The following is a 57671-nucleotide window of genomic DNA, read 5'->3' as shown; positions in this document are numbered from 1 at the left end:
ATCGAGAGGCGTCTGAAACACAACCTTTTCGGCTACGAAGCCGTGCCGGACGGTTTGGTCCCGGCTTTGATCAGCTGGACGGAGCGTCGCCACAAATGGAAAATCGAGCCACAGCACATCCTGCGTGCTCCCAATGTGCTCAACACACTCGCCATGGCGGTCAATTGCTTCACCGCGCCGGGTGACGGAATCATTATACAGCCGCCGGTATTTTTTGATTTTGCAGACATCATCGCCGAAAATGAACGCATGGTGGCAGAGAACGCCCTAGTGTTCGAGGAGGGCCGATACAGCATGGATTTCGCTGGGCTGGAGCATCTCGCCTCGCAACCCGATATTCGAATGCTGTTCTTGTGTAATCCACACAACCCGGTGGGGCGGGTCTGGACCAGAGAGGAACTTCGACAGGTTGACGACATCTGCTCTAGACATGATGTGTTCGTCGTGTCCGACGAAATTCACTGCGACATCACCTTTCCGGGCCACGAGTACACGCCATTTGCCAGCATCTCGCAAAAGGCAGGTGCCAACTCCGTCACTAGTCTGTCGCCAGCCAAGAGTTTCAATATCGCATCTTGCTGTTCTTCCTTTTCAGTGGTGCCGGATGACGGTCGTCGCAGCGCACTGCAAGCGCACAATAGCCGACTAACAGTCAACAAGAACAATGCCTTCGCATCCGTGGCGATGGAGGCCGCCTATACCTCTGGTGAACCATGGCTGGAGCCGATGCTGGATTATCTGTGGGCCAACATAGATCTCACCCGAAAATGTCTGAAAGACATACCAGGTGTCGACCTGATCGAACCGGATGGGACATTCCTTTTGTGGCTCGACTTCGACGGCCTGGGGCTTGCCCCGGAAGAACTTGACACATTCCTGAGAAACCAAGCCGGCTGGGCGATCACACGAGGGGTGTCTTTCGGCCACCTAAGTTCGCGTTTCGGCAGGTTGAATATTGCGTGTCCAAGATCAAGGCTAAAAACTGCGCTGGCTCAACTCAAATGCGCTGTAGCAGCTGGTTAGTTCTTCCAGAAAAGCTTCTGCGGTTTAGGTAGTGAAGGTCGGGTTTATCCGCTTGTCGGCCATCCGACACTGGATTTGGAACATCCGGAATGCGCGGGTTCCCGGCATTCGGTATCTGCACTCCAAATATGGCAGTGGAGGTCCGGCAATTCCAACAATTAGAAAGGGCCGCTTTGCGAGGCGCAACCAGCGCAGTGGCCTAAACAGTGTGATCAAGTAAGTTAGTTAGGCCGCACCGCAACGAGAACGACGTCAAGTTTATCCTCCAAGGCCTGCAGTTTCTCGAGCTGGTCTTTTGGCAGCGTCACAGTATCAGCTTCAACAGCGGTAAGAGCCACAACCGGGCTTCCAATTTCTTTTTCAAGTTCCCGAACCGCATTGAGTTTATCGGCTTCAAGTTCCGCGATTGGGTATAGCATGGCAATCTCCTGTCTTCTGATAATGGAAAGCATAGCCTATTTTCGCGATGTTTGGGCATACTAAGGTAGATCAGCTCTGTTGCGCCCACCCGGCTTTCGTTGAACTCCGCTGAATGTCCCTTTAGTGCCGCATTCAGATGAATGCATGCGCAATACTCAATTCATCCGGGAACGGCCGGTAAGGGCTCATCCTGCCTGCCTATGCTTGCCGCAGAAAACGACCGTTTTGAGCCCATTTTGCCCGATGCTGTGCTTTGCACATTTTGAAGCGATGTGCCGAAAGCCGTCTTTGCTTCACATCTGGATAGAAACCTTGGAATGATAGCCCCGTGAATACCGCATGTTTCGGGTCGAAGTGCCAATTCAGTGTGGGTAGTTTCACACTGAACAATCACAGGATTTCCCGATGCACGGACGCGACGCACTCTTCCCGGATTTTGATCAGTTAACGGATGCGGAAAACGCGTTGACTGAACGTTTGAGCCAGGCACGCCGCAACTATGCCAGCCGCAAGGCCACCTCGGCTGAGTTGACGCCTGACTGGTTGGAAGAGCTGCAGTCCAAACGGTTTGACCAAGCAGAAGACCTTGAACCGCTGATGGACTGGGTGATTGATGCGCTCGACACTGGCAGCGTGCAGATGACGCATCCGGGGTATCTCGGCCTGTTCAATCCGGCACCTACGTTTGCCGCAGAATGTGCGGATCGGATTGTATCAGCCTTCAATCCGCAAATCTGTGTGTATTCTCATGCGCCTGCTGCTGTCGAAATCGAACAACATGTCATCAATGAACTGGCCCGGCGCGCCGGGCTTCCCAAGGGGGCCGGGGGGCATTTCACCAGTGGTGGGGCAGAGGCCAATTCGACGGCTGTTTTATGTGCCTTGCAGGCCAAATGCCCGGAGTACAGCGACAAGGGCATCTATGCGTTCGGTGGTCAGCCGACGATTTACGTCTCGAAGGAAAGCCACCTTGCATGGTTGAAGATGGCGCATTCAGCGGGCATTGGACGCAACGCCGTTCGATTGATCGCGACCGACGGTCAAGGGCAGATGGACGCGGGTTGTCTGGCGGCCGCCATTGATGAGGATCTGAAAAGCGGATGCGTCCCGGTCCTGATCGTGGCCACGGCTGGCACTACGAATGCCGGGATGATCGACCCACTCAAGGATTGCAGCACTCTGGCGCAAGAGCATGACATGTGGTTTCACGTCGATGCGGCCTGGGGTGGCGCGATGATTGCCAGCACGGCAGGACGGTCAGTGTTGAATGGCATTGAACAGGCGGATTCAATCACGATTGACGCCCATAAATGGTTCGCCACCACGATGGGGGCTGGCATGTTCCTGACCTCACGCCCCGACATACCGGCCCAAGTTTTCCGGATTTCGGCCAGCTACATGCCGGAAAGCGAGGCGGCCAAGGATTTCTATGTGAATTCCAACCAGTGGTCGCGCCGCTTCGTGGGGTTGCGCCTGTTCCTCGCCCTTGGTGCTGCCGGATGGGACGGCTACGGAGACCATGTTGAACGCTCAATTCGCCTGACCAACCGGTTCACGGAAAACCTTAGAAAGGCAGGTTGGACGGAGGCAAACCGGTCTCTCATGGGGGTGAGTTGCATGGTTCCGCCGGAAGGGAACGACGCTGTACAACGTTATGTCGATGCAGTTCATGAAGATGGCCGGTTCTGGATTTCCAAGGCGGTGTTCGAGGGAAAACCGGTTTTGCGAGCCTGCGTTACCAATGGACGCACGGATGAAGCGACCATTGATCAGTTGACGGCTTTCCTGACGACACTTTGAGGCAAGGAAATGCGCGCCCGCCGCAAGTACCGCGGGCGCCTATCCAATTGGTCAACCGGCGCGCAGATGCGTAGTTGTCATGTCGATCAACAGCCGCCCCGTGTCGCCGCGAACATCGGTGCGAATGACAATGAGTTTGCCGCCGCGTTTGACCGTTGTGGAGGTTGCAATCAGATCGCCCGCCTTTTCGTTACCCGACAAGACCGTATGAAGATCAACGGCGAGCGGGAAACCCGACCCGTCTTCACCAATGCTGTCCAGGTCGCCGATGGCACACAAGGTTGCTGCGATATCGGCAAACCAGATCAGGGCGCCAGCGTGCATCGTCCCAAACGGATTCTTTGCGGCTTCGGTTACCGGCATTCTGGCAACCACGCGTTCCGGCTCGCGGCTTTCGATGGTAAAGCCGATTTCGCCCTTCCACTTGTTCTCAGCCAGTTTTTGTCTGATGTTCGTTTCCATACTCTCAACTTTCAGTGGCTAGAGCATGCTCGCATCTGAAAAACCTGAATTCGACCCAGAACTTGCGCATTTGGCCTTACCGGGGCGTGGTGATGAAAAGCGCTGCAACCGGACATTCGAGCCACTGCCGTGAAGGTCCGGAAGGTCCCGCTCACCAGCCATCAGATACTTGATTTTGAACGTCCGCTTTCGCGCGTTTGCGATCCGCTGCATGTGCGATAGACCGAAGCGTGATCAAAGGCGGCTTTGGGCTCTCACCTCCCATCAATGCTCACTACAGCGAATGACTATTCCGACTCCTCTCCTCACGCAGCATCTTGCAAGTGATAAGTGTCCGGCTTCGTCCACCGCGCAGCTTCGCCAGGCCGAACACCTCAAGTATCACACACATGGCTTGCCGCAATCCCGCCCGCCATCCAACAGCAAGCCCAACCGATGTGCAGCGACAGGACGCGCGACTGGAAAGGTGTTTGAGACGTGTAGTTGGTGGAGGCGGCTTGCATCATACAGCGTGGATAGATCGACTATATGCATAAAACCGCTGTTATTTCTTGAAAATTTTGTGAAGCTCGGCGAACATCGCTAGCAGGAATGATTGCGTGAGAAGCTATTACTTTCTGGGCGCGATCTCTGCCTAAGTGGATTATTGGTCACAGCAATTTGAGAATTTGCGGAGATAGGAATTGGCAAAACCATTAACAAGAACGCAGCTCATAGCTGCATTAGCAGAGGAAATGAATACCGACAAAAAGTCGGCAAGCAATGCGCTCGATGCAATCGTTGAAATTATCACAAAGGAAGTTTCCAGTGGCGGTGCAGTTACACTTCCCGGCGTAGGAAAAATCTATGCCCGTGAGCGACCTGAAAGAATGGTGCGCAACCCTGCAACGGGCGAAGCCTTCAGAAAAGAAGCTGACAAAGTCGTCAAAATGACGATCTCGAAAGCACTCAAAGACAAAGTTGCATCTGCAGACGACGGGTGGGGCGGACCGCGCGGTCCGAGAAAGCGGTGAATTGATGGACCCAGCAGAAAGACGTAAAAACCAAAGAGAAAACCAGAACTTTTTCTCTTTGAAGATCAGCGAGCTATCTAGGTACATAGGATTTGCGCTCGCTGCCCTTGGCATAGCACTTGTTTCAGACCAAGCCGAATTGTTTTCGCGCCTCGACCCAAAGTGGCAGAACGCAACCCTCCTGGCGACGTTGCTAGGATGCGTGGTGGTTATGCTGGACTATGTGCAGTATGCGTTTGGATGGTTTGCTGCGTCCAACGCGGCAAACAATGTAGCTGGAGGATATCAGCATAGCAAAAGGGGAAAGGTATTCAGGTTTTTGCAGTCCTCTGCCTTTTATTTGAAACAGATCGGCGCACTCATTGGATCTCTATTGGTAACAATAAGCATCGGAACTTTGCTTGTCTAATTGAACAAGTCGTTTTGAGGAATTTGCATACCAAAGTTAGCCACTGTTGTTCGCAGGGCGCCTTATTCGTGCGCATCTCTCAGCGTCACGTCTACCATGCGCTGGGACCCTCGCCCTAGCGGTAGGTATGTCGGAGCCTAGAGCGCAAATACCTGCGCCGGCAAGTTCTCCACCGTCGCCAACTCGTGGAGCTTGGCGACCAGCTTGTTGTGATCCTTGGAACGGCCCCGGACAAGCGCTCCTGAACCTCGGCTTGGCGCTGCTTACCGCACAGCAGACATTGAGTTTATGTTCGTTTCGTCCGCCCACCTGCCAACCGGCATCGGACTGTCGACGTCCGCTTCCGTGCGTTTGTGGTTCTCTGCGTGTGCGAAAGGTAGAAATGGGATCAACGGCAGCTTGGGGCTCAAATGGCTTGTTCAAGCTCACTGCAGAAACAGGCGGCAAAGAGCCTGTAGTGCAGAGACCGCGGCTTGGATAAATGCCTGCTTTTGCCCCAAGCGCAGCAGTCACAGATTGACCACATTCGATCGGTAACCACCAATTGTATGAGGAAAATTATCTTACTATTTATTATTGCCTTAGCCGCATTTGCGGCGTGGCAGTTCAAACTGATGAGAAATGCAAACCAACAGCTTATTGTAGCCGAGCAGCGGGTTGAAGATGCAATTTCTGCCGGAACCAATAACCTAAATTTCAGCGACCTTGTCGATCTTCGGAAGCTGCCAGCCAACATCGGTAATGTTCCAAACTTAAAGTACCTGAACGCACGGGGAACCAGCTTAAGCGATCTGACCGGGCTGGAAGGTAATGCGACTCTCGAACATCTTGACTTGAACATGACACGAGTTTCCGATCTCAAACCGCTTCAGGGCTTGCCGAACCTGAAGTTGGTTTATCTTCATGACACCTGGGTGTCCGATGTGTCGCCCGTCGCAGCAATACCGTCACTTGAGCGTCTTGACATTGGCACGACACAAATTGACACGCTGCGGCCTGTTACACAGATCAAAAGTTTGGTCTGGTTGAATCTTCACAACAGCCACGCGCTTGATGGGTCTCGTGAGCACTTTGTGATCCTGGAGGAACGTCCATTTCTTGAGTTGTCAGGTGGGAGCGCCTACCGCCAAGACTATCGACCGGGTTGGCAGTACAACGCAATGCAGCGCCTGTCGCGCCTGAGAGAAGAACTCGGACTCTGATGACTGTCCGTTCATGGGCAGCGCAATCCTCTCGAAAAACAGAAAGCGGTCCATTACATGCCTGCAGACAGTCCGCTCTGTCCCGTTCATGACTTGGCGCTCGTTAATGCAATCGCCTTTTCTCGGAGTGGTCTCACTTCGTCATTCGCAGCAACCTTTGCAAATGCGCGCTTTCAGCACAGTCCGAGTCTGTCTGCAATGCAGCCCAAAGCTGTTTGTTAAGGTGTATTTGGTTTCTCGGCTCAGTTTTTATGGGTTGAAGTGCGCTAGCGACCTCGAGAACCTTGCACGAAATTGCAATTCAAAATTCCATTTCCTCGAAATCCACTCTTCCGGGCCTTCATCAAGTCCAGGCTTGGCGAGTATTCACATATGGGCCACTAAATCGTGCCCATCTCCTTGCAGGTCCTAAGAAAAAACTCGTGAAATTGATCTGCTTCGCTGAAATGTCCTCGATTTGAGGTGGCACAGCAGCCAACCGGACGCAAGATTTAGCGGGCGCTCGTGCTCGCTTACTCGGCCGCCATATCTTGTTTTGGGCTGTCCAGTTCCCAAGCTTGCGCTGCAATCTTTGGGTCGGCGCTATTGGCCAAAAGCCACCCTTGTATCTGGGCGGGGCTGAGTCGTTGATCTCCTAACCGCTGTTCGAATGCCTCGGCCAAGTCGCGCTCACCGGGGAAAAAGCGCTCAAACAGTCGGCGGGCTGTTGCTGCACCCACCAATCCAAGCTCGGTGTGCACATCAGCGCGGCCCGGACGGATCAAGGCCGGGTCCAACCTTTCTTTGTGGTTTGTGGTCATGACCAGAGCACGACCCTCCTGAGCCGCGACGCCATCGATGGCATTGAGCAAGCCCGAGAAGCTGACGCCCGAGCGTTTCTCGCCACCTTCGCGCTGCGTAAACACGGCGTCCACATCCTCGATTGCGATCAGGGACCCCTTGGGGGCACACATCATCGCTTCACGCAGATCATCATCCGTCAGCGTGACGCGCCCGATATCCAGCGACGCGATATCCAATGACAGGTCTGATGCCAGCGCGCGAATGAGGCTCGATTTGCCCGTGCCCGGAGGGCCGTAAAACAGATACCCCCGCCGCCAGGGAACACCACGTTCCGCGTACCAGTCGCTGGCTCCATAGAACCAACGCATGTCGTCCAACACTTTCCCGATACGATCGTCATCCACCAGTATCGTATTGACGGAACGGCGCGGGACATCCCCGACATGATCCCACCAATCCCCTTTCAGAATATGGAGGCCAGGGCCGATGCGATCCCTGGTTTGGGAAAGTGCACGTCCCTCAGCGATCCAGCCCAATATCGTTTCGACCTTTCCGAACAGGACGGTGACATTCAATACTTCCATCGGGCGCTGGTTGTGCGATGCACCCACTTTTGACTTTTCATTGATGTCGCGTTCTAGGCTGCAGAGCTTTCCCCGCCAGAAAAACCAGTGCCGCCCGGGAGCCGGTGCATAGCCCTTTGTTCCCCGAGCCCATTTGCCATCCGTCAAGCGCACATGGCGCGAATGAGACAGAACACTGTTCTGCTCCATCCAGATACAGAAATGACGATAGGCCGCGCTTCGGTTATCGAGTGTCAGGCTCACCCAAACGCGCCGAACAATCACACGGTACATGGCCATGAACACAATGCGCAGAAAGGCCGCCGCGACCCCAAATGCCCCGAGCGCCAAGCCGCCCGCGAAAAAATCGCTGGTCAGGGCGCTGGTCAGGAATTGATCGAATGCTTCCATCTTAACCCCCTTTCACTTCGCGAAAATCGCGACCCTTGAAGCACCGCGCCGGATTGCCGCGTTCGAGCGCGTAGTGCAGCTCGTTGCAGCCCGCCTTTTGTGCGGCTTCATCCGCTGCGGCTTGCGCGGCGATCAGATGCTGCAGGCGTTCCAATGCCAGTGATTTGTTGCGATGCTGCGAACGCTCTTCACGCGCCACCGCCGAAAGCCCCGTTGGCTTGTGCGTCGCCCGCACTGCGCTATCGGTCGTGTTCTGGTGCTGCCCGCCAGGTCCGCCAGCGCGGAAGGTTTCGAACGCAACATCACGCGCATGAATGCGGTCAGGTGTTTGCACCGGTGCAGGCAGGTCGAACACCCCAATGAACCAATTGGCCCGTTTATGCGTCGGACGCAGATTGCTTTGCGCCCGCCACTGGATCGTACCGCGCCAATTCATGGCGAAGGCCTCCGCGTCGGCACCGCTTACCAGAACCACTACGGACTTATAGCCGTGTTTTGTACGCACCCCATTGGTGTCGAAGTCCACGGCGATGAGCTCGGCCTCGATGCGCATTGCCTCGAGCACGCCTGCAACGGCTTGCTGGCATTCTGCCGGCCCGCTGCCACTGGTGACCAAGAGTGAAATATGTCGGGATGTAATCATGACGGCCTCCCGTCACGCGTTTTCTTGAAGGTCAGAAGCGGATGGAACTCACCCACAGAATACGCAGCACCTGTTCGCTCCAGGTCTCCGGCGACGGACTTGGCCGATTTGTAGGCCAAAGGCGCTTCTTCAATCAGAAGGTCGCGATCCTCGCACAGAATACGCCCGCCAAAGGATGTGCGCTGCATGGTCTCAATGTCGGATTTCTTGGCCCGTACTCGACCATGCATCGAGGATCGGTCGTAGCGTCGCCCGGCACCATGAGCGAGGCTGCTTAGTGAGTCGTCATGACCGTTCGGAGCCATCAGATAGCTTTCACTGGCCCGCGATCCGGCAAGCGGAACAAATCCCTGCTCGGCGACTGCCGCGCCCTTGCGGTGCAGCCAGCCCTCGCCATGCCGCGCAAGTAGGTTATGCGGGGCATCGACAATCAATGTCAGGTCTGCCCGCAGCGCCTCGGATGCGCGTTCTGCAACGGCCTGACGATTGAGGCTGGCCCAACGAACCGCTTTGTCATGATCTCTCAGATAGGACTGAGCCGCGTCGCAATCCTCGTGCAGTCCGGCATAGGCTCCCTGAGGTACAGCCTCAAGAACGGCATTTCCAAAACCTCGCGATCCGGAATGCACCAGCAGATACAGACGCGATGCATCGAGGCGGATGCCGTCACCCGCCTCGGCCAAAGTTTGCACTTCGCAGAAATGATTGCCGCCACCAACCGTACCGAGCGATGTGGCAAACAGATCGGTTGGCAGGCCAGCATCTTCCAGTCGCCAGCGCTGATCTTCAGATACAGGTTCTCCAAGAACACGCATCCGGCGCAGCGCTTTCTCCAGCTTCAGCTTTCGCATAGGCAGATCAAGCTGGAACAGAGACATGCCACAACCGATATCGTTACCGATCAGTTGCGGAAAAATACGGCCCGCCAGAACGGCACATCCAACCGGCCCGTATTTGCCCGGGTGTAAATCGGGAAAGGCCGCGATTTTTTGCACTCCGGTCCAGCCGGCGATTTCTTCGAGTTGCGCTTCGGCCCGTCCTTCGATCCAGGCCGCAGTTGTATAGAATTTCGTGATGACGCCGTCGCCGGACACAGCTGACGCGCGACCATCCAAGACAGAATTGCCCATAAGATAGTACCCAATAAACGTATATAGATGCGCCAGCCACGAGCCGGCGAGCTGGATCAAACCTGATCTGATTTCAGCTTAGGTGTTGATCGGCCCCGGAAGGGCGAAATGACGAATTAGCATGTATGTCCCTTTCCTTGCTTGGGGTTACGATTTGGGTCCAATGGACCAGTTGGAGACTGTCACCTAATCGGGGTCGATGATTCAAGCAAAGGTTTTGACCACGCTCTCGGCATCTGGTGACCAAATTGCAACATAACTGTGTCCGATTGGTCGCAAACGCTGCCTTACCCAAGATGTCCAATAGAAGGTACTCCTATCGAATCTGATGCTCCGCCCATGGTGCAAGAATTTTGTTGTTCCTGTATGCTCGTAGAGCAGCAATGTTGGCTTTCGAGATGTCGTCAGACCAAGCTAAGACCAACGTAAATGTCTGCTGAAGGCCTAGGTTGCCGCCTGCGCAGGCGTCCGAGTTCACGCTCCCGCGCACCTCCTCCTGCCTGTGTTTGTAAGTAGGAAATTCTGTGCCACGTCTCGCGGTCTCAGAAAACCATGCAGCACGGAAGTCCTTCCCAATCAATGCCGACATTCACGCTGTCCCGATAAGATGACCGCCATAAGGAATTTGACGGGCTCACAGAAACGTTCGTTTCACTCGCGGAGTTAATGGCAGAATTAAACATTAACTTTGTGATGGTGAGTGGTTATAAGTGATTGATTAATAATGTAAAATAATTACTCGGCTGAATCATTTTGGACCTATTCTGGCAGTGGGTAATCTCTTAGAATCCAGGGTGATAGAAGGTTCGACCCGACATCATCGGAAACGTTAGTTCCTGCCAAAAGGCCACGAAACATGGATGCCAACAACATGCGCCAGCAGATTGTGAAACTGCATCTCGGGATGGCTCAGACCACAATCACCGAGCTGGCCGAGAGCATCGGGTATAGTCGTTCGGCGGTGTCGAACGTACTTGCCGGGCGTAGGCGGTCGGCGGAGATCGAAACAGGGATCGCTGAGCGTACAGGTTTTCGCGTCGAAGACCTTTGGCCGGTGGCCGACTCTGGAAAGAAGAGGGATATGAAACGATGATCTAGAAAATAGAAAAGCCCCGAGAGCGGACTCTCAAGGGCCTTTGCGTCGATTGGTACCCGACACTCAGAAGGTCTCTCGAATCCCCTCAAAAGTCAAGTCTGGCGGCCGGGTCTTTTGACCCGAACGGTCGTGTTCGGCCGCCTTCCACCATTCGACAAGAGGAATGTGTGCGGTTCACCCTGATCATATTGCTCAGGGAATGATCCCGTACACCATCAAAAAACATGGAAAAAGAAATCTTCAAAGCCCCGCTGGACAGCCGTTCAACGTGTAATCTGTCTGAGCGCTCGCGAGGGCGTACTTTCGTCGAGACAGGCGCATTTCGACCCCACGGGGGCGAAAGTCAGAAAGTCGTCTTCGACAGCCTTGGTGAGTTTGATGCCTTCACCACGACATCAGCGCTGTATCCTGTGGCTGACATGGTCGAGCAGCCGCCTGCCATTGAATACATCGATGCCGATGGCCGTAAGCGTAGTAAAAGAGTGGATCAACTTTATACCTTCGCTGATGGGAGCAAGTATGCTGCCGAGATCAAACCGGCAGAACGCGCCAGAGCGCAGAACCTTGAGGTGCAGCTGGGTTATGTCGCGGCAGCGATGCCCGATGACTTCGCGGATAATCTTGTGCTGATCACTGAGGAAAACTACGACCAGTGGGAGGCGCTGAATGCACGGCGCCTGTTTGCCTACCGGCGTGAGGATGACCCGGAGGCGGCCGCGATAATCGCAGAGCTTGCGGCTGAGATCGATCTGCCGGTCACGATCCGCGAGTTGGTTGCGAGAGCCGCTATTGGCGGCAGGGCTTGGCCGGAAATATTCAAAGCGATCTATGCCGGTATTCTGCGCCCGATCCAGGACGGGGTTATTGATCTCGACATGCTGGTCGAGGGAGGCTTGCAATGACTGATATCATTCGTCTCGAGCCCTATTCGCAGATTCAGCAAGGTGACGTCCCTGGTCTTCTCGTGGAACAAGGGCCGCTAGGTGTCATCATCAGTCGCTGGAGTGAAGGAGAAATTGTCTTTGACGAGCTCACCTATGATGAGATCAACGAAGGTCTGAAGACCGGTCACATCACCATTCGTGATGGCTATCACAGTGAAGAGGCCGTCCGACAGCGCGTGCAGTTTGCCGATCAGATTGTCACCCATCTGCCTGCAAAACAGCGCTCAACGGTCTTCTTCCGTCAGGCCTGGTGCGATCTCTTTCTGGATGCTGAAGCACGCGGAGAGATTGGCCGCTACTGGAAAGATGTGGAGATCTGGATCCGGAGTGTGGCGCAGGAAATCACCGTGCAGATTCCGCAGCCTGATAAGGATACCGGGAAGCGCAAATATGGAGGAAAGAAGCGGTCAAGCAACGAGATTGACCCGCCAGGCTCTTCGGCCTTGCTGCGTTGGGTCCGCGCTTATGAGGCTAGTGGTCGGTGCGTTCTAGCGCTCATAGACAAACGCTATCTTGCGGGACGGACGAAGGTAAAATTTGGTCCCGAGAGCGCCGCCCTGCTTCGCAAGTGCGCGGATCGGTATGCGAGCTTCAAGCGCCCGTCGAAGAAGAGCGTTATTCGCCAGACAAAACGGGCTTTCCGGCTGGCGAATGCGTATCGGATCGATCGCGGCTTGCCGCCATTGGCCGTTCCCGCAGAAAGCACAATCTACAGAGAGATATGTCGTCTTGAGCCTTACCATGTGATGTGCCAGCGCCAGGGCCTCGAAGCGGCCAACCGGCATTTTGCAATCATCGGCGAAGGACTGAATGTCCTGCGGCCAGGGGAGCGTTTGGAAATCGATGAATGGAAGGTCGACCTGATTACCTTCTTTGCGGAGGCCGGTGTCTTCGGTCATCTGACAGAGGAGCAGATCAAAGCACTGCCGAAAGGGCGACGCTGGATCTATGTCGTGATCGATGTGCGAACGCGACTGATCCTCTCGGTGAAGGTTTGCGCAACCCCGAACACCGAAGATGCGATCGCGGCGCTGGACCTGGCAACCCGGGATAAAGCGGACCTTGCCCGCCTTTTTGGCTGCACGCTTCCAGACTGGCCGGGCACTGGTTTTGAAACTGTTGCCTCGGATCAGGGGGCGGCCTTTGCGAACTTTGATTTCCGGGGCGCTGTGACGGATCTTCGCGGAACGGTCATGTTCCCGCCTGCGGGTGTGCCCAAGCTTCGCGGACATATTGAGCGCTGCTTCAGGACCTTCGGGGTGGAGCTGATGGAGCGTCTGAGTGCGCGCACCTATTCGAACATCGTAGAAAAAGGTGACTTCATACCTGAAGACTATGCTGCACTTGCTGATGACGAGTTGACCCGGATCCTGGTTCGCTTTGTTGTGGATGTATATAACAACAAGCCCCATGGGGGCATCGGTGGACAGACCCCGCTGAACTGCTGGCGGGAATTGTGCTCGACCGTTGGCAAGCCGCGCCCTCCCAGCCGAATTGAGCGCCTCGGGGCCTTCGGTCGGAAATACACCCGGAGTATTTCCGGACGCGGGGTTCGGTTTGCGGGCATCTTCTACACCTGTGAGATGGTTCGGCACCATTTCCTGGCCAATCCCGATCTCGAGGTTGAGATCCGGGTGGATCATCAGGACCTTGGTATGATTGAGGTCAATCTCAATGGTGTCTGGGTTGTTGCCCGCCCCCTGGCAAAAGGGTTTGATGGTCTGTCGCTGGATCTGTGGACCGAGGCCTGCAGCAATCTGCGCCGCCGTTTTGAGGCGGAGGCAGAACTGACGCAGGATATCATTGATCAGGCATTCGCAGACTTCTCAGAGGAGGATCGCGCTGCCTCTCAACGGCTTGGGCTCTCAGCGCTTGCCCCGACCAAGGCAGATGTTGAGCGCAATCGGGAGCATCTCTGGCTTGGACTGGATGTCGTGGCGGGCATCACCCCCACGGTTTCCAGGAAAAAAAGAGGTCTCCTTGATGGTGTGATCGCCAGAGCAGAGGTGGCGCCACCACAGCTCCCGGAGATCACTCCTAAGGAGGATGACGCAGAGAAGACCATGTCGATCTCACGCCCGCGCTGGCGTATGGAGGACGGACAATGACACATATGTCCCGTGAGGAGGTCAGCCACATCGTGGCTGACCTTGAACACCGCTTTATCGCCCATGACACTTATCTGGAACTCCGGGATTAGGTTGATGATATTCTCTACCGACGCAAAGCGCATACAGCTGCTGGCAGGGTGACTGCGCAGCGCGGCATTGTTGTCATTGGCAATGCAGGGGCCGGTAAGAGTTTTGGCATCGAACACCTTCTGCTGAAACACCCTCATCTGGCTTATGGGAAACCATCTAATCAGGCATTGACAGTTCGCTTGGCGTCAGAAGCCACGATCAAAGGTGTCGGTCGCGATACCATCGAGGCATATGGATATGAGAGCAAGGGATCGCGGACAGGCCATTCGATCTGGCGGCAGGTGATGCGTTATGCGCGCTCCCATAAGACGCTTTTTCTGCATTTTGACGAAGCGCAGCATATCCTGAGGACCAAGTCGAAATCTGAGTTTGATCAGGTGATGCTGGTCTGGAAGTCCTGTCTGGAGTACGCGGAATGGCCGGTCAGCCTGATCCTCAGTGGCACCTGTGAACTCCTGGATCTGATTAACCGGGATGAACAGCTCAGCCGACGGTTTGAGCCCGTGCATTTTGCGCCCATGAGCTATGCCGCCCATGGGCATGAGATAATGGGCGTGCTGGGTGCCTATCTTGATGCGGCAAAACTGTCGCGCGGCAAAACGCTTGAGACATCGGCATTCGCGCGACGACTGCTGCATGCGGCCCGCTACGAGTTCGGGTCGAAAATCGGGCTGATCATATCGGCTATCAAATTGGCATTGCGCAATGGAAACCAAACCCTTGAACAAAGTCACTTCGCGGGGGCCTATCGGAAACAGAAGCGCTGTGTTGATGCATTGAACCCATTCATTGCTGAGAATTTCCGCTCAATTAAGACAGGTCAACTTCTCAGCGGTGCAGAGCTGGAGATAGCGCCAGCAATCAAGAGGGGGGCTGCATAATGCCGTTGTTGCCGATCCTTGTTCCTTTGATGCCGGGGGAAACCCCGGCATCATTCGCGTCCCGGCTTGCCTGGGCGAATGGTCTTTCCTTTGCCTCGGAGTTTTGCACCGATCAGGGCTTTACGCTTCAGGCCATCGCTGACGGCGACGAACGGGCCCTTTCGATCCTCGCCCGGGTCGGCGGAGTGGAACTTGCTCAACTGATGTGTGGTGTTGTTTGCAAAGTATCCACTGGGCAGTACCGGCTGGTCGGGCAGCTAGTTGAGAAACGCTGGATCACGCGCAGGCGTCTGCGGTTCTGTCCGGAATGTGTTGCGGATGATGTTACTACAGACACCGCCGGTGGTGCGGCGCAAAGATGTGCCTGGCATGTGCCTTCGATCCGGACGTGCCAACACCACCAAGTCAGACTGTATGACGACAACAGCTATTCGCACAGTCGTGGTCCCCATGATTTTGCCGGGCGTATCCGAGATCTCAATCTGGGGGCGGATCAGGTGAGAGAGCTGGGTGCATGGCAGGTCCCAACAGGTCTGGAAGACTATCTCACCCGCCGGTTAGCGGGTGAAAAACAGGGCACATGGCTCGACAATATCGGGTTCGGTGCGGTTGCGCTTGGCGCCGAGATCTTCGGAGTTGTCGATCTGTTTGGTGTCGATGCAAAGCTGAAGCACTTATCCGATAATGAGAAGCGTCGTGCAGGTGCGTGGGGTTTTGAACTCCTGTCCGAAGGCGAGGAAGGGCTGTTTCGCCTGCTGAGGCGACTGCATCGTGAGGCCGGTTCCCCCATATCACTTTCGCGCAGAAACTACGGCTGCCTGTTCAACTGATTGGAGCAATCCCATGCGGAGCAATACGAGCCCTTGCGGGATATGGTCAGGAAATTCTTCACCGAGACCTATCCCATCGGCGAAGGCGATCTGGTGCTTGGGAAGACCTGTACGACCCGTCGCGTTCATAGTGTTGAAACCTTACGACGTGAGCTGGGGCTCGGCCGCCGTCAGACAGTGGAACTGCTCGGTGCAAACGGGTTTCTGAAGCCGGAGGGTCAGGTAGGTAGCTCTGCGAAAGGTGTTGTGCTCGACGCACAGGCATTGGCGCCACTGGTCAAAAACTTTGCGGGAGCGATCTGTCAGGTTGCGGCTCAGAAAAAGATCAATGCGCCGAGAGCGCAGTTTGGTGCTCTGGTTGCAGGTGGGATCATCAGACCCATCGCAGGCTCCCCTGTCGGGAGACCATACTACGATGAAGGGCAACTCGATGCGTTCCTCGCCAGTGTTGTGCCGCGCACAACGGTAGCAAATGCGGATGGGCTGGTCGGTATTCAATCCGTTTGTCGCAAAGCCGTTGCTGGCGCGGTTGATGTGGTGCGACTGATCCAGAGCGGCGAGCTGAAGACCGTGGTCAGGGATGCCGAGCAGGACGGCTATATGTCCGTGCTTCTGGACCCGGCAGAGGTCGCTGAGGCATTGCGTTTGATCAGGCCGGACGGATACCTGCGATCGATTCTGGCGGGGTTCTTCGGGATCAATGCATCTGCCGTCCGCTATCTGGTGGACACAGGCCATTTAAAACTGGACCGGGCGCGTCATCCGGTGTCCCGGAAGTCGGTGCAGGTGGTGCCGTATAGCTCTGTTGACCGGTTTCTGGAGCGCTTTATTCCCGGAAAACACTATGCGGAATTTCTGGGAGGCAGCACCCGGAAAGTCGGCGACCAGCTCATAAAGGAGCGGGTTCCGTTTATCCAAATGCCCGAAGAGTGTGGTGGACGCATATTCAGGCGGAGTGAGGTGACCTCCGGCGTAGAAGAGCTGGCCAATCGCCTGCCGCTCTCACATGATGAAATTGCCTGGCCTGAGTTGTGAAGGTGTTGAGATGAGTAGAGAAAGCAAATTTCTGAGCTTGGTGCTTCGGCACAAACCTGAAGAGATCGGTCTTCAGCTTGATAAAAACGGGTGGGTTCGTGTTGATGATTTGCTGCGGAAGCTGAAGAAAGCCAATCGCAAGCTAAGCCGCGATGAGCTCATTCAGCTTGTTGAGAGCAACGATAAGAAACGCTTCACCCTGTCTGATGATGGCCAGCGCATTAGAGCGGCTCAGGGCCATTCAATTGATGTGGATCTGGGCCTGGAACCTCAGCGCCCGCCGGATGAGCTGTATCACGGCACGGCCAGCGCAAATTTGGATGCGATATTTTCCGACGGGTTGAACCCCGGACGCCGTAAGCAGGTTCATCTCTCGCTTGATCCCGATACAGCTGAACGCGTCGGGCAACGACACGGAAAACCTGTTGTTTTACGTGTCGAGGCGCAACGAATGTTTGAGAACGGTTTTGAGTTTTTTCGCGCCGACAACGGTGTTTGGCTCACTAACAAGGTACCCGCAACCTATTTGGGTTTCGGTAGGGTCGCGGAGCCGTAACAGATCACGTGGCCGATTGGTTTGCGTTTTATTCGCAGGCAGACAGGCCAAGCGCTAGCGTGCCAAAGCCCTTATCAATTCAAGTTTGGAGCCAATACAAAATGCAATCAGACAAAGTATACACCCTTTCAGAATGGCCCGTGCTCGAAAAAATATCTGCTCGTACGACACCTGATCGTACCCTCGACTCTTATAATGTCATTTTGCTGTACGAGGTCGCGGCGACTGATGATGATTGGGCCGCAATGGATCAGGAAGAGTATGAGTTTGCAAAGGCACTCCTTGCATCACGACACCGCCGTCACCCACTTCCTTCGTCTCCATTCAAAGCAACTTGCCCTCATTGTTCGGAGGTCGTGGTTAGTTGGCACAAACTCTGCGTCGATGTGCCGAAAGGCGAGAAGCGAGGTCTGGTATTCTGCGGATGCGGGCGGACAGGCGCAGATAGCGCCGACGTAGAAGGCGTAGGGCGGATCATTGGTGGCTAAAGCGACGTTAAGCTATCGCAAAAAAGGTGATGCACCGTATTTTTTGGTCAACAATGCGCGCTGGCGGCATCATGGTAGTGTGGATTTCGCTCTTCCATTAGAAGCAAGCGCAGAAAGAAATCTGGCCATCAAAAGCCGCCGTTTGGGAAAAATGCGGCGAATGACGGGCAGGAGCTCAACCTGTTAATTCAGTTTTTGTGCTGCATGCGCTCGCAGCACGATAATTGCTGCCTGAGCGAAGAAAACTATGCCGCAATGCAACTGGAAAAGCTGCCGTTGAAACACTCCGCGTCGAGAGTCAGTAGAGTAAGGATCAAGGTCTTAACAAACCTGACTTTTACCGTAGCTGTCCAAATGCCTGCTTTTTCGCTCTGGGGACCGATACGAGCGAACCGCCGCCAGTCATGCTTTCCAAGATGTCGTGGGCTTTGGCGGCCTCAGGCAATGGGATTGGTGTCGGCCTGGGGCGTGCAATTGGCCAGAGGCGAACTTACCCAAAGCTTGGCCAAGAAGGACCAGATGACCGCAGAAATTGAGCGTCTCAATCGAACCAACGAGGGTATCCGCGCCGACAGAGTCGTAGGCGACTTGGACACCATGCCCATCGGTAGATCAAGTGATCAAAATTGCTTAGAATCGCTTTGTATGCTCTGATATCAATCGGGGATTGAAACCTCACGCATTCTGCGACGCTTTCGGTGGTAACTTTTCTAAGCTGCAAATTTGGCATTCTTTTTTTGGATAATGGCATGTCACAGATCAGATTTTTAGGCTCTTTTTCTATGGGTTCTGGCGCCGCGGCTAGATGTGCAGGCATTGGCGAAGCCGGACGCGAATGCGCCGGATTTCTTTTTCAGAATCCCAATCAGTTGTTTGACAGAGCTGATCTAGCGGAACGTTTTTGGTCCTCAAATAGCTTTGTGGATGCAAAGGCGGCGATTAGTTCCATGACGTCCCGCGTTCGAGCCGCCTTGAGACAGATGAAGAACCCTGACATCCACATTAAGTCCGACAAGTGGAGTCTAGGAGTGTTCTACGAAGACTCCAAGTTTGTCGATACCGCCAATTTGGAACGGATCTATAGTCAAGTTCAGAAGGGCATTTTCGATCTTGGATCTCTGGAGTGTTGTCTTGGCAGCCTCTATCGTGGAAAATTCCTACCGGGGCTACAGGGACATTGGGCGGTAATTGAACGAGAGCGCCTGCAAAGCATGTTTGTCCGCACGGCCTTGATGGCGATAGATCATTTCATTGACCAAAGAAACTATCAAACAGCCCTTGATACCTGTCGTTATGTGCTTTCGCATGATCCTTTGCGCGAGACAGTTCATCGTCGAGTAATGATCTTAATGGCGATAAGCGGCGAAAATGCCAGGATGCGCCAGCACTACGCAAATCTCGAGGCTTTTGTCATAACGGCTTGCGATGCCCAACCTGACAAGAGAACACGAGAGTTGTTTGATGATCTATGCACACAACCAAGCCGGCCATACCTTGATCAGTTGGTAGAAAGGGAACTGGACTAAGTTATCCTGTATTGGTTCCGATCTAGATCAACTCTTCCCGCTCAGATCTTTTGAATTGGTTTTCAAAGCCCGGCTCGATCCGGTTCTTTTGGATGTTTTCTAGCGCACTTCTAAAACATCGGCATTTCTGAAAGGAAGCGCAAATGAGGCAATCTCAATCGAAGTGCCAGGCAGAAGTCGGTGATATGCCAGGCAGAAGTCGGTGATATGCCGGGCAGATGTCAGTGAAAATTCTTCTTCGAGAAGGCAATCTGTACGGCTGATGCTCGGGAATAGCTGTGCTCGAACAGTACTCTGGACATACATGTATTTCCGGAGAGAGCGATGTCGACAAAAAAGCGACCTGAACGCGCCGAGATCGTTATTCATGCGTGGTTCGAGAACGGTGAGGATGATGACAAGGCGTTGAGGGGTTCAATTTCTTCCCTGAATGGGTCGCACAAATGTTTCTATATCGGGATGTCGCAACTCATCGAAAAAATGACGTCTCACCTGCGAAGCTTGCTGGGCAAGGAGGCTCATCGTGGTCCCAAGTAGTATTGCCATCGAACAGGCCAAATCTGCGGATTGGGGCGCGTCGCCACTTAAACCCTTCCTGCAATTGGGCCCTCGCGCTGCACATCTTGGCAGGCTGAAAGTGGGAAAGTTTCAGTCTCATGACGCAGATCATCTCCAAGCTATCGCGACGACATTCGTGCGTGGTTACAACGTGATGTTCGGGGCCGCACCGATCTCTCGGCTCGATGATATCCATGATCAGATCTCCGTTTCCCTTCGTGGGTTTCTGGTAGAAGGGGCGGCGATGGGCGCGGCGGTTCGCGACGGTATGGTACTGCAGGCGGGCCTGCTCAGCGCACTGCACACGCGGTATCACAGTAAATATCAATACCTAATTCAGGTTGGCTCAGGTTGGGCACTGGCCCGAATGCCGTGGATCAGTCGCAGGTTGTTCCAAACCCTGCCGCCCGAACTCTATACTCTGACGTTGGATGGCCGTGGTTTCCACAATACATTTTTCAAGCCAGAAAGGGCGCTTCACGGGCTAACTGTGAAATGCCAAGGACTCGCGGGCGGAGCATATGATCAAGGCGTGGGGAGGGCTCTTTGGTTTGTTTCGCTTGCTGATCTCGAAACGACTCTTTCAAGTGTAGAACGCGCACATCCTAGCAGGCAGGCAAATCTTCTGTCCGGCTTAGGGCTGGCAATGTCGTATGCTGGCCCGTCGCGGATGCAAGATTTCAAGAATGTTTGCGACAGTTTCCCTGCTCACCAAGCGGCATTTATGCAAGGTGTATCCTTTGCCATAACAGCTCTTGATGCAGCTGGCGCAGTGCGGCCCGAACTACAAGTTTTGTCTTCTCAGCTTTTGGGAGCACCGTATCGAGAGATCGTCCCCGCCATCGAAAACGATCGACCATCTGATGGTCCTTCAAGTTTCCAGGATTCCCTTGAAGCCTACGAGGTTTGGCGCAACCGGACGCGACTCCGCTTTTTAAACCTAATCAATACGTCCCAGTTCGAGGTCTGATCGATGTCTTTGGTGAAAGTCGCGGCATTTATTATCCCAAGCGTGCTTTACGGGGCCGCAACGTTTGAGCGCTCCAGCAAATTTCCGAACATAGCCGGATTTGGCTTTGAGAGACATGAACTACCGGCCATAGGCACGACGCCCGCGTTGTCCCGGCCTGTGCATCCTGACCTACAACATATAGAAGGATGGATTTCTTCTGTGGGTGCTGCCGTTGCAGCCTTCGACTATGACCAGGATGGACTTAACAATGATTACTGCTTGGTAGATCCGCGGTTCGACACGGTGACCGTGGGGCCGGTCCCCACAACGGGCCAAAGGTTTGCGGCGTTTGAATTGCCTGGGTTCGAAGATCCCGGCGAGCATACGGCCCCAATGGGATGTTTGCCGTTTGATGCGGATGAAGACGGGCGCCAGGACATTGTTGTCTACTATTGGGGCCGTACCCCTTCGCTTCATCTTTCTTCTGAGAGATTCTCGGCTCGCGATTTGGTCCCAACCGAGGAGATTTGGAATACCAATGCGGCCAGTGTAGCAGACCTCAATGGAGACGGGCGGCTTGATCTGGTTTTTGGGAATTATTTCCCTGACGGCCAACATATCCTTGGCCAGACGGGCTCGGTCACAATGCAGCATTCCATGAGCCGCGCCCAAAACGCTGGCCGGAACCGCTTGTTTGTTGCTTCACAAGGCATTGATGGAATTCAGTTTACCGATGCCAGTTCTGCTTTGGACGAGGCGATGAAAGATGGCTGGACGCTTGGTCTAGGTGCCACAGACCTTGATGGGGACGGTTTGCCCGAGCTCTACTTTTCCAATGACTTTGGTCCGGACTATCTGTTGCACAACCGTTCTCAAGACAACCAACTCAGGTTTGTCGCGGTCACCGGCCATCGCGGTTTCACAACACCACGGTCCCGTGTCCTGGGTCGGGACAGTTTCAAGGGCATGGGTGTCGATTTCGGCGACCTCGATGGCGATGGCAATCTTGATCTCTTCATCAGCAACATTGCCGAGGACTATGCCCTGATGGAGAGCCACCTGCTGTTCCTTGGCACTGGAGACAGCGGCGAATTCCTCCAAGGCAGGGCACCTTTTGTCGAAGCAAGTGGCACTTTAGGAGTGGCGCGTAGCGCGTGGTCATGGGACGCGCGCATTGCGGATTTCAACAATGACGGTCAGCCCGAGCTCTTGCAGGCGACAGGGTTTTTGAGGGGCGAGATAGATCGGTGGCCCGAGTTGCACGAAGTCGCCATGGGAAATGATGAGCTGCTCCGGTTTGCGTTTGTCTGGCCGCGTTTTGCAAAGGGTGATGACCTCTCTGGTGACAAAGCGGATGCGTTCTTCGTGGCCAACGAGGACGGAGAATTTAGCGATATCGGACACGAACTGGGCTTTGCGACCTCGACCGTATCCCGTGGGATTGCCTTAGCAGATGTCGATGGCGATGGCGACCAGGATGCTTTGATCGCTCGCCAATGGATGCCTTCGATTCTGTTGAAAAATACAGGGCAATATGCTGCCCAGGGCGTTGTGCTCGATCTTCGCTTTGAGAATGAAAACGGGTCCACACGACCCGCGATTGGGGTTTCGGCTACGCTTAGCAGTTCGGATCATCCGCTGGTCTTGCGAGACGCAATAATTGCTGGTGACGGACACTCTGGCAAGAATGCACCGGAGTTGCACTTTGGCCTTGGAGGTTGGCCTCAAGGAGCTGAGATATTCGCCGAATTGGAGTGGACCAACGCTGATGGTCAACACAAGCGCCGGGTCGCAATCGAGCCAGGGCGCCTTGAGATCATACTCTCGCCGCGGATAGCCAGGACCTTACGGCATTCAAGTACATCGGAGGACAACTGATGTCGGTTACATCAATCGATAGTGTAGATTTTCCAAAGCCTTCGAAGGTAGATGCTGGGTTGTCTTGGCAGGATCGGCGCATCGCAGGTTTATCCCGCTTTGCGATTGCGATTACCACACTCAATGTACTCGGCCATCTGTTCCTTGGTTTTGAGCAATCCTGGGCAACCCCCTTTGTCGCGTTGCTTGCCACATATGGTACGGAACTGTTTCTGGAGATCATTTCAGCCCGAGAAGAAGGCAGGCGCCCCAAATTCATCGGTAGCGCAAAGGTGTTTGTACAATTTCTCTTGTCAGCCCATGTGACTGGCCTTGCAATAGGGATGCTGCTGATGCCGCTTGAACAGCTGTGGGTGATCGCCTTTGCTGGTGCACTTGCGATCGCTTCAAAGCGTTTGTTTCAAGTCGCGATAGACTCTAGAAAACGACATTTTCTCAACCCTTCAAATTTTGGCATTACGGTCGCTCTTCTGCTTTTCCCAACGGTGGGAATTGCGCCACCATACCAGTTTACCGAGGCTACATCTGGGATTGTCGATATCCTGCTGCCGCTACTGATCATCGGGACCGGAAGCCTGTTGAACCTTAAGCTGACGGGTCGAATGCCTCTATTGTTGGTATGGGTCGGGGCATTTACACTTCAAGCGGTTGTCCGGGCCTACTGGAACGATACGAGCATTGTCGCAGGCTTGGTGCCGATGACTGGCTTCGCCTTTATTTTGTTTACATTTTACATGATCACCGACCCTGCGACGACGCCTTCAAATCCTCGGAGTCAATGGGTTTTTGGCGCAAGTGTTGCTCTGCTCTATGGCCTTTTCATGGAGCTACACATCGTATTTGGGATGTTTTATTCGCTCACGCTTGTGACCGCGCTTAGGGGGATGTGGGTTGCAATGGGCAATCCTCTCCTAGCGGCCCGGCGACGCCTTTTGGCCGGACAATTCGTTGAGCCGGGTGAATAATGCACACGCGTGTACAGAATGATGGAGCGGCGCGATGAAGCCGATGCAGAATACGGGTGTGTTCGTTAACGCATTGGCTTGCGAATTTCCTGGTGCGCATTCCCCTCAGCAATTTCATGATAACCTGATGGGGCGCCGCCGCGAGTTTAGTGCCATGCCCGCCGATCGTCTCGATCTTGGGGCCTACCATCCGGACCGAGTGGGTGCGGCAGACAGCATTACTGATGTTCAAGTTGCCCTGATCCGGGACTGGAAGTTCGAAACCGAGCGCTTTCACGTCCCCAAAGCAACCTTCGAGAACACTGACCTGACGCATTGGCTCGCACTTGATCTGGCACAGCGGGCTTTATGCGAGATCGGTGGGATAGATATGCTCGATCGAGATCAAACTGCGGTCGTTGTCGCCAATACCTTGACCGGTGAGTTCTCGCGCGCCGCATTGACCCGGCTACGTCTGCCTTTCTTAGACGAGATGTTGGCCCGGGCCCTCGATGGCGTTTTCGGAGAGAGCGAAGCAATTGAGGCCCGCCAACGATTTGCAGATCTTGTAAGGGAGGCGTTTCCCGATCCAAACGAAGACATGTTAGCCGGGGGATTGGCCAATACGATTGCGGGACGTATTGCGAACTACTTCGACTTACGGGGCGGTGCGTACTCTGTGGATGGCGCTTGCGCTTCTTCGCTTGTCGCGCTAGCCCATGCGGTTTCGCTTCTTAAGAGCGGGCGGTCAAAACATGTCATCGTTGGGGGCGTTGATCTCTCCCTTGACCCCTTTGAGTTGGTCGGTTTTTCGCGAAACGGCGCGCTCGCAGAGCAGCGCATGCGCGTGTTTGATCGTCGCGCCGCCGGTTTTTGGCCGGGCGAAGGCGGGGCCATGATGGTGTTGAGTGCCGATCGTGGCGACAGGCTGCCAGAGATCGCTCGTGTTCTGGGCTGGGGAATGTCAACGGACGGTGCGGGCGGACTGACCCGTCCATATGCGGACGGCCAATATTTGGCCTGCTCACGCGCTCTGGCTGCCAGCAACATACGTCCTCTGGACCTCTGCTATGTTGAGGCGCATGGCACTGGAACTGCGGTTGGGGACCCAACTGAAATCCAGGCCCTTTCTCGCATTGCGTCTGATCGAAAGACCGCTTTGCAGATTGGGTCGGTTAAGTCCAACATTGGGCATACCAAGGCGGCCGCCGGGTTTGCTGGCCTAACGAAAGCGATCATGAGCTTGCAGCGTGGCGTGGTGCCCGCTCATGTAGGTTGCGTTTCACCGTCAGCTGCCTTTGAAGAGGCCGAAGAGAAAGTCTCGCCCGCGCTCGATCCACTACTGCTTTCATCTCGCGATGCGAACATCATCGGCGTATCGAGTTTTGGCTTTGGAGGTATCAATACCCATGTGCTGGTTGCCCCAGTTGAAGATCGCAAGACACGCCGCTCAAATACTGCACCTATTGCTCCAGCTATTGACGCTGAAGCAGAGCTTTTGTTGCTTTCGTACCCTTCTCGCGAAGCGCTCGTGGCATCTCTGAAAGATATCGAAGCAAGCGTTGCGACAATCACGATGGCACGGCTCGGTGACGCATGTTGTCATTACTCCCAACCAGCGAGCGCCGGATCTTTCCGGCTAGGGTTTGCCGGGTCAACGGGCACTGAGCTTGCTGCTAAGGCGGCGCTGGCACGGCGATGGATCGAAGATGGAGCGCCGGAGGCGCTTCGTCCCAACTGGCTGGTGGCCAACTTGGGAACGGCGACAACACCCGCCAGAATTGGCCTCTTGTTTCCTGGTCAGGCAGCGCCCGTTTTGGCTGCGAAAGGCTCATGGTCACGCGCCTTTCCGGAGGCAGCGTCTCTGCAAAAAAAATCTGATGTTTGTAAGCTTGCGCCTGACCTGCGTACCGATGTCGCACAGCCCCTCATTACTCTTTCCAATCTGTCTGGTCTCGCGGTGCTCGAAGCAATGGGTATTCGAGCCAAAGCAGCACTTGGTCATTCACTTGGGGAGTTAGCAGCGCTGTCGGCATGTGGCGCGCTGAGCAAGGAGGAGGCAATGCGTCTGAGCTTTCGGCGGGGAAAGGTGATGCAGAACGAAGCCGTCCCGGGTGGCGCGATGATGACTGTCGCAGCAGACACTGCCACAACCGCAGCTCTGATTGATGGGACCAGCGCCAAAATTGCATGCGAAAATGGAGTTCAAGAAACGGTTGTTGGTGGCTCACCCGATGCTCTTGACGCGGTCTCCGCTCGCGCGACTACCATAGGTACTAGAACGCAACGGCTCAAGGTTTCCCACGCCTTTCATACGCCCGACATGGCCTTCGCTCAGGCTCGTTTCGGTGCAGTACTTGCAGGCGTAGTATTCCGGACGCCCGACAAGCTGCGCTTTTATTCCTCCGTTTCAGCTCGAGACGAATCAAAGACGCTTGACGCACATACTCTCTTGCGCGAGCAGCTGACGGCCCCGGTTCGGTTTCATTCCGCGCTTTCTGAAATGGCGCGGAATATTGACCTGTTGATCGAAGTTGGTCCTGGGGAAGGCATGACACGGCTTGCGGCGCTCAGCAACATTCCCTGTGTGGCTCTGGACTATGGCAGCGACAGTTTTGCAAGCCTGCATCGGGTTTGCGCGGCAGTCCATGTCGCAGGTTCGGATATCAACATGAGCCGGCTTTTCGCCGGGCGCGATATTCGCCCTTTCGATGCAATTGAGCAGCAATCGCATTTAACCAATCCCTGCGGTCTTAGAGCCCGCGAAAGCCATGTTGCCTCAAAGTATTCACCCCCAAAAAAGCCAAGAGAGGATGATAAGGCAGTCATTGGGCAGAGGCTCCAACAACCGGGCACCCCGGCAGGTGAACAGGCAGATATCGAAGCCGCCGTGCGGTGCGCCTTTGCCGAGGAAACCGGCTACGCCCCTAACAAGATTGATCTCACCGCACGATTTCAGAGCCAGATGAATATGAACTCGCTTTCGGTGGCGCGTGCGGTTGGTGCTGCCATGCGGCAGCTTGCACTTCCCGTTGCTGGTAGCCCGGTTGATTTTTCAGACAGTTGTGCAGATGAACTGATCAACTATCTGTCACAGGTCTCTAAGAATGGCATTGATCCGTCGCGAACTCGGATCGGAGGTGTGCGTAAGTGGATCTCTGACTACGCAATGACATGGCGCCTCAGCGCCCCGAGCCTATCCGTCAACCTTGGAGATTTCCCTGCCAAGGAAATCTTGCGTGTGCCCCGGCCTTTCACACCAGACGCGGCCAAAGATCTCTTGAGCGCCATTCAAGCCCGCGTTGCAAAAGGTAAACGAGATCTTGTCGTTATCGAAGATAGGTCGAATCTTGGAGGCTTTATCCGTTCGGTCTGGAAAGAAGAGCTCTTTGACGGGATCACACTGATCGACGCAAACGGTCAGATTGACAGGCAAGATTGTATTGATCAGCTATGCAGGCAAGAAAAGCATGGCTTTCGACACTATCGTCTTGAGCCTGGGGGAGGCTTAAGTGAACCGCACTTCGGCCCGGCCAAAGATCTGCCATCGATGAAGCGCCCTGATGGAACGACGCTGCTGGCGGTCGGTTGTGCCAAAGGTATTGGTCTTGACTGCGCGATGGCTATGGCTAAGTCGACAACCGAAATCGTATTTGTCGGCCGTAGTTCAAGAACCGATGCAGATGTCAAAAAGGCGCTTTCGCTTTGTGAGGAGCGCGGAATCGCCACATGTTATTTGCGAGCCGACATTACCGATCTGAGCGCGGTCGAGAAGATTTCTCGCCTACTCTCAAAAAGAGGAAAAGCGCCCACCGATCTGCTTTTTGCACCTGCGGTGAACCAGCCAGCGCGCTTTGAAACGCTCACCGACGAAACTTTAGAACTGACAATAGCGCCGAAATGGGTGGGTCTGGAAAATACCTTGTCTGTCTTTGGCGCGGACCTTTCGCGGGTCATCACTTTTGGCTCGATCATCGGTCGCATCGGTTTACAGGGTGAGGCTCACTATGCACTCGCCAACGCAATGCAGACAACCACGGCTGAGGCATTTGCGCAGGCTAACCATGATTGCGCTGTCCTAAGCATCGAATGGACCGTCTGGAGTGGCGGTGGTATGGGCGAACGCTTGGGTGTGATCGATCAGCTTTCAAACCAAGGTGTCGATGCCCTCAATTACGACGACGCATTGAACAGCTTTGAACAACATCTTGCGCGGGGGACGACAGGAACGATCTGCATCACCAGCCGGTTTGGCTTCGACACGTCGCTTTGCACGGGTCAAACCAAGTCCCAGCCAAGTCGTTTTCTGGAGCGTTCCTTGATCGATTTTCCAGGCGTGGAAGTGGTCTATGAAACGAGTTTGTTTCCGGGCCGGGACCTTTATCTGGATGGGCATAGGATAGATGGGACCATGGTGATGCCCGGTACTGCCGGAATAGAGGCAATGGGCCAAGCCGCTCAAGCGTTAACCGGAGATCGTCCAACCCAGGTATCCGATGTTGTTTTCCATCGGCCGTTACAACTTCTCGATCATGGTAGCTCTGTGAGGATCGCAGCCCTTCGTCAAGCAGGTCGAGTTTGCGAGACGGCAATTTTCGGCAGCGATGATGGTTTTCAGGAACCTTTCGCAACGGCGCGCTTCTTCTGCACGGGCGAACCTGCGACTGATGCACAAAGACCAAGCCTTGCATCAATTCCCTCAAGTTCGGACAGATTCAAATTGGATCATCTATATGGTGGAGATCTTTTCTTCCACGAGGGTCGCTATACGATAGGCAAGCGCGCAAGACTGATTGGAAGCCGGATGTTGGAGGTCGAACTGTCACCTCAGGCATCCTCGAGCTTCGGGCCGCTGGAGCCAGATGAGACCGCCTTTTGGCACATCGAAATGGCGGACGCGGCACTACACCTGCTGCAACTGGCCGTGCCGCAGTGGTGTGTGTTGCCAGTCTCCATCGGGGAGGCTCATGTCCACGGTGATTTGCGCAAGGCGCATCTGCTGAAGGCCATAGAGAACTGGTCTGGTCGAGGCGAATACTGTTTCGACAGTATGCTTTACGATGCTTCGGATCGCCTTCTCGCACATATTCGCAACGCACGTTTCCGACGGGTCGGTCCATTGAGATCCTCATCCGCGAGTGGTCTGTCCAACGATCTCGCGATGGCAGCGGTAGAGCGGGACGCGCGAGAAGCGCTACAGCTTGAGGACCTGCGTGTGGCCTTGGTCAATGACCCACGCCTTTCGCGCGCGGCTCGCCGCAACAAAGCACTCAACAAGATGAACTTACCTACAGAGATTATTCATGGCGCGAACGGTGCTCCGAAACTGCGTGCCGGGGGAGGTCATATCTCCATCTCACATATTTCCGGGTCGACGCTCGCTGTCTGGTCTGGATCACGGATTGCCTGCGATCTCGAACCTTTTTCCCAAGCGCTAGCAAGCGGGGTCACTTTGGACGATTGGTTGCGGCTGGAATTGGCTGTGAAGCTCGGAAGAACGCGGGATGAAGTCATGACCAATGCGAGCGCCAACGTTGTCGCTTGGCTAGGAGACTGTGCCTGGATTGACGGGCGGATCGGGATCGCGAGGCTCGCTAGCAAGAGTATGAGCCCCAAGATCAACAAGGAGGCAAATTATGCTTGATCGCTCTTTTCCGGAACAGAAGGCACCCACAAAGAAGCGTCAGTTCATTTGGCATCACTGCATAAGTTTCGAGGAAACAAACGTAATGGGTAATGTCTATTTTACTCGTCACCTTAGTTGGCAAGGTAAGTGCCGCGAGATGTTTCTCAAGGCCCATGCACCTGGCACTCTTGATGAACTTTCAGACGATTTGCGGCTTGTTACGCTGAGTGTGAACTGCAACTACTTCGACGAGCTCGTGGCATTTGACGACATCGCGCTGCAAATGAGCCTTGCACATCTCAATCAGCACCGCATCGGTTTGGATTTTGCCTATGTACGCTCCGGCGACGACCCTCGTTCTGGAGAGAGATTTGCACAAGGATTTCAAGAGGTCGGCTGCATGCGCCTTGTTGCGCCAAGAAGACTCATGCCCTGTAGTCCGCCAAGCGAGCTCCAACAAGCTTTGAACGAATTCGCATGAGATCCGTCAGAAACCGAAGTTTGAGCGAATGCTTCAGACGAAAGCACTTTTCGAGAATTCAGAGGAAGTCTTGCCAAAGTAGGAGGAGACAATGACTAAACCAATTATTTCAGGACCCTATCGTACGTTTAGGGCGCTAAATGACTATGAAAGTTACGTTGAGTTTGAGGGATCAACCATAACAATTCCATTGCGAGCTCGCCGCTCGCCTAACGAAGAATGGATGTCTGATGAGATCAAGCTTCGCGCCTTCATGCGCCTAGAGGTTTACCCGCCCTATGTGAACAATCTGGGCACGCGAGAGTTTCAATTCACTATTCGGGACTGGGATCTCTATGGCAAAAGCCCGATGCTCAACCAGCTCTTCTATGGAGACCCTCGCGGTCGTCTTGTGACAGACAAGGAAACTGGCCTGTCTGATTATGTACCAGCTGCAATGACGTTTAGGGTTAGCCCGAACAATAGATTGAAAGTTGACCCAGACTCACCTCAGGAAGCCAGAGCACTCTTTGGTGACGATTCGGATATTGAACTACGCGACCTCAATAGCCACCATCTGCGCGTGTGGCATAGCGACCCCTCATCAGGCGAGCGTGCGCAGAAGTATAGCAATCCCCACAATAAGATTTATTGGGAAATTGTGTCAGCTGAGTCCTTGTCGAAGGAGGGGCTTTCAAACCTTCTTCCGGGCGGCTCAGAAGGAACCCTCTTCATTCTGTTTCACAAGAAGCATCCCAACATACCAGGCGATTCAGGAGAGTTTGATCTTAAGAACCCCGAAGATCGAGCAAGATACCTAGTCGCGTTCTCTGAATTCGAATCACAAGATGAGATCGAGGCACATGGCCGTAGCCTGAGTAGAACGCGCTCTCGGCTGTTAGGGCGGGGTCTGGGTTCGATGGTCACACAACTGAGAGGGAACTCGGTGATCTCCAGCTTTTCACGTTCAAAGCAGAGCTTAGACATACGGGTTCCAATAAATCCTGCGTTTACCGAAAAAGGAACTCTGCAAGAACGTGCAACCGAGCTGTTGAAAGAGTCCGACGCCGGGAAGATACGTGGAGAGATACAATTTGCTAGTCCCTCTCGCAGTCTTGGGACCGCAGACAGAGCGCCATTGCCCGGCGAACCTTTCGATTCAGCAGACTTTCCAGCCAGAATCACTTATGCCATCAACTACGATATTTTCGTCAATGATCAAAAGTTCGTGGAAGATCAGGCAGGGATAGCGATCGCAGTTGGAGCCGAGGAGATCCCACCGCGAGATGTGAAGGTTGCCTTTGAAAAACCGCAGGCGGGCCTAGTAGCAGACCGGTACCTCGAGTTTTCAGCAGGCTCATGTACTGGGATGATGGAAATTACGAAAGAAGAGTTTGAAGAAGGGATGAATTTCTCGAGGTATTGGAGAAATGTCCCACTTGCGCCTGATGCTTTGGAACTTCGAAGCAATGGCGGAATTTTCGAGGACTACAATCCCAAAAGAAACTACTGAAGCTGAGTTAGAGAACGCCCCATTGCGTAGCATGAAGCAAGCCATAAGAAAATCGTATGGCTGCCTTAGGGTAGCCATTCGTGCGGCATGGGTTCTCTCCTTCTTGTTGGCTGCCGTGTTTGCGGTGGCGATTATTCAAGTACTTGCAAAGTTGTTCGCAGGCAAAACGCGTTATCACGAGCTTAGTGGGCTCGTAATATCTCGTACCTGTGACTTTCTTGGTCCAACATTCATCAAGATCGGACAATCGATATCGTACAGGGAAGATATCTTCCCACAGGAATTCCTATCTCCATTCAAGCGGCTTTGCGACCAAGTTCGTCCAGAGTCATTCCGCAAGGCAGAGCAAACAATTATCGACTCCCTTGGCGTGACTAAGTACGAGTCCGTCTTTCAAGAGATTTCTCATGTTCCGGTCGGGGCGGGAAGCGTTGCGACGGTCTTTTCAGCCAAGGGATCTGATGGGAGAATGCTTGCGGTCAAAGTGATAAAAAGACACGCGGAAGAAAACATACGATGTGATCTAACAGTTGCTTCGTTTTTCATGAAGCTAGTTTCCTTTCACCCTTACTTTAAGACAGTGCCTGTTGCTGAATGTACGAGTTTCGTGTTCCGATCGATCTTAGATCAGGTGGACCTGAGAATTGAACATAAGAGGTTGGCTGCACTTGCAAATGATCATCGAGTGACCCGAAACATCGAAATCCCTAGGGTTTGGAGTGACCTTGTCTCGAAATCTGTCCTAGTTATGGAATTTGTGCAGTTTGCTCGACCCATCAATCACAATGACATTGGGCTTTCCTGTTATCGAGATGCGGCGGATAGGCTCCTTAGATCAATCTATGCCATGATCTTTGAAACGGGCTTGGTTCACTGTGATTTTCATCCCGGAAACATTCTCATAACGCCCAGCTGTAAGACCTATCTATTGGATGCTGGCCTAATGTCCGAACTGACTCCAAAGGAGCGCGAGCTTTTCACGGATTTTTTCCTTGGTCTAGCCTTTGGTGAAACTGATCGCATCGCAGACAGTATTCTGCGATCCAGCGTCGTTTCAACCGAAGGCCTCGATAGAGTTCATTTCCATGAGGAAATTAGGGGGTTTGTCAAGCGGCATAGCAAAAAGTTGGCGGGAGAATTTTCAGTTGCAAGAGTTGTTCTCGACGTCTTTGCTTTGCAAAAGAAGTTCGGTCTCAACTCTGGAACCAATTTTGTGTCGTGCATTTGGGCGCTTGCAATGTTTGAAGGTTTGGTTCGTCATAGAGTTCCGGATTTAGACTTCCAGGAGATATCTAAGGACTTTCTTGCAGTGTCGATTATCCGGGCTATCCGGGCTTGAACTGTTCCTAAACATCGCTGTCTTCTTGATGGAGGCATAACATAAGACAGATTCCGCAGCGGTGGTCGCCCCAAAACCGACAAATGCTTTATGGCAGCAATGTCCGCGCCTTGCCTGTTGGCTCGCCATGCGGCGAATGGTCAGTTTGGCTTCCGACGAAAGTTGAGCGGCTGAACGGCCGGTTAAGGGAATCTGCTGCGGCGCCGCGTACACGATGCTGCGCATGCACGGCATTCCTGCGTCAGCAGCGTGCGAAATCCTCAAGGTCCGGAGAGTCCCGCGCAGCTGGCTTTTAGGAATGTTTCGTCGAACGGCGGCTCGCCGGATTATTGATAAGGCGCTTCTATTCAGATTGTCGGTTCGGTCTCAAGAGCAACGGAGTGGGGACTTGCATTTTAAGGGGTGCGACGAGGCAATCGGTCGCTCCATAAAGAGAAGGTAGTTCATTACGAAATTTTTGGTCAGTTTACCGTGCCGCTGTGATATGAGTGCTCTGAAATAAAAGGGTTTTTCAAGTGCGGATAGGTAATGTCAGATGGAGCGCCACAATGTAGTTGTGGCGTTTCATGCGACATGACCTAAACGTTTCAATAGGTCATTTTGGCTGTTGATATGAGTAAACGGCCTCGGGTTTCTTCCGGGGCCGTTTGCAAATCTAACAAGGACAGACGAACGAGATGGCGCTGCGCTGAAAAAATTATCAGGCTTTGAGACGAGGGGTGGGAACCAGTCATTCGCGGCAAAGGGATCAAGGTCCGCTTTTTTTGTGCTAAGTTACACGATAGGTTTACCTACAATCCTAGTCTACCTGCCGTCGAATAGGCTTCTATTCTTTGCATGTGCGGCGCGTTGTAGACCGGGCAAACTGGACATTGGTCGTACTGACGACGAAAGGCGAGTGCGCGCAACAAAGCTGCCATTGGGAAAATCAGGTCGCTTCCCCATCTACTGATATCCGTCTGGGTCGTTTGGGGTGTGTAGCAATGTGCTTTCAAACGCGTCGAGATCATCAGTCATTTGCAGCCAAGGTAGCTTGCTTTGCTTGTTGACGTGAAAAGTCGGTTTGAAAACCTTCGGGTTTTCGAGCGACGCAGCGTAGAGGTGCATACCGCCCGGATAGTGATCGGCTTCAAATCCAATGGGTGATCCGCACGTTCCGCAAAAGTGCCTGAAAACGCCTTTGGAACTTTCATAAGTACGAGGTTTATCGCCGGTCCATTCAAAGGCCTCTATTGGCACACCGAACCACGCAACCACCGGCGCGGCACAATTCCGGCGGCAGTCATCGCAGTGGCAATAGCATGCCCATGTTTGATCACCCCGGTAGATCCAGCTTGTTTTTTTACACAGACAATACCCACGCGTCGCCATTCGATTTTCCTCCAAACCTCCGAAAATATAGGACGCAGGCGGTTTTTGAGATGGATATTTTGGGACGTTTCATCAGCAGAAAACGTCGGAATTTAAGGTCGATTTGGGTTCGACGCCGCTGTTGTCTGCGATGTGCCCTGACTGGTCGAAAGAGCCCAAAGCCGCCTTTGATCATGCTTCAGTCTTTCGCGATTGCAGCAAGTCGCGAACCGCAGATTCCGGACTTTCAGATCCGCTAGGTTACGGTCGACTGTGCGGGATGTCGCCGTCGTTGAAGCTTTGTTCTCAATGGTAGCTTTGCACGCTTTGCGACACCAGCTAACAACAGAAAGGATGAAAATCCGAATTTTTGCTTAAACAGGTGCGCGTATGATTGCGAAATTCCAAACGGTCGTGATTGATGGAGTGTTTTTAGGCAAGGTTCGAGAACGTTGGCAGGGCCGGCCGCCTTCCGCCATAGGCAAATCTACCGTCTATGGGCGGCAGAAGATTGATGAATTAGGTTTCACGGGCGATGCGCAAGCAGATTTAAAGCACCACGGCGGCCACGATAAAGCTATTCATCACTATGCAACAGATCATTATCCGCTCTGGATTGCGGAAGGAGAGATTCCCGACGGCACAATTCCAGCGGCGTTCGGCGAGAATATTGCGACCCGTGGCCTGACGGAAGATACCCTCTGCATAGGCGATATATTGAAGCTGGGAAGCGCCACCGTTCAGATCAGCCAGGGCCGCCAACCTTGTTGGAAAGTGTCCGAATATACCAATAACAAGCGCATGGCCTATCGGTTTCAAAAGACCGGCCGCACGGGTTGGTACTACCGGGTTTTGGATCACGGTGCGGCAGGTGCTGGCGACGAGGTGACAGTTTTGGAGCGCCCTCAACCTGATTGGACCGTAAAGCGAGTTACTGTGGCACGATTATCCAGACAGACCTCACAAGGCGAAGCGGAAACCCTGGCTTTGATGCCAGAACTGGCGGATGGATGGCGCCAAGCATTTGCGAAAATGGCATCGGGAAACCTGCTGGAAGATCAGAGCAAACGGCTGGAAGGATGAAAGACGGAGTGGGAGGAGTTGAACTATACACGCCAGCTGGCGGTCGCTCTCTCTCGTTGCGACGTGAAGCGAAGATGATCGGGATATTTGAGCGATAAGCCTCACATTCAATATCCGATTTCTGTACTTCCCCGCTATTTGCTCCACTTTCTGCATTGGTTACGTCGGGGTTCAGAGCGGACGTTTTGTGCAGGTATAGACGGGTAATCTAAGCTCTTTGCTAACCTCCATTAACCCTTTAGATTTTGCGAATGCAGCAAGTTGCGAACTGCGTATTCCGGGCGTTAGGACCGCGGCTCGCCAATTCTATTCAAGCGTCATACGGACTAAGCCGCTACCAAACAGTAGCAGCGGCTCAGCCCAACCAGTCTTGGGGTGACCCCGGACAGGCCGTTTGAGCCCTTACATGACTTTCGTCTATCAAGCCGCTTGGCTAGTGCGGCAATTGACGACCAGTCCAAAGTAGACCTTCGACTAGCGATCCGGATGCCGCGGCCGCAACCTACATCGCTGCCGTTTGAGGGCACGAGTATGGGGCTGGAAATCGCTCCACAAACAGAAGAGGGCGTTTTGTGGAGTTCAGATTTCAATCTGGCTAATAATCTGAGCAAATGATGCCCCGTGCATATCCCGGTCATATACGGTCCCCTGAATTGCGGGGCGGGGTATGCTGATCTTCACTACATTCAGATCAGCTATGTCGAAACGCTTCAGGGTATCGGCGTCAGATTGCAGACAGGATGCCACTACATCGGTGTCGAGACCGTTGCTGACACGCTGGAACACCTCAGGCAAACCACAGAAAACATCTATGGTCAGCCAGAACGGACCCGCGTTTTTGGACCGTACCTTGTAAACGATGTCTCCAAGCTTGCTCATCCGCCGATCTCCTCGACTTGAAGGCTGAATGCTTGCATCGGGTCGTCCAGTTCCAGAACGTGATTGATGCAGAATTCGTAGATTTTGCCTCGTGACATCTCTGCTGGTGAAAAGGGAAATGCGAAGGTTGGCATTTCTTCCTGTTCAGTCAGCGGGTGATGCAAAAGATATGGGTTCAGCATCTTGGCGACTTCGCGGCTCAGGGTCTCTGACTCTGCGGTTACAATGCCCAGAACTCCTACTTCAGTTCCTGCTACACCGTCGGGCTCCAACTCACCCAGTGTTGCGTTCTCCCCGATACGCCGAAGTTCGATAGTGAAATCTCCGTCCAGACGCTCTTTGGCCTTTGAGGTGCAACGCGATTGAATATCGTTACACCACTCTTGGATATGAGCAACGTATCGCGGGTCACGCACTAGCGCGAGAGAGACGGTCTGATAACCGGCCAGTTTCGCTCCCTCCAGCTTGACCGTGTAGTCGGGACTTTCGACCCAGATGCTGCCTTCGACCCTTACCTGACGGTCATCGAGTGCGTCGTATTTTGCTTTCGTCACATCGAGATAGCCGCCGGGTTCATGAAGGATGTAGGGGTCGGAGTTTTCATAGAGCATATGGGCGGAAACCGTGTGCGGCGTAGCACGTGCCTCGGCACCCATTGGTGTCACTGTAAATCCGGTCGTGTCGAACTCGATCAGGATGGTGCCTGAATTCGGGCTGGTTGTGGCCAGCGCACCGCATTCACCGATCTTGGCGCCGTGCCATGCGCCTCCGGCGTGGCAACCACGTGCCAATGGCAGCGCCGAAATGATCGCGGTGTCTGTCGTGCGACCGGCTATAACAATATCGGCCCCTGTGTCCAGAGCGGCCTGAACCTGCTCGGCCCCTGCAAGTGCCACAATGTTACTGCACGCGGCAAAGGTTTCCTCGTCAATTTCCGGCGCAGCGGGAAGGGCGCTGATCCGACCTTCGCGGAAGGCCTGTGCCATCTCTTGCGGGTTTTGCCCACTCTTGAGGATGGCCAGTTTAAGATGTTCGCCTGTCTCCGCTGCGATCTCGCGCGTGATATCGACCAGCCAATCTACTGCGTCATCTGCACCGCATGTCCCGGCAGTGCCAATGACCAGCGGTACGCCGGCCGTGGCCCGAGCCGCCATTAGCTCTCGCCATTCAGCCTTGGTGGACCCGCGCGAGTATTTCGACGTCCCCGTTCCAAGGTAGTGGGGTCCACTGTCAGTGGACCCCCCATCGATTGCAATGATATCAGGTTTCTGAGTGATGCCCCGAGCAAGTGCAGCCGGATCATAACCAAGCCCAAGCGCACCGCAGGGGATGAGAACCTTAACCATCAGTCGGTGATCCTTTGCGGTTTCTTCAGAACGTTGCGCAGGAACATCGGAGCAACGAAACCAAGCACGGCAACAACCCATAGCGTGATCGCGATGCCTGAGCTGAACAGATAGGTCCAGTCACCATCCGACAGCACCATGGCGCGGCGTAGGCTATCTTCCATATGACCACCCAGCAGGATGCCCAGAATGATCGGCACCGTAGGCACATCCAGCTTTCGCAGAATCCAGCCCAGCACACCAAAACCTACCATCAGCAACAGATCGAAATAGCTGCCGGACAGCGAGTAGATGCCTACAAAGCTGACCATGGTGACACCCGGCAGCAGAATCCAGGGCGGAACGCTCAGGATCTTTACGAAGATCTTCACCATAGGAACGTTCATCAACAACAGCACAAAGTTGGCAATCAACAGTGAGGCGATCAGCCCCCAGACCACTTCGGGCCGTTCTGTAAACAGGGTCGGACCTGGTGTGATGTTGAGTGTCATCAAAAGCGCCAGCAGAACAGCGGTGGTTCCGGACCCGGGAACGCCCAAGGTCAACATCGGAACCAGAGCGCCACCCGCAGCGGCGTTGTTCCCCGCCTCAGGTGCCGCAACACCTCTGGCAACGCCTGTTCCGAACTTGCCCTCTTCGCCGGCAACCGACTTTTCGGTCATGTAGGCAAGGAATGAGCCAAGCGAGGCACCTGCACCGGGCAAGATGCCGGCAATAAACCCGATCACCGACCCGCGAAGCTGGGTCATCTTGGTGGACCAGATTTCCTTCCACGGAACCGTAACCTTGTCGAGCTTCACGCCGATCGAGGTGTTTTTGCCATGGCTTTCGATAAAGAAGAACACCTCGGCAATGGCGAACAGACCAACGATGGCGACCAGAAAGTCGATGCCATCAAACAGGTGCATATTGCCAAAAGACAGGCGCGGCAGGCCCGAGTTGTTGTCCACTCCGATCATGGCGATGCCCAGACCAATGCACGACGCAATCGCCGCCTTGGCCTGATTGTTCGAGGCGATGCCGCCAAGAGTTGCGAAGGCCAGAAGGTATAGCGCAAAGTACTCTGCCGGTCCGAATTTGAAGGCGACTTGCGCCAGCATTGGGGCCAGCAGCATCAGGCCGATGGTCGACAGAAAAGCGCCGGTGAACGAAGCCACACCGGATATGACCAGCGCGTCGCCCGCCCGTCCGGCCTTGGCCATCGGATAACCATCCAGCGTCGTCATCAGCGCCGGTTCGTCGCCCGGAATGTTCAGCAGGATCGAACTGATCCGGCCGCCATACATGGCGCCATAGTAAACTGCGGTCATCAGCACCAGTGCACTGGTGGCATCCAGTCCCATCGAGAACGTAAGCGGGATCAGGATCGCGACGCCATTTGACGGACCAAGGCCCGGAAGCGCTCCGATAATGGTTCCGATGAAACAGCCGAAAACGGCCAGCATCAGGGTGAATGGGCTTAGGGCTATGCCAAAGCCCGTTGCGAGATTTGCAAAGAGATCCATGGGGTAACCTCAGCCGTGCATCACGGCAGGCAGGGCGACAAGGCCAAGGCCAAGCGCGAACTTGAATATTGCGAACAGTCCGACTGACAGACCGACACCGGCGATCGCTGCAGGGCCAATACGCGGGCTGATCTGATAGCTCAGGATCGCAGCCGTGATTGCTGTTGGCAGCAGAAAGCCCAGCGGTTTCAGTGCGTAGGCATAGCCGACTAGAACCGCGACGGCGATGGCCAGAGCCCCAAGGGTTTGCAACGCGGGCCACTCGGGGTCTTCATCCGGGCGTAGCGCCACCAGAATTCCACAAAAGGCGGCGATCGAGCCGACGAGGATCGGGAAAGTGCGAGGGCCGACAGGATCGGCCAAGAAGCTGGTCTGGATCTGAGTGGCGCTGGCAACATATGCCAGCGACACCAGGGTCACGACCGCTCCGAAGATGCGGTCAGATACCATTATTGAATTACCCCGATTTCCTTGGACAGGGTGTTGATCTCCGCAACCACGTCATTCACGTAGTTCTGGAAGTCGGCGCCGACCAGGGTAAACGGTGCAAGGCCGTTGGCAGCCATGGCTTCGCTCCATTCGGGGCTGTCAGCAACCTGCTGCAGGCGTTCGGCCCACATGTTAAAGGTCTCGTCGCTGACACCTTTGGGCACATACATGCCGCGCCAGTTTACGGCGACCACATCGATCCCCTGTTCCTTGGCTGTCGGAATGTCATCAAAGCCGGGCACGCGTTCTTCGGTCAGAACCGCTAGGGCGCGCACGTCGCCGGATTTCAAGAAGCCAACAATCTCGGACATATCGCCGGACATTGCCGCGGTAAATCCACCAACCGTCTGGGTGATCGCGTCTGCGCCCCCGTCCACACCGATGTATTTGATAGCCTGAACATCATCGACCCCAGAACGCTGCAGGATCATCAACGGCTTCAGATGGTCAAAGCCGCCGACGGCCGAACCACCTGCAAAGGCCAGCTCGCCCGGGTTGGCCTTGATCGCGTCAACCAGATCGTTCAGCGACTGATAGGGGCTGTCGTTGGCAACAACGATCACGCCCGGATCGGCGCCGATAGCTCCGACAAACCGAACCTGATCCGCAGTCATCCCAGCATAGGCATTCTGAGCCAGACGGGTGGTTGTGGCGGAAGAGGCCGCAACGATGAGATCATCGTCATCGTTCCGCTCAGATACGACATGGTTATAGGCCAGACCACCACCAGCACCGGCCATGTTGGTCACCTGGATTGGTTTATCGACTGCACCGATATCGTGCATGATCTTGCCAATCTGACGGCAGGTGAAGTCCCAGCCACCACCAGGGTTGGCCGGTGCGATGCATTCAGCGGCATGTCCAGCCGTGGCGCTCACACCCAAAAAGACGCTGGCAGCCAGCGCCTTGAACATACGATTTGTCATGTTTTCCTCCCGTTTGACACATCGATTTGTCTCGTTCATGCTCAATCGAAACGCTCAAACCTGACACCAACCTGTCATGCTTTAAAAAAGGTCGCCGATGCGGCTCCTTCTGATCGAGGACAATCTGAAACTGGCGCATGCCATCGCAGAGCGGCTGCATCTGGATGGTCATGCTGTCGATCATGCCAAGTCGCTGGATGATGCTTCAACATGCATTGCGGTTGCGGATTACGATCTGATTTTATTGGATATTATGCTGCCTGATGGTGACGGACGTGATTTTCTTGCCCAGCATCGCAAGGCCGCAAATCGAACCCCGGTCATCGTGATTACCGCGCGTTCGGCTGTGTCCGACCGGGTCGGATTGCTGGACCTCGGTGCCGACGACTACATCACAAAACCCTTCGATTTTTCCGAGCTTCAGGCCCGCTGCCGCGCCGTTCTTCGACGGCAGGGTGGCGTAGCGGTCAACCAACGAAGCTTTGAAAGCACCGTGCTTGATTCTACCGCCGGCGAGTTGCGGTTCGCGGGTAAATCTGTGGCTTTACGAAATCGAGAGCTTCGCCTGTTGGAGGTGTTCTTCAATGCCCCGGGTCAGGTATTTTCCAAGTCCTATCTGCTGGACCGGCTGTTTTCACTGTCTGACGAAGCCAGCGAGAATGCGATCGAAGTCTATGTGGGCCGATTGCGCAAGCGGTTGGAAGGTTCGGGTGCAACAATTGAAACGGTGCGGGGTCTTGGCTACCGGATTGTAGCTGCGTGAAGTTTCATGCCTCGATACGCCGCCGCCTGTTCTTTCAGCTTGCAGGTGTTGCTGCGCTGCTGTCGCTGACGTTCTTTTTTGTCGTCCGCGGTGTTGCCGAACGCGCGGCTGAGGGAACTCAGGATCAGGTTCTCGCAGCTTCGGCGATCGCGATGGCCGATAGCTTGCGGAACGAGGGTGGGGGCGTCACGCTGGATTTGCCCTACTCGTCACTCTCGATGCTGGGAACCGTGGGGCAGGATCGCGTGTTTTATCGCGTTGCCGTCTCGGGGCAAACGCTGACAGGATATGATGATCTTCCGGTTCCGACTGCCCTGCCACAACCGGGTGAGCCGGTGTTCGAAACCCTTATGTTTCGTGGGGATGAAATTCGTTCTGTAACCTTGTTGCGCCCCATGGGCAGTGAGGCGAACCGGGCGCAAGCGTTTGTAACCGTTGCGCAAACCCGGGAAGGTCTGGAGACGATTTCCCGGCGGATCACCACACTCGCGACTGGTATTGGTGCCGGTTTCTTTGTGCTGGCGACTGCACTCAGTTTATGGGCGGCGGGATCGGCTCTCGCGCCGATCAATCGTCTGACCGGGGCCGTTACCCGCAGGGGGCCCAAGGATTTGCGTCCGGTGACAGCCGAGACCCCGCGCGAACTGTTGCCGCTGGTCGAGGCGCTCAACAGCTTTATGGGGCGCCTGCGGGCCTCTCTTTTGCGTACCGAGGATTTTATCGCCGAGGCGGCACACCGGGTTCGTACGCCTCTTGCTACGGTGCGGGCGCAGGCAGAAGTCACGCATTTGAAGCTACGCAAACCGGAACACAAGCAAGCTATTCGCGAGATGATCCGAGCCATCGACGAAAGCGCGCGATCTGCCGGGCAGATGCTGGATCATGCCATGGTCACTTTTCGCGCTGACAGCCTTTTGCGAGAGGAACTGGACCTGAATGCAGTGGTCGAGGAGACTTGTGACAGGCTGGATCCGACCGCTGACCTGAAAGACATCGTCATCCATCGCGATTTGCCCGATCATGCGGTTTCGTTTCAGGGCGACCGTATTCTTTTGCAGGCGGCGGTGATGAATATTCTGGACAACGCTATCAAGTATTCTCCGGCAGACAGCGACATTACAGTTTCGGTGGTTGAGGGTGCAGAAACAAGTATTGCTGTGACCGACGAAGGGCGCGGGTTTGCAGATACCGATCTGTCGCGTCTGGTCAGTCGATATAAAAGAGGTGCCAATGTCGGGGATGTCGTCGGTTCGGGACTTGGTCTGACCATTGCCGCCGATGTCGCACAGGTACATGGTGGCAGACTTTCCATCAGTTCAAACAAGGAGGGTCCAGGCGCATGCGTATCGCTGCTGTTACCGCGCTGATCCTGTTGTGGGTGTCACGTGCAGTCCTCGCGTTTGAAGTTGAGGATCACATCACCTATCCCGCAGCCAATGAAGGGTCTGTTCTGCGGATCATCTCTACTGCGGATCGCGAAGCCTTCGAGCCCATCATAGCGGCCTTTCAGGCACAGCACCCGGGGGTGAAGGTCGAATATACGATCACCGGCACGACTAGCTTGATGCAGGCAATCGCCGAGGAAGAGGCAGTGTTTGACCTCGCTATCTCTTCGGCGATGGACCTTCAGACCAAACTCGCCAATGACGGTTTCGCTCAGAATTACGACGATGCCGAAACCGACCACCTGCCTGAATGGGCAAGCTGGAGAAACCAGATCTTTGCATTTACGCAAGAGCCCGCCGTTTTGGTCGTGTCAGACGCCTTTTTCCCGGATGGAGATGCCCCACGCAGTCGCGATCAGCTGATCGCGCTGTTGCGTGAGAACCCCGAGCTTTTTCAGGGGCGCATTGGTACATACGACGTGCGGCAATCGGGTTTCGGTTATCTGATGGCCACGCAGGACAGTCGTAACAGCGAGTCGTTCTGGCGGCTTATGGAGGTGATGGGCAGGCTGGATGCCAAGCTCTATTGCTGTTCCGGCGACATGATCCGGGATGTGGCAAACGGAGAGCTGGCATTGGCATATAACGTGCTGGGCAGCTATGCGAGTTCGCAGCAAAACGGCGTCGATGGCTTCCAAATCATCGAATTCGAAGACTATGTGAATGTCATGTTGCGGACTGCGCTGATCCCCGAGACTTCTCCGAACCCTGAAGACGCGAGCAAGTTCATCGATTTTTTACTGGTGTTCGGCCAAAACCCGGACCTCGTGCTTGCATCCGGTCTGCCCGCGATCAATCCATCAGTGCTTCACGAAAACACCGCACTACGTCCTATCCGATTTGGGCCCGGACTGCTGGTGTTTCTGGACAAGATCAGACGAGATAACTTTCTGAAAAACTGGGAAAGCTCCCTGTTTCAGGAATAACGGACTCTGCGAGAAGATGAATGTTCAGCCTAGGTGGACACAGGATTCTGAACTGTGGCGGGCCGGGATAGCAGGGCTTGGCATCTTCCGTTCGTTTGCCGCTTAGTCGGCAGATTCAGTTGCAGTTCAGATGGCAGCACGCAAACAAAATCGCGCCAGAAAACTTGTTGAGACCCGGATCAGGCATGAATGTGTCGTGGCGCTGAACGGCGATACTAAAATAACTTTGTTTTCTTAGACAAAGTTAGACCGACAACGCCTTTTCAATCACTTTCGTTGGTAGTAAGCATTCCACAAATCACTGTCAGAATTGCCGTATCAGGCTTTTGGTGATGTGCGGGCGTGATGGAATGGTAGACATATCGGACTTAAAATCCGAAGGCCTTAGTGCCGTGTGGGTTCGAGTCCCACCGCCCGCACCAAGCTTGAGCTAAACCGGATAGCCAAGCTGAGAAATCAGTTTCCAGATATCTCGATTGGCCTTTGACAGCTGTGCAACCACGTCTTCGATTTCTTGCAGAGCGTTGTCATCCACGGTGTCTTCGCGCCCAAGCTTGATGTCGGTCTTACGGTCGGCGATGCGCATCAGAATTGTCTTTGGGTTCCCGCTTTCCTGATCGAACGAATATATGCAGTGGTTATACTTGTTTCGTATCCCCGAAAGCTTTGTCAGGCGTTGAGTGTGTTCCAGGATGGGGTCGCGAACCTCTTCGGGTCGTCCTTCCATTTTTGCCAGACGCTCGACCAAGTCTATACGCGCACGCGTAGTGTTCAGAGTCAGGAAAATGATCACCGCGACGTCTTTGTTGGTCCCGCTCAAGCCAGCGATCAGATGAATCAGCAGGCTTTCGGTATTGGTCCACATGTAGTTTAGCCGCCCGACGAGCAGGATCAGACGGTCAAATTTGGTTTCGAAGTCGTCAGTCACAAGATATCTGCTGCGCCTCTTCTGGCGCGACCTCAAAGTAGAAATGTGCAGCGGCCGTGCGATTGTTGACACCGATTTTCCCTGACACATTGTGCATATGGAGTTTTACGGTGTGCTCGGTAATTCCCAGCTTGGCGGCAATCGTCTTGTTGCTTTTCCCCTGAGACACCAGGCGCAGCACTTGTTTCTCTCGCCGAGTGAGCTTTGAATAAAGAGGGTTCTTTCTGCTTGATGGGGGCGCATCTGGTTGTTTCGGAGATGCTCGGCCACGGTTGCGCGACTCAGAGGGTGAGCGAAGAACGCAATCGGCCAGGAAACTTGGCAAATACAGTTCCTCATGCATCAGCAGACGCAATATCGCACGCCACACATCTGGAGCTACGTTCATCGGCAGGTATCCGATGTCGCCATATCGTCCACGATCCCAGTGTTCGAACAGAAAACGTGCCGAATCGTCTTTGCGATATGCAAAGGCAAGACACCCAGAAGGTACGGCTTGCTTATATTCGGATGGCCTGTTCAACAGGTCTTCGAGGTTCATCTGGTCAACGACCAGAACCTTTCCGGATTTTGAGGCAAAGCTGGCCGGTGCTTTCACCGCATCAAGGCTGTCGCTGCGATAGGCTACAACCCCGAATTCATTTTGAACGCTTCTTAGGGTTTGATTTGAATAGAATAATTCTTTCCCAATGAAGCTTATTGACAGATCATCAGCACTTTCAATTTCGCAAGGAATACTGTTTTGCATAGAAATGCTCATTTTCCTTTCCCCCACTAACAAACTGCACCATTTCTTGCGCCCAAAATTGGCGGCATTTTTTTGTGGTGCGAAACTATTACAGACTCAATAAAATTACCCGGAACCATACCCGAAAGTTCGAATTTCAGCAACAGATTGTTGCTAAAAGCGATCCAAAATTAGAACTTTTGTATAGGGCGAATTTCAGTTTCTTAGGTTTAACCCCCGGAAAAATCATATTTTCCCGCTGTAGTCATAATGAGACTTTATGCGAGTGACATTCTCCGAAGTTCGGCAGGTATTTTTCAATATAATGTAATAAAAACAATATAATAGAAGAAGTAGTACTTTCGGTTATCTATTCATCCCACAAATCTGCTGCAACCATGACAGGGCTTCAATTCGTGAAGTTTACTTGTACCTGACGTGTCTGCGGCCCGCATATTTCCGCGTGAATTTGAGTGGTCACGTAATCGGCTTAGCCGAGAAAGGGGGGTGACAACAAATCTAGCTGAAAGACAAGGCCGCAGACATGCGCAAGTTTTGCGGGTGGATGCCAAATTCTGTTTCAACCGTGCCAAATATCGCTTTGTAGATGAATGGCGGTCTGGCGCATCAAAAATGGATAATTGTTATGCGACGCAATGTTAATAATACAAATGTAACGACCGTTGACGAAATTAATGTCGAAAACCTTGACGCGGACGTTGATGCCGAATTTCAGGTTGACGAAGCTTCAATCGAGGCCAATCTGAACGCTCAGCAACAGGGTCAGACTGTAGAAAACACCAACGACAACCAGGATGAGCAAAATCAGGCTCAGGCTCAGGCGACCGAAGTCGCGAATGAGCAGGGTCAGGACCAAGGTCAGGATCAGGACCAGGGTCAGGCTCAGCAGCAGGGCCAGCAACAAGGCCAGCAGCAGTCGAACGTCAATGGTGGTGATGACAGCAACACTATCTCGAACAGCATCAACATCGATTTCGGTGAAGGTGAATGGATCCCGCGCGATGATGACCAGGTTGATCTGGACATTGGTGATTCAGCGTCAATTGGTGACGTGATTACCGCAGGTCGCGACCTGAGCTACGATCCAGGTGATGACATGAACCTGGATATCTCGTTGGATGGTGACGGAAACGATATGTCATCAGTCAACAATCAACTGGCAAATCTGAGTGACGATGACACTCTGGATTCACCGACCGTATCCAACAATGCCGATTTCAATCAGAACGGTAACGCCAATGGCGGCACCGCTCATGCGGAAGAGGGCATTGGCTCATCGGCAGATGGCGGTAACTCTGGCGCGGGTGGCACCAGCTACGGTGGTGCGGCCGCTTCTGAAACCAATGGTAGCAATGCGTTTGCCCTTGGTGGTCACACCGGTAACGCAGGTGCAGGCGCACAGGGTGGCAACGGTGCCAGCTCGGGTAATGCCAACAACACCAGCTTGGGTCTGGGGCTGTCCGGCGCAGAAGCCAGTGGCGATAGTACTGCAGGTAACGGCGGAAACGCCAACAGCACATCAAGTGCCAACAATACCGGCACCTCGAGCGCTAGCGGTCAGGGTACTGGCGGTAATGGCGGCAGTGCGGATTCGTTCGGTCTTGGTCTAGGACTGGGTCTGTCTGGTTCAAATGCCGAAGGTAATGCGAATGGCGGTGAAAACGCCTCGGGTTCGCTGGCAGCTGGCCTTGGTTTGGCTGGAAATGACACTGACGCAGCAGGCTCAAACGGAGGAAACTCTGGCTCGTCGAACTCTGGCTCAGCGACGAACAACAGCACGGGTACGAACGAAGCCAATGATGCGACGGCTGGCAGCAATGGTGCCTCAGGCGCAGCAGGAAGCTCGGCTGGTAGTGGCGCAAGTGGTTCCGGTGGATCCGGTTCCGGCGGTTCGGGCTCCGGTGGTTCGGGTTCTGGCGGCGGCGGTACTGGCGGTGGCGGCACCGGTGGTGATGGTTCCGGCGGATTCTCGGGTATGGTTGAAGCGGCAGTCGCCGCGTTGAACCAGGAAATCGCAGATAGCCTTGGCGCGAATGCGGGATCCTCTGATGCCACAACCGGTGGCGGCGGAACTTCTGGCAATAACCCAGGTACCGGCGGCTCAGGAACTGGTGGCACAGGTACTGGTGGTGCAGGAACTGGCGGTGCCGGAAGCGGTGGCGCGGGATCCGGCGGTCCAGGTACTGGCGGTAATTCAGCTGCGAACTCCGGTGCGCAGGGTGTTGGCGATCAATCGGCAAGTGGCCCGAATATCGGTCAGAACCCAGGTGCTATCAGTGGCGCGGCAAATAACCCGCAAACGGCTGATTCAGCTGGCGGTGCCGGTGGTTCGAACGCTGCAAACGGTGCGGCGAACGGGTCGGGTAGCGGCACGTCGACAGCCGAAGGCGCAGGTGGCGCAGGCGGTACGACAACGCCCACAGCAACTTCGACCGGTAGCGGTGGTGGTTCTGCGGATGCAGCCAATACTGCCGGTGCGGGTGGCGCAGCTGACGTGTTTGCTGAATCTGCAACCGATGGTTCTGCCGATAGTCTCGCCGAAGCGATCGCCGGATACGGTGGTGCTGCAAACAACGACAACGACGCCAACTCGACCGGTTCCGGTAGCGCGACTGGCGCGGCCAATACTGGTGCAGGTGGTGCCGGTGGCGCGGCAACGGCAACTGGCGGCACCAGCGGCTCGGCCATGGGAACAGCCACATCCGGCGATACCATGGGTGGCACGATCACCGGTGGCAGCGCAGCAGGTGCCTATTCGGGTGACGGCGGTGCTGGCGGCAACGGTGGTACATGGGGTTCCAACAACGGTGGCGACGGTATCGTGACCGGAGAATCCTACGCCTCGGCAGCTGCGGTAGTTGATACGTCAGCATTCAACCAGTCGATCGTCATGGGTGCCAACGTGCTTGGTAACTCGGTTGACACGACCATGGTTGGTGGCTCGATGACTTCGACTTACTCGAGCGACGACACCGAAGCATAATCAAATATCGGGGACCGTATTGCGGTTCCCGTTTCTGTTCTACGAAAACGCCGGGGCCGTTATGCGGCCTCGGCCCAACCAAGCCTAAACCGGAAATTTTCTGCCGGGCAGGGTGATAGGGATAATCGATATGGCACTCGACAGTGTTACAGAAACGATTGCACATTTTGTTGGAACTTTTGAGCTAACAATTGAACAAGCCCGCCTAAGGGATCAGTACGAAGAGTTCACCGCACTCAGGCGTAAGGCCGAAGTCGAAGAGCTGGAAGATCCGATTACTATACGGGTCAAGGCAGATTTGAAGCTTGATCCGGGCGAGTACGATCCTCTTCCCTACCGTTTCAAGACCCCACCTACAGAGCCGGTATTACCGCCCCCGGTCGATGGACCGGTCCAGGAGACAATTATAGTGCTAGGCGAGCCGACGGCGGAAGGGCAGTTGGTCCCTGACAATCAATTAGGCCAGTCCGGTAATCTGGATTTCGTGATTATTCAGCAGCAACCAGAAATCGGAACACACGGATCTGCTGTAACCTACACAATGCAGACGCTGACCCTGAGCGACAACGATACCGTGGGGCAGGGAGATTTCAGAGATACAGAGACAATGATTGCCGAAGCAGAGGAAGCTCTGGACATGGCTCTGTCTCTGCACGCCATGTCGGCACCTTCGCTGGCGATTTCCGACTACATGTCATCTGACTATGTCGAGGGATTGGCCGAGCAGATGCAGACACCGATGAATTCGGATGTTGAGGGTGTCACCATACATCAGTTCCATGGCGGTGACGCCATGGGCATCATCGTAAATGGAGAGCATGTCGAAGAGGCACCGGTCTGGTCGGAACTTCTGCCAGAGCATCATCAACCGGAAGAAGATGCAGAAGCGGAAGCAATCGCACATCTGCCTGATGAGTGGGATCAGTCCGAGGACCCGGAGTTTGACGATGGTCATACTGTGATTGTCGGAGGCAATCTGGCAATTAACGAGGTCGCGGCGAATGTTGCATGGGTCGATGCTCCGTTTATCGCGGTTGGCGGGCAGGCCATTAGTCTCACGATGGTCAGTCAAGTAGCCGTTGTTTCAGATATGGATCAGGGCAATGCGGGGAGTGGCTCGGGGACCAATGTGGTCCAGTCCGCTCAGATCGAAGTCGAAGCCAAGGCCGCGCCCTGGCTGGCCCAGAGTACTGACGACGCAGAGCAACCCTCATTCCTGTCAGTGGATTGGATACATGGCGATCTGGTCGTGGCCAATTTTGTCAAACAGATGATCGATGCCACGGATATTGATCATATTCAGACCGAAATCTCAGCGGCTTCAACGTTATATGCGATGGGTGACAACGAGATGGTCAACGTCTCGGACCTGATCCAACTGGGAAGTTTTTATGATCTGATCATGATCGGCGGCGACATGATCTCGGTCGATATGTTGTTCCAGACATTGGTCTTGATGGATGACGACGTCGTAACCGGCGGCATGGCAGCTGGAACTGGTGGCGGAGACGACAATCTGGTCATGAACCAGGCCTCTTTGACCACAATTGGTGAGGACAGCGAAGGAGAGCTGAACGATAATCTCACTGAGGCCATGGCCCTGAGTGACATGGATCTCGCCGCTCTTGAGGAAGCACTGCTGAACGATCCCATGTTTGCGGGAATGGAACAGATGCGCGTTCTCAAGATCGACGGCAATCTGCTGCAAGTTAATATCGTGGAACAGGTCACAATGCTTGCAGATCAGGATGATGTGCATCTGTCTGGTCCAAACGGCGCAGAAACCGAGGTTCTTTCCGGAAGCAACGCAATGCTGAATGCAGCGAATATCACCAAGATCGGCGTCGACTCGACTGTTATGGCGGCCGGAGGCACGTATTCGGATCTGTTGCTGCATCAGGCCAGTTTGATCGAAATGCCCGAAAATGAGGAAAGCGAGGAACTTGCAAACGAGGCAATCGCTCTCCTGATGGAGGAAAGCGCCGGTGTTGCTGGTCAGGCAGGAATGGGCACTCAGGGTCCGCAACTGACACCTTCAGAAATGCTAAGTCCCGATGATGGCCTGCAAAGCATGTTGGTCTGACTTCCCTGTTTGTTACGAGTGACCGGAAGGTTTATTTATGTCGATCGTTTTTTCGTCGCGCCGTACCCGATATGCCAGCCCGCTGGATCGGCACGGTGGGGGCGGACCATTAACTCTCAGAGCCTGCGATCTGGTTAATCAGACAGATCAATCGAAACTCAAGTTCAGAAAGTCCAGGCTGAGGCTGACGCGGGAGATGCGCTTGCCAGAAACGGAGCAGACCCTGTCAGCATCGACCTGCGATGAAAGGAAACCTGAGCCCGATAAGGTTCAGGAAACTATCGAGGCTCATGAGCCTGAGTCGCCGAATGCGGCTACTGAATTAGAAGAGAAAGTAATTGCGACGAACTCACGATCAAGCGCCGAACCTCCCCTTCGGCGCGGACCGTCGCAGCCCGCGCCCAATACTGAAATGGCGGGCGGCGACAATGGGGTGGCCGATGCCGACAGCCCCGATCCGAAGACCGTGGAACAACCGACTGCGCGTATGACCCCCTCGTCCCAGTCGGCTGGAACGGATCGCATAGGCACCACTATCGAGGCCAAAGCAAATCAGCCTTTGCCCCGCACCGAAACGGGCGGTGGTGATGGCAAAGGGCCACCCCAAACCTTTCACAAGCGCACTCCGCCCGAAGATTTTCAACGGACGCTGCGCACCTCAATGCGGGCAATCTGGCGGAATCTGGCGTTTGTTTTGGTTCTTACTTGCGCAACTAATGTCCTGATCCTTGCGATCCCGATTTACCTGTTCCAGATCAGTGACCGTGTCCTGACCAGCCGATCGCTGGATACGCTGATCATGCTGACCGCGATTGTGGCAGGGGCTGTGATATTCCAATCGGCTTTTGATGCCGTACGCCGCTTCATGCTGATGCGCACCGCTGTTGAGGTCGCGGCCCGACTTGGCGCTCCGATCCTGAGCGCAGCGGCCCACGCCTCTTTGCACGGAACGGGCCGTGAATATCAGACTCTGGGTGATTTGCAGCAGGTGCGCGGATTTCTTGTGTCGGGCACTCTGATTTCATTTCTGGATGTCCCCTTTGCGCCGCTGTTCATCCTGATGATCTTTCTCGTTCACCCTCAACTTGGAATGATCGTCATTTTTACAGCATTGCTGTTGATGATCATTGCGCTGATCAATCAGAAAATGACGGCTAAGCCCTTTGCCAAGGCCAACATGGCGCAATCGCTGGCGAACCAGCATCTGGATTCAATGTCACGCAACAGCCAGATCATCAACGCGCTAGCCATGATACCCGAAGCTGTTCGTATCTGGGGGCGGGACACGGCCCAGTCTCTGACGTGGCAGGTGAAAGCGCAGGATCGTAACGTTATCTTTGCGGCGATTTCGCGTGCAGTACGTCTGCTGACCCAGATCGGAATTCTGGGCTGGGGCGCATTCCTTGCGCTTCAGGGCGAGATAACGGGCGGTATGGTTATCGCTGCCTCAATCATCGCAGGACGAGCGTTTGCCCCGATCGAAGGATCGATTGAGGGATGGAACAATTTCCTGCTCACGCGGGGTGCTTTCGATCGGATCAATGCACTGCTAAAAAACTCGGCGCTGCAATTCGAAAAACTACGTCTGCCGCGCCCTGAAGGTCGGCTGGATGTCGAACGCCTGCTCTACGTGCCAGGTGGTACCAAGCGCGTCGTTTTGAATGGAATTTCGTTTTCACTGAATCCGGGTGAAACACTTGCGATTATTGGCAATTCCGGCGCAGGAAAGACGACATTGGGTAAAACTCTGGTTGGGTCGATCCTGCCCACGTCAGGCAGTGTCCGGTTGGATCTGATGGATATCCGCAACTGGGATCCGCGGCAGTTTGGCGAAAGCATCGGATATCTTCCGCAGGATGTGCAGCTGTTCCCGGGGACGATCAAGGATAACATCGGTCGAATGCGCAATGATGCGACGGATGAGCAGATCCACGACGCAGCTGTGCTTGCCGATGTTCACAACATGATCGCCACCTTGCCGCAGGGATATGAGACCGTTGTAGCTGCTGACGGGACGCCGCTGTCGGGTGGTCAAAAACAGCGCATCGCTCTGGCCCGAGCGTTTTTCGGGAACCCGCGTATGGTCGTGCTGGACGAGCCGAACTCGAACTTGGATGTCGCCGGTGACAAGGCGCTGGCCAAGGCTATCGAACAGGCCAAAGAAAGCCAGATCACCGTCGTGGTAATTACACAAAAACCGACGCTGCTAAATGTGGTGGACAAGATCATGCTGCTGACAGACGGGCGAGTAGCCTTGTTTGGCCATCGTGAACAGGTTCTGCAGCAATTGAACGGTCCGCGTAAGCAGCCAGAAATTCAAGGATAGACAGGGGGAGAAGATGAACGAACTGGTTCGAGTTGAAGATTCCGCTGTCTGGTATTCTGAGGTGCCGCGTTCAATCAACAGATTGGTCTTCATCGGGATCATAATGTTGATCGTTTGTTTTGGTGGCTTTGGTGTCTGGTCATTTCGTGCACCGCTTGCGGCGGCCGTAATTGCCCAGGGAAGCTTTGTCGCCACGGGTCGCAACAAGATCGTTCAGCATCTGGAAGGTGGGATTATCGAGGATATCCTTGTTACCGAAGGAGAGGCCGTACAAGCTGGTCAGGTATTGATGACGCTTGATCAAACTTCGGCTGAGGCCAACGAACGTGAACTGTTCATTCGTAAAATTCGCCTGCAAGCGATGGTGGAACGCCTGTTGGCTGAGTATGGCGAGCAAGAGAAATTGACCTTCTCAAATGATCTTGTTGAAGCCTCTGATGATGTGGAGGTCATGACCATTCTGGACAGCCAGCGCCTGAGCTTTGAAGTCTCACGCAAGACACTTTTGAACGACATCGCTTTACTAGAGCGAAACATGGAAGCCCTTAAAATTCGCGCAAGCGGGTTTGAGGCACAGCTTAGCAGTATGCAGCGGCGCCAGGATATCCTTCAGGAGGAATACGACACAAAGAACTCGCTGTTCGAAAAGGGTTTGGTCCGCAAAGGTGATCTGAACACGATCCGTCGCGTTCAGGCCGAGGCCGATGGACAACTCGCGCGGCTAAAGGCCGAAACAGCCGAGGTGAATCAGATGCTGCTGAAGTACGAAGAACAGATCTCGCGTACCCGATCAGCTTACAGAGAGGCGGCACTGGATGAGCTGGGCGTGATCGAAGCCGATCTTGAGAGTGTGCGAGAAAAGGCACGACAGGCGCGTAGTGTTCTGGATCGTGCGGTGGTTCGGGCACCGGTTACCGGAACTGTTGTGCGGCTTCATTACCACACGCCCGGCGGTGTCATCGAAACGGGTGAGCAGATTGCAGAGATTCTGCCAGCCGATGCGCCACTGATCATCGAAGCACAAATTCCGCGTACAGAAATCGACAGTGTTGTCACAGGGCAAAATGCCACCGTCCGTCTTGTTGCGTTGAACCAGCGCACAACCCCTGTGCTGAGTGGCGAGGTCTTCTATGTTTCAGCAGACGCATTGCTGGAAGAGGCTGCAGGGGTTCCGCAGGAAGTTTATCTGGCACGCATTTCGCTAACTCCGGATGAGATGGAGCGGGTTCGTGGCTTTGTCCCAACGCCAGGGATGCCGGCCGAGATCATGATTCAGACCGAAGAACGGACCTTTGCCGCCTATATCGCCAAACCAGTGGTCGACAGTATGTCACGTGCATTCCGTGAGCATTAGTACGACCTGTAGGCTTACAACAGCTACACCTTCAAAAAACGGCATGTTAGCATCTCGCGAATCCAATTGGGAGAGCAGGACATGCCACTGACAGTCAAAGACATGATGGAAGCCGCCAATGCGGTCGTCGAACGTATCGATGTTTCCAAGGCACGGGATTTGTTGGCGCAAGGTGGGCTGTTGCTGGATATTCGCGATGCGCCCGAACTCGAACGGACGGGTAGGGCGGTAGGATCTCATCATATTCCACGTGGGATGTTGGAGTTTCGGGCCGATCCAAATGTGCAGTCCCATGATCCGGAATTGCGTAAAGATCGTCCGATCATTCTGCATTGTGCTTCGGGTGGACGGGCTGCGCTGGCCGGCAAGCTATTGAAAGACATGGGGTATGAAAAGGTCTACAACCTTGGTGGCTTCTCGGACTGGGCCAATGCTGGCGGCGAGATCATCGGACCTGTCGATGCAGGGATGTAGCGTTTCGATCTGACACAAATCAAAGCCAGATGTATTCGCGGGTTCTAATGTGATGGTCAGAAGTCAAGCAATGGGACAACTGACCATGATACGCCTCGCAGCCATACTATACTCACTGATTTCAACCGCACTTGCCGGGTCTGCCGTTATCGCAGTTCTGTCAGCCGGATTGGTTTCGACCATGGCTATTGTTTCAGCCGCGGCCGCCGGCTTTGTGGTGGCTGCACCGGTCTCATGGCTTGTTGCGCGACGCCTGTATCAGGGCAATGCATCCTGATCAGGCGTTCAGGAATGTCCTGACAGCTGCTTCGAATTCTCTTGGTTTCTCGGCGTGAAGCCAATGGCCTGCGCCGGGAATTTTGGCAAACCGCGCATTTGGGAACAGTGCCCGGATAATTTCGCGATGTTCGGGCATCACATAGTCTGAGTCGGCACCTGACAGAAACAGCACAGGTCCGCTCCATGAGGTGTCGATTTCCGGGAATCCCATGATGTTCGGCATCTGGTCCGCCAGGACATCCAGATTCAATCTCCATCGCTTACCAGAGACATCCAGAGATTGCGTGAAGAAACTCTGCAGTGCCTTTTCAACACCAAGCTCTGCCAATTGCGCTTCGACGTCTGATCGACGCTCTACGCGAGACATGTCCACGGCGCGCATCGCTTCGATATATTGTATTTGGCTATGACCGTAGCTGACCGGGGCAATGTCGGCGACCACCAGTTTATTCACTAATGCCCCATGCTGCAGAGCCAGCGTCATTGCCGCTTTTCCGCCCATCGAATGGCCGATTACGTCCGCTTTGCCGCCAATGCTCTCAATCACTTCGGCCAAATCCTGTGCCAGATGAGGATAGTCATGGTGGCTGTTCCACATGCTGTAGGCATGGTTGCGCATATCAACCGCTACGACCTGACGTTCATCAGAAAGACGGCGGGCAATGACGCCCCAGTTGCGGGCTGATCCATAAAGACCATGAGCGATAATCAGGGGCGGGCGATCTGTTGGTTCGCCATGAATGATCGTGTTCAGCATGGTTTCGTGATACCTGCCGCCGAGCGGAACAACCAGCCCCATTGTCGGCACTTGTGGGCGAGGTTAAAAGACCTGACAGGAGGCACCTCATGTCACAGGAAACCGATATTCAGACCCAGATCGCTGAGACGATCGTTTTGCTGCGCAAAAAGCTTGGGGTGCGTGACAAGACATTGGCGGCTTCGGTGAGGCGTGCCAAACGGCGTCTTCCGCGCAAAATCTACAAGCAGGCCATGCTACTGGCCGGGGCCGAACAGATGTCGGAACACCCCAAACTGCGCCTGACACTGGATACCCCAAGGTTGGAACAAGCTTCTCATGACGTTCAGACGCATTTGCGAGCCATCAATCTGGCTGATCGCAGATGGGGTTGGTTCCTTGGATTGCTCGGTAGTCTGGCTTTCAACATGCTGGCGCTGACGACACTGCTGCTTGTTTTTCTGTGGTGGCGCGGGTTGATCTGACCATATCTTTCGGCCTATCCGCATCCTTGTGAACAAAGTTCAAGGTTGAGGGCGGCATGTCATCCAAATCCCAGATCAGACGCGAGCAGTTGCGCGAAAAGCTGACCGAAGCGGCTGAGATTCGTATCGCACGTGATGGAATCTCGGATCTGAGGGCACGGGATCTCGCCAAAGATGCCGGGTGTGCCTTGGGTGCGATCTATAACGTCTTCGATGATCTGAATGCCATCGTGATGGCCGTGAACGGCCGTACGTTCAAACGCCTGGGTGAGGCTGTACGCGGTTCCTTTGATGGCAGTGAAGAACCCGTTCAGCGGCTGATTGTCATGAGTACGGCCTATCTTCATTTTGCGGATCAAAACACATTGCTCTGGCGCGCGCTTTTTGACCTGCAGATGTCAGAGGATGGTCCAGTACCTGATTGGTATCGCAACGCGCTCAAAGGCCTGTTTGCGTTTATTGCAGAACCGGTGGGGCAGTTGTTTCCCGAATATGACAATGTTGAGCGTGAGATGATGACACGCGCGCTGTTTTCATCGGTGCATGGGATCGTGACCCTTGGTTTGGAAAACCGGATATCCGGAGTACCTCCGGAACAGATCGAACGGATGATCACGCAAGTTCTTTCACGAATTGGAAACAAATAGTTTCCTGAACATTGTTCAAGAAAATGCTTGAACAGTGTTCATGCGTTTGCTACATCCAATTTGTGAACGATGTTCATGAATTGGAGGAACGCATGTTCGGTACATTGAAGACCTTGATAAACGGTGCAAATGCCCGGGCCGAAGACCGCCTGCGCGACACTTACTCGATTGAATTGATCGACCAGAAGATCCGCGAAGCGGACCAAAATCTGAAGGCGGCGAAACTGACGCTCGCCAGTCTGATCCAAAGAAAGCGTAACGAAGCGCGGCAAGTGGATGTGCTGCAAAGCCGCATCGACGATTTGATGGCACGGGCTGAGCAGGCTTTGGCCGATGGTCGTCAGGACATGGTGCAAAGTGCAGCTCAGGCTGTGGCGGATCTGGAAAACGAAAAAACCATCCGCACACAAACCGTCGATCGGCTGGAAACCAGGGTTCTGCAATTGCGCCAGACAGTTGAGGCTGCGAACCGCCGCATTCTGGATCTCAAGCAAGGGGCAATCTCGGCGCGTGCGGTCAAGCGAGAGCAGGGTTTGCAGAAGCGATTGAACCGTCATCTGGGTGGTGAAAGCCCAATCGATGAAGCGGAAGGCCTGATCAATCGCGTAATGCAACAGGACGATCCGTTCGAACAGTCGGAAATCCTGCGGGAAATCGACACCGGGCTGGATCACACCAACGTTGCCGAGCGCATGGAAGAGGCTGGGTACGGGCCAAAGACCCGGTCCACCGCCGCCGATGTTCTGGCCCGCCTCAAATCAAAATCGAACGACTAAGTCTTTCAACCAACTCATACTGAAAACGGAGAATTCAAATGACTCATCAAAATGAAAACGGCCTGATCCTGATGCTGAACGGTGCTGGCGTTGTTGTCGCCTACGCGTTGCTGGGAATTTCGCTGTACCTGTCCACGGAAGTTCCTTTGGCAACCAAAGGCTATTGGGGCATGGGCATCGTTCTGCTGACGCTGAGCCTGATCAACGTGGTTAAGTATCGCTTTGACGCGCGTTCGGCGGAGGACCGCATCAATCGGATTGAAGAAGCGCGCAACGAGAAGCTGCTGGAAGACGTTCTGAAGGACCCGACCTCCGACGTTTGACCCGAAGCTCTGATCAATACCCCGAGAACAAAAAACGGCGCCGGAGTGGCGCCGTTTTCTTTGATTGATCGTAACCCTTACAGGTTTGGATATATTGGGAAACGTTTGCAGAGTTCTGCGACCTCGGCCTT

Annotated in this window: 49 protein-coding genes and 1 tRNA gene (1 of these 50 running past the window's edge); 36 read left to right on the top strand and 14 right to left on the bottom strand. The window is 54.3% G+C overall.

Annotated elements, in window-relative coordinates; translation table 11 throughout:
• Positions 1-1023, top strand: partial view of a MalY/PatB family protein gene (locus GOX61_RS16380; protein ID WP_170335431.1) — the 3' portion only. Its footprint begins 153 nt before the window's first position; only the last 1023 of its 1176 coding nucleotides appear in the window; the start codon falls outside the window, past its left edge; the stop codon is at positions 1021-1023.
• A gap of 221 nt (positions 1024-1244) precedes the next feature.
• Here the strand turns inward: GOX61_RS16380 and GOX61_RS16375 are convergent, their stop codons facing one another.
• On the bottom strand, positions 1245-1475 hold the full coding sequence (locus GOX61_RS16375; protein ID WP_254436900.1) for a hypothetical protein: 231 nt from the start codon (positions 1473-1475) through the stop codon (positions 1245-1247).
• 373 nt (positions 1476-1848) lie between these two features.
• Here GOX61_RS16375 and GOX61_RS16370 point away from each other — a divergent pair, with 373 nt between their 5' ends.
• The gene (locus GOX61_RS16370; protein WP_170335429.1) at positions 1849-3243 is read left to right on the top strand and encodes a pyridoxal phosphate-dependent decarboxylase family protein; all 1395 of its coding nucleotides are present in this window, start codon (positions 1849-1851) and stop codon (positions 3241-3243) included.
• 51 nt (positions 3244-3294) lie between these two features.
• Here the strand turns inward: GOX61_RS16370 and GOX61_RS16365 are convergent, their stop codons facing one another.
• Positions 3295-3705, bottom strand: a complete 411-nt coding sequence (locus GOX61_RS16365; protein ID WP_170335427.1) for a PaaI family thioesterase — start codon at positions 3703-3705, stop codon at positions 3295-3297.
• A gap of 683 nt (positions 3706-4388) precedes the next feature.
• Between GOX61_RS16365 and GOX61_RS16360 the strand changes: the two genes are divergently transcribed.
• From GOX61_RS16360 to GOX61_RS16350, 3 genes are all read left to right on the top strand, one after another.
• Entirely contained in the window at positions 4389-4718 is a 330-nt protein-coding gene (locus GOX61_RS16360) for an HU family DNA-binding protein (protein WP_170335425.1), read from the top strand.
• A gap of 4 nt (positions 4719-4722) precedes the next feature.
• Positions 4723-5127 carry a hypothetical protein gene (locus tag GOX61_RS16355; RefSeq protein WP_170335423.1) on the top strand — a complete coding sequence of 135 codons (405 nt, stop codon included), beginning with the start codon at positions 4723-4725 and terminating at the stop codon, positions 5125-5127.
• A gap of 548 nt (positions 5128-5675) precedes the next feature.
• A complete protein-coding gene (locus tag GOX61_RS16350) occupies positions 5676-6329 on the top strand; it encodes a leucine-rich repeat domain-containing protein (RefSeq protein ID WP_254436899.1) in 654 nt (217 codons plus the stop codon).
• A gap of 512 nt (positions 6330-6841) precedes the next feature.
• On the opposite strand, the gene GOX61_RS16345 is transcribed toward GOX61_RS16350, so the two are convergent.
• The 3 genes from GOX61_RS16345 to GOX61_RS16335 are packed head-to-tail and all read right to left on the bottom strand — an operon-like array spanning position 6842 to position 9859.
• Positions 6842-8086: an AAA family ATPase gene (locus tag GOX61_RS16345; protein WP_170335421.1), complete on the bottom strand. Its 1245-nt coding sequence runs from the start codon at positions 8084-8086 to the stop codon at positions 6842-6844.
• A 1-nt stretch (position 8087) separates the two neighbouring features.
• On the bottom strand, positions 8088-8729 hold the full coding sequence (prfH, locus tag GOX61_RS16340) for a peptide chain release factor H (protein WP_170335419.1): 642 nt from the start codon (positions 8727-8729) through the stop codon (positions 8088-8090).
• Positions 8726-9859 (bottom strand): RNA ligase RtcB family protein, encoded by a 1134-nt coding sequence (locus GOX61_RS16335; protein WP_170335417.1) that lies wholly within the window; start codon positions 9857-9859, stop codon positions 8726-8728. The genes prfH and GOX61_RS16335 overlap by 4 nt, the downstream gene beginning before the upstream one ends.
• An 871-nt stretch (positions 9860-10730) precedes the next feature.
• Here GOX61_RS16335 and GOX61_RS16330 point away from each other — a divergent pair.
• The 16 genes from GOX61_RS16330 to GOX61_RS16255 all read left to right on the top strand — a co-directional run bounded on the left by GOX61_RS16330 (position 10731) and on the right by GOX61_RS16255 (position 32686).
• A complete protein-coding gene (locus GOX61_RS16330) occupies positions 10731-10952 on the top strand; it encodes a helix-turn-helix domain-containing protein (protein WP_170335415.1) in 222 nt (73 codons plus the stop codon).
• 227 nt (positions 10953-11179) lie between these two features.
• Positions 11180-11857 carry a hypothetical protein gene (locus tag GOX61_RS16325; protein ID WP_170335413.1) on the top strand — a complete coding sequence of 226 codons (678 nt, stop codon included), beginning with the start codon at positions 11180-11182 and terminating at the stop codon, positions 11855-11857.
• Positions 11854-14007: a Mu transposase C-terminal domain-containing protein gene (locus tag GOX61_RS16320; protein ID WP_170335411.1), complete on the top strand. Its 2154-nt coding sequence runs from the start codon at positions 11854-11856 to the stop codon at positions 14005-14007. Before GOX61_RS16325 ends, GOX61_RS16320 begins: the two co-directional genes overlap by 4 nt.
• Before the next feature lie 140 nt (positions 14008-14147).
• Positions 14148-14981, top strand: a complete 834-nt coding sequence (locus GOX61_RS16315) for a TniB family NTP-binding protein (protein ID WP_170335409.1) — start codon at positions 14148-14150, stop codon at positions 14979-14981.
• Positions 14981-15811, top strand: a complete 831-nt coding sequence (locus GOX61_RS16310; RefSeq protein WP_170335408.1) for a TniQ family protein — start codon at positions 14981-14983, stop codon at positions 15809-15811. Before GOX61_RS16315 ends, GOX61_RS16310 begins: the two co-directional genes overlap by 1 nt.
• 42 nt (positions 15812-15853) lie before the next feature.
• Positions 15854-16846: a hypothetical protein gene (locus GOX61_RS16305; RefSeq protein WP_170335406.1), complete on the top strand. Its 993-nt coding sequence runs from the start codon at positions 15854-15856 to the stop codon at positions 16844-16846.
• On the top strand, positions 16821-17402 hold the full coding sequence (locus GOX61_RS16300; RefSeq protein ID WP_254436898.1) for an RNA 2'-phosphotransferase: 582 nt from the start codon (positions 16821-16823) through the stop codon (positions 17400-17402). Before GOX61_RS16305 ends, GOX61_RS16300 begins: the two co-directional genes overlap by 26 nt.
• 1237 nt (positions 17403-18639) lie before the next feature.
• Positions 18640-19416 (top strand): AfsR/SARP family transcriptional regulator, encoded by a 777-nt coding sequence (locus GOX61_RS16295; protein ID WP_170335404.1) that lies wholly within the window; start codon positions 18640-18642, stop codon positions 19414-19416.
• A 324-nt stretch (positions 19417-19740) separates the two neighbouring features.
• Positions 19741-19953 carry a hypothetical protein gene (locus GOX61_RS16290; protein WP_170335402.1) on the top strand — a complete coding sequence of 71 codons (213 nt, stop codon included), beginning with the start codon at positions 19741-19743 and terminating at the stop codon, positions 19951-19953.
• On the top strand, positions 19940-20944 hold the full coding sequence (locus tag GOX61_RS16285; RefSeq protein ID WP_170335400.1) for a DUF1702 family protein: 1005 nt from the start codon (positions 19940-19942) through the stop codon (positions 20942-20944). The genes GOX61_RS16290 and GOX61_RS16285 overlap by 14 nt, the downstream gene beginning before the upstream one ends.
• Positions 20945-21145: 201 nt before the next feature.
• Entirely contained in the window at positions 21146-22804 is a 1659-nt protein-coding gene (locus tag GOX61_RS16280) for a CRTAC1 family protein (RefSeq protein ID WP_170335398.1), read from the top strand.
• Positions 22804-23769 carry an RnfABCDGE type electron transport complex subunit D gene (locus GOX61_RS16275; protein WP_170335397.1) on the top strand — a complete coding sequence of 322 codons (966 nt, stop codon included), beginning with the start codon at positions 22804-22806 and terminating at the stop codon, positions 23767-23769. Before GOX61_RS16280 ends, GOX61_RS16275 begins: the two co-directional genes overlap by 1 nt.
• A gap of 34 nt (positions 23770-23803) precedes the next feature.
• Positions 23804-29392 (top strand): type I polyketide synthase, encoded by a 5589-nt coding sequence (locus tag GOX61_RS16270; protein WP_170335395.1) that lies wholly within the window; start codon positions 23804-23806, stop codon positions 29390-29392.
• Positions 29385-29855 carry an acyl-CoA thioesterase gene (locus GOX61_RS16265; RefSeq protein WP_170335393.1) on the top strand — a complete coding sequence of 157 codons (471 nt, stop codon included), beginning with the start codon at positions 29385-29387 and terminating at the stop codon, positions 29853-29855. Before GOX61_RS16270 ends, GOX61_RS16265 begins: the two co-directional genes overlap by 8 nt.
• Before the next feature lie 91 nt (positions 29856-29946).
• Positions 29947-31347: a hypothetical protein gene (locus tag GOX61_RS16260; RefSeq protein WP_170335391.1), complete on the top strand. Its 1401-nt coding sequence runs from the start codon at positions 29947-29949 to the stop codon at positions 31345-31347.
• On the top strand, positions 31265-32686 hold the full coding sequence (locus tag GOX61_RS16255) for an ABC1 kinase family protein (RefSeq protein WP_170335389.1): 1422 nt from the start codon (positions 31265-31267) through the stop codon (positions 32684-32686). Before GOX61_RS16260 ends, GOX61_RS16255 begins: the two co-directional genes overlap by 83 nt.
• A 945-nt stretch (positions 32687-33631) precedes the next feature.
• On the opposite strand, the gene GOX61_RS16250 is transcribed toward GOX61_RS16255, so the two are convergent.
• Positions 33632-34057, bottom strand: coding sequence for a GFA family protein (locus tag GOX61_RS16250; protein ID WP_174825261.1), 426 nt, complete (start codon positions 34055-34057; stop codon positions 33632-33634).
• Positions 34058-34426: 369 nt separating this feature from the next.
• On the opposite strand from GOX61_RS16250, the gene GOX61_RS16245 reads away from it, so the two are divergent.
• Positions 34427-35119 carry an MOSC domain-containing protein gene (locus tag GOX61_RS16245; RefSeq protein WP_170335387.1) on the top strand — a complete coding sequence of 231 codons (693 nt, stop codon included), beginning with the start codon at positions 34427-34429 and terminating at the stop codon, positions 35117-35119.
• Between the two features lie 579 nt (positions 35120-35698).
• On the opposite strand, the gene GOX61_RS16240 is transcribed toward GOX61_RS16245, so the two are convergent.
• From GOX61_RS16240 to GOX61_RS16220, 5 genes are read right to left on the bottom strand one after another with little or no spacing between them, the layout of a single operon-like run.
• Positions 35699-35998, bottom strand: a complete 300-nt coding sequence (locus GOX61_RS16240) for a DUF4387 family protein (protein WP_170335385.1) — start codon at positions 35996-35998, stop codon at positions 35699-35701.
• A complete protein-coding gene (locus GOX61_RS16235; protein ID WP_254436897.1) occupies positions 35995-37344 on the bottom strand; it encodes an acyclic terpene utilization AtuA family protein in 1350 nt (449 codons plus the stop codon). The genes GOX61_RS16240 and GOX61_RS16235 overlap by 4 nt, the downstream gene beginning before the upstream one ends.
• Positions 37344-38849 carry a tripartite tricarboxylate transporter permease gene (locus tag GOX61_RS16230; protein ID WP_155148172.1) on the bottom strand — a complete coding sequence of 502 codons (1506 nt, stop codon included), beginning with the start codon at positions 38847-38849 and terminating at the stop codon, positions 37344-37346. Before GOX61_RS16230 ends, GOX61_RS16235 begins: the two co-directional genes overlap by 1 nt.
• Positions 38850-38858: 9 nt before the next feature.
• A complete protein-coding gene (locus GOX61_RS16225) occupies positions 38859-39299 on the bottom strand; it encodes a tripartite tricarboxylate transporter TctB family protein (RefSeq protein ID WP_155148174.1) in 441 nt (146 codons plus the stop codon).
• Positions 39299-40264 carry a Bug family tripartite tricarboxylate transporter substrate binding protein gene (locus tag GOX61_RS16220; RefSeq protein WP_155148176.1) on the bottom strand — a complete coding sequence of 322 codons (966 nt, stop codon included), beginning with the start codon at positions 40262-40264 and terminating at the stop codon, positions 39299-39301. The genes GOX61_RS16225 and GOX61_RS16220 overlap by 1 nt, the downstream gene beginning before the upstream one ends.
• A gap of 97 nt (positions 40265-40361) precedes the next feature.
• On the opposite strand from GOX61_RS16220, the gene GOX61_RS16215 reads away from it, so the two are divergent.
• The 4 genes from GOX61_RS16215 to GOX61_RS16200 all read left to right on the top strand — a co-directional run bounded on the left by GOX61_RS16215 (position 40362) and on the right by GOX61_RS16200 (position 43820).
• Positions 40362-41027 (top strand): response regulator transcription factor, encoded by a 666-nt coding sequence (locus tag GOX61_RS16215; RefSeq protein WP_170335383.1) that lies wholly within the window; start codon positions 40362-40364, stop codon positions 41025-41027.
• Positions 41024-42394: a sensor histidine kinase gene (locus GOX61_RS16210; protein ID WP_170335382.1), complete on the top strand. Its 1371-nt coding sequence runs from the start codon at positions 41024-41026 to the stop codon at positions 42392-42394. The genes GOX61_RS16215 and GOX61_RS16210 overlap by 4 nt, the downstream gene beginning before the upstream one ends.
• Positions 42367-43398: an ABC transporter substrate-binding protein gene (locus GOX61_RS16205; RefSeq protein WP_170335380.1), complete on the top strand. Its 1032-nt coding sequence runs from the start codon at positions 42367-42369 to the stop codon at positions 43396-43398. The genes GOX61_RS16210 and GOX61_RS16205 overlap by 28 nt, the downstream gene beginning before the upstream one ends.
• Positions 43399-43734: 336 nt before the next feature.
• Positions 43735-43820 (top strand) — tRNA-Leu (locus GOX61_RS16200).
• Positions 43821-43828: 8 nt separating this feature from the next.
• Here the strand turns inward: GOX61_RS16200 and GOX61_RS16195 are convergent.
• Positions 43829-44326: a hypothetical protein gene (locus GOX61_RS16195; protein ID WP_170335371.1), complete on the bottom strand. Its 498-nt coding sequence runs from the start codon at positions 44324-44326 to the stop codon at positions 43829-43831.
• On the bottom strand, positions 44319-45086 hold the full coding sequence (locus GOX61_RS16190) for a helix-turn-helix transcriptional regulator (RefSeq protein WP_170335369.1): 768 nt from the start codon (positions 45084-45086) through the stop codon (positions 44319-44321). Before GOX61_RS16190 ends, GOX61_RS16195 begins: the two co-directional genes overlap by 8 nt.
• A gap of 613 nt (positions 45087-45699) precedes the next feature.
• Between GOX61_RS16190 and GOX61_RS16185 the strand changes: the two genes are divergently transcribed.
• The 6 genes from GOX61_RS16185 to GOX61_RS16160 all read left to right on the top strand — a co-directional run bounded on the left by GOX61_RS16185 (position 45700) and on the right by GOX61_RS16160 (position 54571).
• On the top strand, positions 45700-48057 hold the full coding sequence (locus GOX61_RS16185) for a hypothetical protein (RefSeq protein WP_170335367.1): 2358 nt from the start codon (positions 45700-45702) through the stop codon (positions 48055-48057).
• A gap of 130 nt (positions 48058-48187) precedes the next feature.
• Positions 48188-50140, top strand: a complete 1953-nt coding sequence (locus tag GOX61_RS16180) for a type I secretion protein (protein WP_170335364.1) — start codon at positions 48188-48190, stop codon at positions 50138-50140.
• 37 nt (positions 50141-50177) lie between these two features.
• The gene (locus GOX61_RS16175; RefSeq protein ID WP_170335362.1) at positions 50178-52466 is read left to right on the top strand and encodes a type I secretion system permease/ATPase; all 2289 of its coding nucleotides are present in this window, start codon (positions 50178-50180) and stop codon (positions 52464-52466) included.
• A 13-nt stretch (positions 52467-52479) separates the two neighbouring features.
• Positions 52480-53820, top strand: coding sequence for an HlyD family type I secretion periplasmic adaptor subunit (locus GOX61_RS16170; RefSeq protein ID WP_170335360.1), 1341 nt, complete (start codon positions 52480-52482; stop codon positions 53818-53820).
• A gap of 81 nt (positions 53821-53901) precedes the next feature.
• On the top strand, positions 53902-54294 hold the full coding sequence (locus tag GOX61_RS16165) for a rhodanese-like domain-containing protein (protein ID WP_170335358.1): 393 nt from the start codon (positions 53902-53904) through the stop codon (positions 54292-54294).
• 85 nt (positions 54295-54379) lie between these two features.
• The gene (locus tag GOX61_RS16160; protein ID WP_170335637.1) at positions 54380-54571 is read left to right on the top strand and encodes a hypothetical protein; all 192 of its coding nucleotides are present in this window, start codon (positions 54380-54382) and stop codon (positions 54569-54571) included.
• Here the strand turns inward: GOX61_RS16160 and GOX61_RS16155 are convergent, their stop codons facing one another.
• The gene (locus GOX61_RS16155; protein WP_254436896.1) at positions 54572-55372 is read right to left on the bottom strand and encodes an alpha/beta fold hydrolase; all 801 of its coding nucleotides are present in this window, start codon (positions 55370-55372) and stop codon (positions 54572-54574) included.
• Positions 55373-55419: 47 nt separating this feature from the next.
• On the opposite strand from GOX61_RS16155, the gene GOX61_RS16150 reads away from it, so the two are divergent.
• The 4 genes from GOX61_RS16150 (at position 55420) to GOX61_RS16135 (ending at position 57540) form a co-directional block, all read left to right on the top strand.
• On the top strand, positions 55420-55794 hold the full coding sequence (locus tag GOX61_RS16150; RefSeq protein WP_155148194.1) for a hypothetical protein: 375 nt from the start codon (positions 55420-55422) through the stop codon (positions 55792-55794).
• 56 nt (positions 55795-55850) lie between these two features.
• Positions 55851-56441: a TetR/AcrR family transcriptional regulator gene (locus tag GOX61_RS16145; RefSeq protein ID WP_170335356.1), complete on the top strand. Its 591-nt coding sequence runs from the start codon at positions 55851-55853 to the stop codon at positions 56439-56441.
• A 92-nt stretch (positions 56442-56533) separates the two neighbouring features.
• Positions 56534-57217, top strand: a complete 684-nt coding sequence (locus tag GOX61_RS16140) for a PspA/IM30 family protein (protein ID WP_170335633.1) — start codon at positions 56534-56536, stop codon at positions 57215-57217.
• A 38-nt stretch (positions 57218-57255) separates the two neighbouring features.
• Positions 57256-57540, top strand: a complete 285-nt coding sequence (locus tag GOX61_RS16135) for a hypothetical protein (protein WP_155148199.1) — start codon at positions 57256-57258, stop codon at positions 57538-57540.
• Positions 57541-57671 lie beyond the last annotated feature (131 nt).

The organism is Ruegeria arenilitoris (genome assembly GCF_013030265.1).
Lineage (GTDB): Bacteria > Pseudomonadota > Alphaproteobacteria > Rhodobacterales > Rhodobacteraceae > Ruegeria > Ruegeria arenilitoris_E.
The sequence above is the reverse complement of the archived record's forward strand: the minus strand, read 5'-3'. Positions and strand labels throughout refer to the sequence as shown.

Excerpts from the sequence above, each read along its gene's own strand:
- GOX61_RS16375 (WP_254436900.1), bottom strand. The coding sequence starts at position 1,475 with ATGCTTTCCATTATCAGAAGACAGGAGATTGCCATGCTATACCCAATC.
- GOX61_RS16370 (WP_170335429.1), top strand. The coding sequence starts at position 1,849 with ATGCACGGACGCGACGCACTCTTCCCGGATTTTGATCAGTTAACGGAT.
- GOX61_RS16365 (WP_170335427.1), bottom strand. The coding sequence starts at position 3,705 with ATGGAAACGAACATCAGACAAAAACTGGCTGAGAACAAGTGGAAGGGC.
- GOX61_RS16355 (WP_170335423.1), top strand. The coding sequence starts at position 4,723 with ATGGACCCAGCAGAAAGACGTAAAAACCAAAGAGAAAACCAGAACTTT.
- GOX61_RS16350 (WP_254436899.1), top strand. The coding sequence starts at position 5,676 with ATGAGGAAAATTATCTTACTATTTATTATTGCCTTAGCCGCATTTGCG.
- GOX61_RS16345 (WP_170335421.1), bottom strand. The coding sequence starts at position 8,086 with ATGGAAGCATTCGATCAATTCCTGACCAGCGCCCTGACCAGCGATTTT.
- prfH (WP_170335419.1), bottom strand. The coding sequence starts at position 8,729 with ATGATTACATCCCGACATATTTCACTCTTGGTCACCAGTGGCAGCGGG.
- GOX61_RS16335 (WP_170335417.1), bottom strand. The coding sequence starts at position 9,859 with ATGGGCAATTCTGTCTTGGATGGTCGCGCGTCAGCTGTGTCCGGCGAC.
- GOX61_RS16330 (WP_170335415.1), top strand. The coding sequence starts at position 10,731 with ATGCGCCAGCAGATTGTGAAACTGCATCTCGGGATGGCTCAGACCACA.
- GOX61_RS16325 (WP_170335413.1), top strand. The coding sequence starts at position 11,180 with ATGGAAAAAGAAATCTTCAAAGCCCCGCTGGACAGCCGTTCAACGTGT.
- GOX61_RS16320 (WP_170335411.1), top strand. The coding sequence starts at position 11,854 with ATGACTGATATCATTCGTCTCGAGCCCTATTCGCAGATTCAGCAAGGT.
- GOX61_RS16310 (WP_170335408.1), top strand. The coding sequence starts at position 14,981 with ATGCCGTTGTTGCCGATCCTTGTTCCTTTGATGCCGGGGGAAACCCCG.
- GOX61_RS16305 (WP_170335406.1), top strand. The coding sequence starts at position 15,854 with ATGGTCAGGAAATTCTTCACCGAGACCTATCCCATCGGCGAAGGCGAT.
- GOX61_RS16300 (WP_254436898.1), top strand. The coding sequence starts at position 16,821 with ATGAAATTGCCTGGCCTGAGTTGTGAAGGTGTTGAGATGAGTAGAGAA.
- GOX61_RS16295 (WP_170335404.1), top strand. The coding sequence starts at position 18,640 with ATGTCACAGATCAGATTTTTAGGCTCTTTTTCTATGGGTTCTGGCGCC.
- GOX61_RS16290 (WP_170335402.1), top strand. The coding sequence starts at position 19,741 with ATGTCGACAAAAAAGCGACCTGAACGCGCCGAGATCGTTATTCATGCG.
- GOX61_RS16275 (WP_170335397.1), top strand. The coding sequence starts at position 22,804 with ATGTCGGTTACATCAATCGATAGTGTAGATTTTCCAAAGCCTTCGAAG.
- GOX61_RS16270 (WP_170335395.1), top strand. The coding sequence starts at position 23,804 with ATGAAGCCGATGCAGAATACGGGTGTGTTCGTTAACGCATTGGCTTGC.
- GOX61_RS16265 (WP_170335393.1), top strand. The coding sequence starts at position 29,385 with ATGCTTGATCGCTCTTTTCCGGAACAGAAGGCACCCACAAAGAAGCGT.
- GOX61_RS16260 (WP_170335391.1), top strand. The coding sequence starts at position 29,947 with ATGACTAAACCAATTATTTCAGGACCCTATCGTACGTTTAGGGCGCTA.
- GOX61_RS16255 (WP_170335389.1), top strand. The coding sequence starts at position 31,265 with ATGTCCCACTTGCGCCTGATGCTTTGGAACTTCGAAGCAATGGCGGAA.
- GOX61_RS16250 (WP_174825261.1), bottom strand. The coding sequence starts at position 34,057 with ATGGCGACGCGTGGGTATTGTCTGTGTAAAAAAACAAGCTGGATCTAC.
- GOX61_RS16245 (WP_170335387.1), top strand. The coding sequence starts at position 34,427 with ATGATTGCGAAATTCCAAACGGTCGTGATTGATGGAGTGTTTTTAGGC.
- GOX61_RS16240 (WP_170335385.1), bottom strand. The coding sequence starts at position 35,998 with ATGAGCAAGCTTGGAGACATCGTTTACAAGGTACGGTCCAAAAACGCG.
- GOX61_RS16235 (WP_254436897.1), bottom strand. The coding sequence starts at position 37,344 with ATGGTTAAGGTTCTCATCCCCTGCGGTGCGCTTGGGCTTGGTTATGAT.
- GOX61_RS16230 (WP_155148172.1), bottom strand. The coding sequence starts at position 38,849 with ATGGATCTCTTTGCAAATCTCGCAACGGGCTTTGGCATAGCCCTAAGC.
- GOX61_RS16225 (WP_155148174.1), bottom strand. The coding sequence starts at position 39,299 with ATGGTATCTGACCGCATCTTCGGAGCGGTCGTGACCCTGGTGTCGCTG.
- GOX61_RS16220 (WP_155148176.1), bottom strand. The coding sequence starts at position 40,264 with ATGACAAATCGTATGTTCAAGGCGCTGGCTGCCAGCGTCTTTTTGGGT.
- GOX61_RS16215 (WP_170335383.1), top strand. The coding sequence starts at position 40,362 with ATGCGGCTCCTTCTGATCGAGGACAATCTGAAACTGGCGCATGCCATC.
- GOX61_RS16205 (WP_170335380.1), top strand. The coding sequence starts at position 42,367 with ATGCGTATCGCTGCTGTTACCGCGCTGATCCTGTTGTGGGTGTCACGT.
- GOX61_RS16190 (WP_170335369.1), bottom strand. The coding sequence starts at position 45,086 with ATGAGCATTTCTATGCAAAACAGTATTCCTTGCGAAATTGAAAGTGCT.
- GOX61_RS16185 (WP_170335367.1), top strand. The coding sequence starts at position 45,700 with ATGCGACGCAATGTTAATAATACAAATGTAACGACCGTTGACGAAATT.
- GOX61_RS16180 (WP_170335364.1), top strand. The coding sequence starts at position 48,188 with ATGGCACTCGACAGTGTTACAGAAACGATTGCACATTTTGTTGGAACT.
- GOX61_RS16175 (WP_170335362.1), top strand. The coding sequence starts at position 50,178 with ATGTCGATCGTTTTTTCGTCGCGCCGTACCCGATATGCCAGCCCGCTG.
- GOX61_RS16170 (WP_170335360.1), top strand. The coding sequence starts at position 52,480 with ATGAACGAACTGGTTCGAGTTGAAGATTCCGCTGTCTGGTATTCTGAG.
- GOX61_RS16165 (WP_170335358.1), top strand. The coding sequence starts at position 53,902 with ATGCCACTGACAGTCAAAGACATGATGGAAGCCGCCAATGCGGTCGTC.
- GOX61_RS16160 (WP_170335637.1), top strand. The coding sequence starts at position 54,380 with ATGATACGCCTCGCAGCCATACTATACTCACTGATTTCAACCGCACTT.
- GOX61_RS16155 (WP_254436896.1), bottom strand. The coding sequence starts at position 55,372 with ATGGGGCTGGTTGTTCCGCTCGGCGGCAGGTATCACGAAACCATGCTG.
- GOX61_RS16150 (WP_155148194.1), top strand. The coding sequence starts at position 55,420 with ATGTCACAGGAAACCGATATTCAGACCCAGATCGCTGAGACGATCGTT.
- GOX61_RS16145 (WP_170335356.1), top strand. The coding sequence starts at position 55,851 with ATGTCATCCAAATCCCAGATCAGACGCGAGCAGTTGCGCGAAAAGCTG.
- GOX61_RS16140 (WP_170335633.1), top strand. The coding sequence starts at position 56,534 with ATGTTCGGTACATTGAAGACCTTGATAAACGGTGCAAATGCCCGGGCC.
- GOX61_RS16135 (WP_155148199.1), top strand. The coding sequence starts at position 57,256 with ATGACTCATCAAAATGAAAACGGCCTGATCCTGATGCTGAACGGTGCT.